At 68.6% G+C, this 56542-nt stretch carries 55 protein-coding genes and 1 tRNA gene (2 of these 56 only partly in view); 23 read left to right on the plus strand and 33 right to left on the minus strand.

Translation table 11 applies throughout. The features are described from left to right. Positions 1-173, plus strand: the final stretch of a protein-coding gene (locus ABZ195_RS04185; protein WP_355215173.1) for a wax ester/triacylglycerol synthase family O-acyltransferase. Its footprint begins 1192 nt before the window's first position; the window shows 173 of its 1365 coding nt (coding positions 1193-1365); the start codon falls outside the window, past its left edge; its stop codon occupies positions 171-173. 12 nt (positions 174-185) lie between these two features. Here ABZ195_RS04185 and ABZ195_RS04190 read toward each other — a convergent pair whose 3' ends face one another. From ABZ195_RS04190 to ABZ195_RS04205, 4 genes are all read right to left on the minus strand, one after another. Beyond that, entirely contained in the window at positions 186-1424 is a 1239-nt protein-coding gene (locus ABZ195_RS04190; protein WP_355215175.1) for a KasA/KasB family beta-ketoacyl-ACP synthase, read from the minus strand. A 90-nt stretch (positions 1425-1514) separates the two neighbouring features. After that, positions 1515-2000, minus strand: a complete 486-nt coding sequence (locus ABZ195_RS04195) for a MarR family transcriptional regulator (protein ID WP_355215177.1) — start codon at positions 1998-2000, stop codon at positions 1515-1517. Positions 2001-2216: 216 nt separating this feature from the next. Beyond that, positions 2217-2456, minus strand: coding sequence for a hypothetical protein (locus tag ABZ195_RS04200; protein ID WP_355215179.1), 240 nt, complete (start codon positions 2454-2456; stop codon positions 2217-2219). 125 nt (positions 2457-2581) lie between these two features. Further along, positions 2582-3418, minus strand: a complete 837-nt coding sequence (locus ABZ195_RS04205) for a glycoside hydrolase family 16 protein (protein WP_355216047.1) — start codon at positions 3416-3418, stop codon at positions 2582-2584. 106 nt (positions 3419-3524) lie between these two features. Between ABZ195_RS04205 and ABZ195_RS04210 the strand changes: the two genes are divergently transcribed. Continuing rightward, the gene (locus tag ABZ195_RS04210) at positions 3525-3974 is read left to right on the plus strand and encodes a hypothetical protein (protein WP_355215181.1); all 450 of its coding nucleotides are present in this window, start codon (positions 3525-3527) and stop codon (positions 3972-3974) included. Here ABZ195_RS04210 and ABZ195_RS04215 read toward each other — a convergent pair. After that, complete coding sequence (locus tag ABZ195_RS04215) at positions 3932-4936, minus strand: amidohydrolase family protein (RefSeq protein WP_355215183.1); 1005 nt, start codon at positions 4934-4936, stop codon at positions 3932-3934. The genes ABZ195_RS04210 and ABZ195_RS04215 overlap by 43 nt on opposite strands. 50 nt (positions 4937-4986) lie before the next feature. Between ABZ195_RS04215 and ABZ195_RS04220 the strand changes: the two genes are divergently transcribed. Next, a complete protein-coding gene (locus ABZ195_RS04220) occupies positions 4987-6474 on the plus strand; it encodes an NAD(P)-binding domain-containing protein (protein ID WP_355215185.1) in 1488 nt (495 codons plus the stop codon). Here the strand turns inward: ABZ195_RS04220 and ABZ195_RS04225 are convergent, their stop codons facing one another. Further along, positions 6475-6963 (minus strand): DNA starvation/stationary phase protection protein, encoded by a 489-nt coding sequence (locus ABZ195_RS04225; protein ID WP_355215187.1) that lies wholly within the window; start codon positions 6961-6963, stop codon positions 6475-6477. It abuts the gene before it with no gap. Between the two features lie 101 nt (positions 6964-7064). On the opposite strand from ABZ195_RS04225, the gene ABZ195_RS04230 reads away from it, so the two are divergent. Together ABZ195_RS04230 and hutH are read left to right on the plus strand one after the other, a co-directional pair. Further along, complete coding sequence (locus ABZ195_RS04230) at positions 7065-7496, plus strand: Fur family transcriptional regulator (protein WP_355215189.1); 432 nt, start codon at positions 7065-7067, stop codon at positions 7494-7496. 82 nt (positions 7497-7578) lie between these two features. Then, complete coding sequence (gene hutH / locus ABZ195_RS04235) at positions 7579-9114, plus strand: histidine ammonia-lyase (protein WP_355215191.1); 1536 nt, start codon at positions 7579-7581, stop codon at positions 9112-9114. Between the two features lie 10 nt (positions 9115-9124). Here hutH and ABZ195_RS04240 read toward each other — a convergent pair whose 3' ends face one another. Together ABZ195_RS04240 and ABZ195_RS04245 are read right to left on the minus strand one after the other, a co-directional pair. Continuing rightward, entirely contained in the window at positions 9125-10468 is a 1344-nt protein-coding gene (locus ABZ195_RS04240) for a serine/threonine-protein kinase (RefSeq protein ID WP_355215192.1), read from the minus strand. A gap of 52 nt (positions 10469-10520) precedes the next feature. Continuing rightward, positions 10521-12431 (minus strand): glycosyltransferase family 39 protein, encoded by a 1911-nt coding sequence (locus tag ABZ195_RS04245; RefSeq protein WP_355215194.1) that lies wholly within the window; start codon positions 12429-12431, stop codon positions 10521-10523. Between the two features lie 144 nt (positions 12432-12575). Between ABZ195_RS04245 and aceA the strand changes: the two genes are divergently transcribed. The 3 genes from aceA (at position 12576) to ABZ195_RS04260 (ending at position 16056) form a co-directional block, all read left to right on the plus strand. Next, positions 12576-14864, plus strand: a complete 2289-nt coding sequence (aceA, locus tag ABZ195_RS04250) for an isocitrate lyase ICL2 (protein ID WP_355215196.1) — start codon at positions 12576-12578, stop codon at positions 14862-14864. 78 nt (positions 14865-14942) lie between these two features. Continuing rightward, on the plus strand, positions 14943-15083 hold the full coding sequence (locus ABZ195_RS04255; RefSeq protein ID WP_355215197.1) for a hypothetical protein: 141 nt from the start codon (positions 14943-14945) through the stop codon (positions 15081-15083). A gap of 4 nt (positions 15084-15087) precedes the next feature. Then, positions 15088-16056 (plus strand): aldo/keto reductase, encoded by a 969-nt coding sequence (locus ABZ195_RS04260; protein ID WP_355215199.1) that lies wholly within the window; start codon positions 15088-15090, stop codon positions 16054-16056. Here the strand turns inward: ABZ195_RS04260 and ABZ195_RS04265 are convergent. Next, a complete protein-coding gene (locus ABZ195_RS04265) occupies positions 16053-16823 on the minus strand; it encodes a class II aldolase/adducin family protein (RefSeq protein ID WP_355215201.1) in 771 nt (256 codons plus the stop codon). The two genes, ABZ195_RS04260 and ABZ195_RS04265, sit on opposite strands and share 4 nt — an antisense overlap. Positions 16824-16950: 127 nt before the next feature. On the opposite strand from ABZ195_RS04265, the gene ABZ195_RS04270 reads away from it, so the two are divergent. Then, positions 16951-18093, plus strand: coding sequence for a GGDEF domain-containing protein (locus tag ABZ195_RS04270; RefSeq protein ID WP_355215203.1), 1143 nt, complete (start codon positions 16951-16953; stop codon positions 18091-18093). Between the two features lie 10 nt (positions 18094-18103). Here ABZ195_RS04270 and ABZ195_RS04275 read toward each other — a convergent pair whose 3' ends face one another. Next, positions 18104-19621 (minus strand): MFS transporter, encoded by a 1518-nt coding sequence (locus ABZ195_RS04275; RefSeq protein ID WP_355215205.1) that lies wholly within the window; start codon positions 19619-19621, stop codon positions 18104-18106. Positions 19622-19921: 300 nt separating this feature from the next. On the opposite strand from ABZ195_RS04275, the gene ABZ195_RS04280 reads away from it, so the two are divergent. Continuing rightward, positions 19922-20986, plus strand: a complete 1065-nt coding sequence (locus ABZ195_RS04280; protein ID WP_355215207.1) for a 3-deoxy-7-phosphoheptulonate synthase — start codon at positions 19922-19924, stop codon at positions 20984-20986. A gap of 69 nt (positions 20987-21055) precedes the next feature. On the opposite strand, the gene ABZ195_RS04285 is transcribed toward ABZ195_RS04280, so the two are convergent. The 3 genes from ABZ195_RS04285 to ABZ195_RS04295 all read right to left on the minus strand — a co-directional run bounded on the left by ABZ195_RS04285 (position 21056) and on the right by ABZ195_RS04295 (position 22810). Then, positions 21056-21373: a hypothetical protein gene (locus ABZ195_RS04285; protein WP_355215209.1), complete on the minus strand. Its 318-nt coding sequence runs from the start codon at positions 21371-21373 to the stop codon at positions 21056-21058. A 198-nt stretch (positions 21374-21571) separates the two neighbouring features. Next, positions 21572-22186: a class I SAM-dependent methyltransferase gene (locus ABZ195_RS04290; RefSeq protein WP_355215211.1), complete on the minus strand. Its 615-nt coding sequence runs from the start codon at positions 22184-22186 to the stop codon at positions 21572-21574. A 54-nt stretch (positions 22187-22240) separates the two neighbouring features. Then, positions 22241-22810 carry an STAS domain-containing protein gene (locus ABZ195_RS04295; protein ID WP_355215213.1) on the minus strand — a complete coding sequence of 190 codons (570 nt, stop codon included), beginning with the start codon at positions 22808-22810 and terminating at the stop codon, positions 22241-22243. 371 nt (positions 22811-23181) lie between these two features. Here ABZ195_RS04295 and ABZ195_RS04300 point away from each other — a divergent pair, with 371 nt between their 5' ends. Then, positions 23182-23517 carry an ANTAR domain-containing protein gene (locus ABZ195_RS04300; protein ID WP_355215215.1) on the plus strand — a complete coding sequence of 112 codons (336 nt, stop codon included), beginning with the start codon at positions 23182-23184 and terminating at the stop codon, positions 23515-23517. A 342-nt stretch (positions 23518-23859) separates the two neighbouring features. Here the strand turns inward: ABZ195_RS04300 and ABZ195_RS04305 are convergent, their stop codons facing one another. Beyond that, positions 23860-25080 carry a cytochrome P450 gene (locus tag ABZ195_RS04305; RefSeq protein WP_355215217.1) on the minus strand — a complete coding sequence of 407 codons (1221 nt, stop codon included), beginning with the start codon at positions 25078-25080 and terminating at the stop codon, positions 23860-23862. Positions 25081-25266: 186 nt separating this feature from the next. On the opposite strand from ABZ195_RS04305, the gene ABZ195_RS04310 reads away from it, so the two are divergent. Beyond that, positions 25267-25815: a TetR/AcrR family transcriptional regulator gene (locus ABZ195_RS04310; RefSeq protein WP_355215219.1), complete on the plus strand. Its 549-nt coding sequence runs from the start codon at positions 25267-25269 to the stop codon at positions 25813-25815. A 101-nt stretch (positions 25816-25916) separates the two neighbouring features. On the opposite strand, the gene ABZ195_RS04315 is transcribed toward ABZ195_RS04310, so the two are convergent. From ABZ195_RS04315 to ABZ195_RS04335, 5 genes are all read right to left on the minus strand, one after another. Further along, positions 25917-25992: transfer RNA gene (locus ABZ195_RS04315), tRNA-Ala, on the minus strand. Positions 25993-26041: 49 nt separating this feature from the next. Next, positions 26042-27148 carry a gephyrin-like molybdotransferase receptor GlpR gene (glpR, locus tag ABZ195_RS04320; protein WP_355215221.1) on the minus strand — a complete coding sequence of 369 codons (1107 nt, stop codon included), beginning with the start codon at positions 27146-27148 and terminating at the stop codon, positions 26042-26044. 132 nt (positions 27149-27280) lie between these two features. Further along, a complete protein-coding gene (locus ABZ195_RS04325; RefSeq protein ID WP_355215223.1) occupies positions 27281-27934 on the minus strand; it encodes a GNAT family protein in 654 nt (217 codons plus the stop codon). Positions 27935-27945: 11 nt separating this feature from the next. Continuing rightward, on the minus strand, positions 27946-29199 hold the full coding sequence (gene glp, locus ABZ195_RS04330) for a gephyrin-like molybdotransferase Glp (protein WP_355215225.1): 1254 nt from the start codon (positions 29197-29199) through the stop codon (positions 27946-27948). Positions 29200-29237: 38 nt separating this feature from the next. Then, positions 29238-30152, minus strand: coding sequence for a UTP--glucose-1-phosphate uridylyltransferase (locus ABZ195_RS04335; protein WP_355215227.1), 915 nt, complete (start codon positions 30150-30152; stop codon positions 29238-29240). A 73-nt stretch (positions 30153-30225) separates the two neighbouring features. Here ABZ195_RS04335 and ABZ195_RS04340 point away from each other — a divergent pair, with 73 nt between their 5' ends. The 4 genes from ABZ195_RS04340 to mscL all read left to right on the plus strand — a co-directional run bounded on the left by ABZ195_RS04340 (position 30226) and on the right by mscL (position 32509). Then, on the plus strand, positions 30226-30804 hold the full coding sequence (locus ABZ195_RS04340; RefSeq protein WP_355215229.1) for a 5-formyltetrahydrofolate cyclo-ligase: 579 nt from the start codon (positions 30226-30228) through the stop codon (positions 30802-30804). A gap of 100 nt (positions 30805-30904) precedes the next feature. Then, complete coding sequence (locus tag ABZ195_RS04345) at positions 30905-31270, plus strand: FmdB family zinc ribbon protein (RefSeq protein ID WP_355215231.1); 366 nt, start codon at positions 30905-30907, stop codon at positions 31268-31270. Between the two features lie 64 nt (positions 31271-31334). Beyond that, the gene (locus tag ABZ195_RS04350; protein ID WP_355215233.1) at positions 31335-31988 is read left to right on the plus strand and encodes an SAF domain-containing protein; all 654 of its coding nucleotides are present in this window, start codon (positions 31335-31337) and stop codon (positions 31986-31988) included. Between the two features lie 74 nt (positions 31989-32062). After that, positions 32063-32509: a large-conductance mechanosensitive channel protein MscL gene (mscL, locus tag ABZ195_RS04355; protein WP_355215235.1), complete on the plus strand. Its 447-nt coding sequence runs from the start codon at positions 32063-32065 to the stop codon at positions 32507-32509. A 62-nt stretch (positions 32510-32571) separates the two neighbouring features. On the opposite strand, the gene ABZ195_RS04360 is transcribed toward mscL, so the two are convergent. The 7 genes from ABZ195_RS04360 to rpmF all read right to left on the minus strand — a co-directional run bounded on the left by ABZ195_RS04360 (position 32572) and on the right by rpmF (position 38406). Further along, positions 32572-33195, minus strand: coding sequence for an MspA family porin (locus ABZ195_RS04360; RefSeq protein WP_355215236.1), 624 nt, complete (start codon positions 33193-33195; stop codon positions 32572-32574). A 374-nt stretch (positions 33196-33569) separates the two neighbouring features. After that, complete coding sequence (locus tag ABZ195_RS04365) at positions 33570-33728, minus strand: hypothetical protein (protein ID WP_355215238.1); 159 nt, start codon at positions 33726-33728, stop codon at positions 33570-33572. A 160-nt stretch (positions 33729-33888) separates the two neighbouring features. Further along, positions 33889-34386, minus strand: a complete 498-nt coding sequence (locus ABZ195_RS04370) for a molybdenum cofactor synthesis domain-containing protein (RefSeq protein ID WP_355215240.1) — start codon at positions 34384-34386, stop codon at positions 33889-33891. Between the two features lie 71 nt (positions 34387-34457). After that, positions 34458-35798, minus strand: coding sequence for a trypsin-like peptidase domain-containing protein (locus ABZ195_RS04375; protein ID WP_355215242.1), 1341 nt, complete (start codon positions 35796-35798; stop codon positions 34458-34460). Positions 35799-35948: 150 nt separating this feature from the next. After that, the gene (locus ABZ195_RS04380) at positions 35949-37358 is read right to left on the minus strand and encodes a HAMP domain-containing sensor histidine kinase (protein ID WP_355216048.1); all 1410 of its coding nucleotides are present in this window, start codon (positions 37356-37358) and stop codon (positions 35949-35951) included. 118 nt (positions 37359-37476) lie between these two features. After that, the gene (locus ABZ195_RS04385; RefSeq protein ID WP_263994041.1) at positions 37477-38163 is read right to left on the minus strand and encodes a response regulator transcription factor; all 687 of its coding nucleotides are present in this window, start codon (positions 38161-38163) and stop codon (positions 37477-37479) included. 69 nt (positions 38164-38232) lie between these two features. Further along, positions 38233-38406, minus strand: a complete 174-nt coding sequence (gene rpmF / locus ABZ195_RS04390; protein WP_355215244.1) for a 50S ribosomal protein L32 — start codon at positions 38404-38406, stop codon at positions 38233-38235. Positions 38407-38591: 185 nt separating this feature from the next. Between rpmF and ABZ195_RS04395 the strand changes: the two genes are divergently transcribed. The 7 genes from ABZ195_RS04395 (at position 38592) to ABZ195_RS04425 (ending at position 47708) form a co-directional block, all read left to right on the plus strand. Next, a complete protein-coding gene (locus ABZ195_RS04395; protein WP_355215246.1) occupies positions 38592-40322 on the plus strand; it encodes an acyclic terpene utilization AtuA family protein in 1731 nt (576 codons plus the stop codon). Then, positions 40319-41467 carry an acyl-CoA dehydrogenase family protein gene (locus ABZ195_RS04400; protein WP_355215248.1) on the plus strand — a complete coding sequence of 383 codons (1149 nt, stop codon included), beginning with the start codon at positions 40319-40321 and terminating at the stop codon, positions 41465-41467. The genes ABZ195_RS04395 and ABZ195_RS04400 overlap by 4 nt, the downstream gene beginning before the upstream one ends. Before the next feature lie 59 nt (positions 41468-41526). Continuing rightward, complete coding sequence (locus tag ABZ195_RS04405; protein WP_355216050.1) at positions 41527-43059, plus strand: carboxyl transferase domain-containing protein; 1533 nt, start codon at positions 41527-41529, stop codon at positions 43057-43059. A gap of 79 nt (positions 43060-43138) precedes the next feature. Further along, complete coding sequence (locus ABZ195_RS04410) at positions 43139-45121, plus strand: biotin carboxylase N-terminal domain-containing protein (protein ID WP_355215250.1); 1983 nt, start codon at positions 43139-43141, stop codon at positions 45119-45121. Further along, positions 45118-46275 (plus strand): acyl-CoA dehydrogenase family protein, encoded by a 1158-nt coding sequence (locus ABZ195_RS04415; protein ID WP_355215252.1) that lies wholly within the window; start codon positions 45118-45120, stop codon positions 46273-46275. The genes ABZ195_RS04410 and ABZ195_RS04415 overlap by 4 nt, the downstream gene beginning before the upstream one ends. Further along, positions 46275-47069, plus strand: coding sequence for an enoyl-CoA hydratase family protein (locus tag ABZ195_RS04420; protein WP_355215253.1), 795 nt, complete (start codon positions 46275-46277; stop codon positions 47067-47069). The genes ABZ195_RS04415 and ABZ195_RS04420 overlap by 1 nt, the downstream gene beginning before the upstream one ends. 57 nt (positions 47070-47126) lie before the next feature. Beyond that, a complete protein-coding gene (locus ABZ195_RS04425) occupies positions 47127-47708 on the plus strand; it encodes a DUF1707 domain-containing protein (protein ID WP_355215255.1) in 582 nt (193 codons plus the stop codon). Positions 47709-47710: 2 nt separating this feature from the next. Here ABZ195_RS04425 and ABZ195_RS04430 read toward each other — a convergent pair whose 3' ends face one another. From ABZ195_RS04430 to sfnG, 7 genes are all read right to left on the minus strand, one after another. Further along, positions 47711-49744, minus strand: coding sequence for a VWA domain-containing protein (locus tag ABZ195_RS04430; RefSeq protein ID WP_355215256.1), 2034 nt, complete (start codon positions 49742-49744; stop codon positions 47711-47713). Between the two features lie 51 nt (positions 49745-49795). After that, complete coding sequence (locus ABZ195_RS04435) at positions 49796-51178, minus strand: ATP-binding protein (RefSeq protein ID WP_355215258.1); 1383 nt, start codon at positions 51176-51178, stop codon at positions 49796-49798. 90 nt (positions 51179-51268) lie between these two features. Next, positions 51269-52840: a bifunctional phosphoribosylaminoimidazolecarboxamide formyltransferase/IMP cyclohydrolase gene (gene purH / locus ABZ195_RS04440; RefSeq protein WP_355216052.1), complete on the minus strand. Its 1572-nt coding sequence runs from the start codon at positions 52838-52840 to the stop codon at positions 51269-51271. Between the two features lie 8 nt (positions 52841-52848). Then, the gene (purN, locus tag ABZ195_RS04445) at positions 52849-53478 is read right to left on the minus strand and encodes a phosphoribosylglycinamide formyltransferase (protein WP_355215260.1); all 630 of its coding nucleotides are present in this window, start codon (positions 53476-53478) and stop codon (positions 52849-52851) included. A 10-nt stretch (positions 53479-53488) separates the two neighbouring features. Beyond that, on the minus strand, positions 53489-55024 hold the full coding sequence (locus ABZ195_RS04450; RefSeq protein WP_355215262.1) for a DUF6350 family protein: 1536 nt from the start codon (positions 55022-55024) through the stop codon (positions 53489-53491). Positions 55025-55085: 61 nt separating this feature from the next. Next, entirely contained in the window at positions 55086-56012 is a 927-nt protein-coding gene (locus ABZ195_RS04455) for a DUF5336 domain-containing protein (protein WP_355215264.1), read from the minus strand. A gap of 88 nt (positions 56013-56100) precedes the next feature. Further along, a protein-coding gene (gene sfnG, locus ABZ195_RS04460; protein ID WP_355215266.1) for a dimethylsulfone monooxygenase SfnG crosses the window boundary here: on the minus strand, positions 56101-56542 show its end. Its footprint extends 689 nt past the window's final position; 442 of the gene's 1131 nt are visible here — the last part of the coding sequence; its start codon lies beyond the right edge, outside the window; the stop codon is at positions 56101-56103.

The raw sequence follows: 56542 nt of genomic DNA on the forward strand, positions 1-56542 counted from the left end.
ATCCGTTCTCCATCGCGCTCGACGGTCAGGCGCTTAACATCACGATGACCAACAACGCCGACAACCTGGACTTCGGACTCGTCGGCTGCCGACGCAGCGTGCCGCACCTGCAGCGGCTGCTGATGCACCTGGAGAACTCGCTGGCCGAGCTCGAGCAGGCAGTCGGCGTCTGAGGCCGATTCGCCCTAGTACTTGCCGAAGGCCAGCACCACGTTGTGGCCGCCGAAGGCGAAGGTGTTGCTCACCGCGTAGCGGAAGTCGGATCGGCGGGCCTGACCGATGACCACGTCGAGGTCGATGCCATCGCCGAGGCGTGAGGTGTTCAGGGTCGGTGGCACCACTCCGTCGCGGAGGGCCTGCATCGTCAACACCGCCTCGATGGCACCTGCTGATCCAAAGGTGTTGCCCAGCGAGGCCTTTGGGGCGTAGACGGGGGGACGGTGGGTGCCGAAAACCTTCTGCAACGCGGTGGCCTCGACGAGGTCTCCGGCGACCGTGCCGGTGGCGTGGGCGTTGACGAGGTCCACGTCGCCCGGGGTGAGGCCGGCGAGCTGAATCGCCCGGGTCAGGGCGTGCTCCTCTTGTTCGGCACTGGGATCCGACAGCAGCGCGTCGTATCCGTCGGAGGTGAACGCCGCCCCGAGCAGCCGCGAGATGATGCGCGCTCCCCGGGCCTTCGCGTGCTCCTCGGTCTCGAGGATCAGCAGGGCGCCGCCCTCGCCGAGCACCATGCCGCGGCGGCTCTCGTCGAACGGTCGGCAGGCACTCGCGGGGTCGCCGTCCTCGGGAGCCATCATGCCGTCGATCTGGGAGTAGGCGGCGATGGGCACGCCCTCGATCGGTGACTCCACGGCACCGCAGACGACGACGTCGGCGTCGCCGAACATGATCTGCTGCCAGGCCTGTGCGATGGCCGCCGCACCGGACGCGTCACCCATCATGGGGGCGGACACGCCCGCGCGGGCCTCCCGATCGAGGCCGATCGCCGCGGCGGCTCCGTTGGGCATGAACATCTGCACGGCGAGCGGGGACACCGCCTTGAGGCCCCGGTTGCGCATGGCGATGTAGGCGAGGATGACTTCCTCGGCGTTGCCGTATCCGGTGCTGACCGACACTGCGAGCCGAGTGGGGTCCATCTCGGGAGCCCCACAGTCGGCCCACGCCCGTCGGCCGAGGACCAGGGCCATCTTCTGGGGGTAGGACAGCCGACGCAGCTCCACCCTGCTGAGTTCGGAATCGAAGTCCTCGAGCAACTGGCCACCGATGGTGACCGGCAGATCGAGTTCGTCGACGAACTCCCCGGACAGGGGGCGAATCCCGCAGCCGCCGTCCAGCAGGGCGGTCCAAGTCGCTTCGGCGTCGGTGGCGAGGGCGTTGGTCGTCGCGAACCCGGTGACGACGACGTCGGGAAAGTCGCGCAGCATCTTCAGCCTCCTCTTCGAGTGTGGGGACGATTCTCCCGTCCCTCTCAGTCGAGGCACACACGGGGATGGGCTTGACCGTGACGAACGTCCTCAGAACTGTTCGTCGGCGTCGTGCCGGGCCGCTGCGGCGGCGTTCTCGCCGAGCCGTCGCAGGATCGGCAGCGCGACCCGTGCGGCGAGCGCGAGGGAGAATTCGTCGTCCGACGACAGGGTGCCCATCAGGGCCGTGAGGCGGGCGCGGCGGGCGACCGTACGGTCGTCCAGCCTGGCTCGAGCCTCGGGAGCGAGACACACGACCGCGGCCCGGCCGTCGTCGGGATCACCGGTTCGGGCCAGGAGACCCTGGCGTTCGAGTCGCTGCACCATCTGCGTCATCGCCGGTTGGGAGATGCCCTCCAGGCTTGCCAGCACGGTGAGCCGCGCCGGCCCCTCCTGGGCCAGTCGGTTCAGGAGCAGCGCGGCGCTGGCACTCAACCCCGCGCGCTCGGCGAGATGCCGGATGGTGAGGTCTGCCGCCACGTCCATCATGTCGCCGACCGAATCGTCGGGCGCGTCGAGCGACCACACCTCATCCACCCACGTTGTATATCACGATGCCTATACAGATGATGGGAGAAGAACCGGCAGCCGAGCCGAGTCACGGGGCTGCGAGAGGCCTGCGGAGATGCTGAGAGTGCAAGCCGGACACGGACCCTTGGACGACGACGGCCCCGGCACCTCAAGGTGCCGGAGCCGTCGTTTCACGATGCGTCCACTGATCTACATAGATCGAGTTATGTAGTCGCGATCAGGTCAGCCGGGCAGACCCTGCTCCTCGGCCGGCAACGGCGCCGGACCCTTGATGCTGGGCTGCGCCATGGGAATTGGCGGTGTGCCGGGTGCGGTCGTCACGGTGCTCGTGGTGCCGGTCGACATCTCCGAATCGGCGACGGCCCCCGGTGTGGCCTGCGCGATGGTCGCCCCGACGATTCCGAGGGTGACCATGGCGCCCCCGGCGATGGCTGCGAATGTCCTGCTGCTGCTAGAACTCATGGGGTACTCCTTCATCCAAACGCTCATTAGTCCTTCGCCTTAACCGACGAATGGATGAGGACTTTTATTCCGACACGAGTCGAACCAGTCGGGGTGACGGTGCTCACGAGACCCCGGCGGGTCGATCACCAGACGCGCACCCAGTCGACGAGCATGTCCGCCGGATAGGTGCCGCCGGCGGGATCTCCGCCGCCGGAGCCCGCCACCGCCAGGTTGAGCATCGGGGCCAGCTGGTACCCCGGATCGTTGAACGGCCAGTCGTCGAGGGAGTTGGCGGGCACGGTGAAGTACGGCTCCATCCCCGGTGCGTAGTCCCGCCAGAAGTACATGCCCGCGTCGGTCCAGGTGCAGCGCCAGACGTGCCACGCACCGTCGACGTCGAACGGCTGTGTGGCGAACGACGTTCCGTCCAGTCGGGCGTGAACGGTGGTCCCCGACGGCCAACTGCCGTTGCCGTACCACTCGACCAGGTCGATCTCGCCGCCGCGAACGGGGTCGTCGTTGAGCAGCCACCATGCCGGCCAGCACCCCAGGGTCAGGCAGTCGAACTTGATTCGGGCCTCCCACGTGAGGCCGATGCCGCCACGCCAGGTACCGGTCAGCTTGCCGCCGAAGTACTTCCCGTTCTCCTTCGTGGCTCGGATGACCAGATTGGAGTTGCCGTCGAGGAAGACGTTGCGACGGTCATTGCGGTACTGCCCCATGTTCTCAGGGCGATCCCAGAAGACGGGGTTCTTGATGGTCTCCCGGGCCGTGGAGACGATCCACTTCGACGGATCGGGCGCCGAACCCGCCGGCCCGTCGAACTCGTCGTGGAACAGGAAGGCGGGGGCGGCGTTCTCCGGGGGTGGCGCCAACGGCGCCGGCCCGGGTCGAGCTGGCGACGCGCCTGCGGTGGGAAGTGGGATCGCCGCGGCCAAGAGGCCCAATCCCGACATGAACAGAAGGTTTCGACGATCCATCTCCGGCACAGCGACACGATAGAGCCCCGGGGTCCAATTGCGCGCGATTGGCCCGGGTGATTGATTCGGTGGCCGCGTCCGGCGGGAGGTGGCACGCTGTGCGCTGATGCAGCGATCGCAGCTCTACCAGCGCTTTCTCGCCGGCTCACTGCGGGAGCACGACGATCTCGCACGGGGACTGTTCGGCGCGCACGGTGCGCCCATGGTGCGCCGGTGGCTGGACGGGGAGCTCGCCAAGGTCGACGATCCGGCGTACGCCCGGCTGTTCACCGATCACGTCGACCTGCCTGGGGTGGCTCCCGGCGACTACGCGCACCGCGTCGTCGAGACCTCCCATGGCGCGCTCCTCGGCGGGATTCGCTTCTACGGTCGCGACGTCGGCAGGCCATTCGTCGAGGTGGTCGCCCCCGACTTCGAGGATCTCGACGCGCTCCGGCAGTGCGAACAACCACGCCTCGCGACGGACGGCGCGGCGAGTCGGGCGGGCGCGCGTCCTCGAGGACGTCTTTCCTGCTATTGCCCTGACATTCCGAGCAGTTTCTCGGCGTTGCCGTGAGCGATCGCGGCACGTTGCCCGTCGGTGAGGTCGGCCCGCTCGAGGAACGTGCTGACGTCGTCGCGCACCACGTACGGGTAGTCCTCGGAGTGGATGATGCGGTCCGCGCCGATCTCGGCGACGATGAAGTTCAGCTGGTTCTGGCTGAACATCCCGGACGGCGTCGCCCACACCTGCTCGCGGTAGTAGGCACTCGGCGCACGGTCGAGGTGATCGGCCCATCCCACGACCTCGTCGAGTCGGTCGAGCCAGCCGGCCACCAACTCGCCCCAGTGCCCGCTCAGCAGAGTGAGATTGGGATGCCTGTCCAGTGCGCCGGACAGGATGAGGCGGATGACGTGGATGCCCGCCTCGGCGTGCCACCCGAACGCGGGGCCGGCGAACAGGAATTGGACGGCCGCGGGCCATTCACCCGCGTAGTACGGCGTCGAAATCGCCCGTCCGGGCATGCCGGGATGAACGTAGATCGGCCGCCCGACGGCCTCGGCCGCCGCCAGCACCGGCTCGAACCTCGGGTGGTCGAGGAACGCGCCCTCGATGCTTCCGTGGGTCAGCGCCCCCACGAAGCCCAGTTCCTCCACGCACCGCCGCAACTCGTCGGCGGCCGTGGCGGGTTCGTAGAGCGGCAGCGTAGCAAAGCCGCGGAAGCGGGTCGGGTGCTCCGAGATCTGCCGCGCGAGTTCGTCGTTCACCGTTCGACACAGCTGCACTGCATCCGGATGCGCCAGGTTTCCGGGGCTGTTCGCACCGTGGGAGACGACCTGGACGTCGATGCCGACCTCGTCCATGTGGGCCAGGCGTTTGCCGGCCAGGCTCTCGGCGGACTCGCGATCGGGCATGAAGTCGCCGAGGAATTCGCCGAAGCCGGCGTCGGGCGTCACGGGCCCCGGTCCGGACAGTTCGAGGACCTGCGCCACCGACTGCGGGTGGTGGAAGTGCTCTTCGACGGTGATGATGCGCATCAATCCTTCATACGCCCCGAACCTCGTGACGGGCATGCGAGAGTGACCGGATGACCGGAGACGTGGCGGTGATCGGAGCGGGACCGGGCGGTCTCGTCGCCGCGCGCTGGCTGACCGCACGAGGTTTCGAGCCGACCGTGTTCGAACGCAGCCCGGTCCTGGGCGGACAGTGGGCCGGTCTGCCGGGTGCCAGCGGGGTGTGGCCGGCGATGCACACCAACACCAGTCGCGTGCTGACCGCCTTCAGCGACCTGGAACCGTTGTCCACCAACGTCTTTCCATCTAGCGGCGAAGTGCTCGACTATCTGCACCGCTACGCCGCGTCGTTCGGGCTGCTACCGCGGATTCGGTTCGACACCACCGTCGAGCACCTCGACCGCGACGGCGACGGTTGGTCGCTGAGCCACGACGGTGAGCGCAGCAGGTTCGACCGGGTGGTGGTGGCCAGCGGCCGTTTTCACGCCCCGGCGACACCACCCGTACCCGGTCTCGACACGTTCGCCGGCAGCGTGGGCACCTCGAACAGCTACCACTATCGAGGTTCGGCGCAACTGACCGGAAAGCGAATCCTGGTGGCCGGCTGCGCGGTCAGCGCGCTGGAGGTGGCCGCCGAGCTCGCCCAGCAGGGTGCGGCCACGGTCGTCGTCACCCAGCGACGTCAGCGATACGTGCTGCCGAAGTTCGCCGCAGGAGTGCCCTCGGACCATCGGATCTTCACCCGGTACGGCGTGCTGGCGGCCGAGAACCTGCCCGCCGCCGAGGTCGACCGTCAGCTCAAGGAGATCGTCGTCGAGGCGGGCGGCAGCCCGGAACAGTACGGTGCGCCGGCACCGGACCCGTCGTTGTTCGCCGCCGGGGTCACCCTCAGCCAGCAATACCTGCCGCTGGTGGCCGAGGGCCGAATCTCCGTGCGGCCGTGGCTGACCTCGGTGACCGGCGCGGCCGTCACCTTCGCCGACGGGCACGTCGAAGACTTCGACGCCATCGTGTTCGGCACCGGATTCGACCTCGACCTGCCGTTCCTGAGCGACGAGATCCGAGAGCTCATCGGGCTGGACTCGGTGCATCTGGACGCCGACCGGTACACGTTCCACCCCGACCTGCCCGGGCTGGCGTTCATGGGCATGTGGGACCAGTCCGGCGGATACTTCGTGCCGCTGGAACTGCAGGCGAGGTGGATCGCCTACACGTGGGCGGGCACGATCCCGGCCCCCGCCGAGGCCGACCAGCGTCGGGCGGTGCGGCTGTGCCGCGCCCGGCGAGGCCTGCCCCAGAAGACCCGGATGAACCTGGCCGCTGTGGGTTTCGCGCGCGCGGCGGGCGTCGAACCCCGTCTGGAGGACTGGCCCGAGCTGCGCCGTGCGCTGCTGTTCGGCCCGCTCGCGCCGAGTCAGTTTCGGCTGCAGGGTCCCGATGCGCTGTCCGACGCCGCGACGAGATTCGCCCGCGACGCGGCCGCATTCGGCGCCGTCATCTCCAACGACGAGACCGAGCGCGAACGCGCCCAGTGGTCTGCCCTGCGGTCGGCGGGCTTCTGATCAGGACACGTGTCGCAACTGCGCGGCGAGCATCCACCGCTGCTTCTCCAGCCCCTCCAAGACGGTGTGCAGGATGTCGGCGCTGGTGGGATCATCACCGTCGACCTCGTCATGGACGGCGCGAATGACGTTGACCACGGCGAGGATGCGATCGGCGATCACGGCGACGGCACGTTCGACACCGACCTCACCGGCGGGGAACGCCTCCAGGGAGGTCGTCGCGGCCACGGTCCCCGTGCGTCCGTCCGGCACGGCTTCCAGCGCACGCATGCGCTCGGCGACCGAATCGGCGTAGCCGCGGGCCGAGTCGACCACCTCGTCGAGTTCGAGATGGACGGACCGGAAGTTCGGGCCGACGACCGTCCAGTGCGCCTGCTTGGCCTGGCTCTGCAACTCCAAGAGTCCAACGAGGACGGCCTGCAAGTCGGCGGCCAGGGCCGGCGAGGCGACGAACTCGCCGATGGCGACGTCGCGGGTGATGGTGGTCATCGTTCCTCCTGTGTGTGTAGCAACGATTCTACGCCTTATCTTGATACAGTCAATATAAGCACTAACTCAGTATATTGGTTAGGTCATGCTAAGCTGCAGCCATGGATGACGCGACCAGCCGCCACAAGCAGGAGTTGCGCGATGTCGCGCTGCGGGCGACGTCGGGTCGCCTCGCCGTCCTCGGCGCACTAGAGTCCGCACCCCACTCGACGGCGGAGACCGTCTACGCATTGATTTCCGCAGGCCTGCCCGGCACGTCACCGCAGGCCGTCTACATGGTGCTCAACGACCTGACTCGCGTCGGCCTCATCCGCCGGTTCGAACCGGCGGGCTCGGCTGCGCTCTACGAACGTCGCACCGGCGACAACCATCACCATCTGGTCTGCGACGCATGCGGGTCGGTACGCGACGTCGACTGCACGGTCGGACGGGCGCCGTGTCTGACCCCCGCCGACGACAGCGGGTTTCAGGTTCGAGAGGCCGAGGTCACGTTCTGGGGACTCTGCGAGCGGTGCCGGGCTACCCCGGCCTGATCGCGACCAAGCCCCCAAGCGGGGAGACTACGGTGGGCTAGCCAGAACCTCCGTGTCCCCCGCAGAAGGAGAACCGCGACCCATGACCGTGACCGTCGGGATAGGACCGGTCAGCTTCGGCGACGTGGTGGCAGTCGCCCGCGAGGACGCCGCGGTCACGCTGTCGGAGGAGGCCGCCGCGGCCATTGGCGCCAGCCGCGACATCATCGAGGCGCTGGCCAACGATCCCACGCCCGTCTACGGCGTCTCGACCGGCTTCGGTGCGCTGGCGACGCGCCACATTCCTCAACAGAGCCGTACCCAGCTGCAGCGCAGCCTGATCCGTTCGCACGCCGCGGGATCGGGCCCGGAGGTCGAGCGCGAGGTCATCCGCGCCATGATGCTGTTGCGACTCTCGACGCTGGCCACGGGCCGCACCGGCGTGCGACGCGACACCGCCCAGGCCTACGCCGACCTGCTCTCGGCCGGGCTGACCCCGGTGGTGCACGAGTACGGCAGCCTCGGCTGCTCCGGAGACCTGGCACCGCTTGCGCACGTGGCACTCTCGGTCATGGGCGAAGGGTACGTGCGCACCCGCACCGGTGAGATCAAACCCTCGGCGCACGCTCTCGCCGAGCACGGCCTGACCCCCGTCACTCTGGCCGAGAAGGAGGGCCTGGCCCTCATCAACGGCACCGACGGAATGCTCGGTCAACTGGTGCTGGCGCTGGCCGACCTCGAGGACCTGCTTCGCTTGGCCGACGTCGCAGCCGCCATGAGCGTCGAAGGACAGCTCGGCACCGACCGTGTCTTCGCCGCCGACCTGCAGCAGCTGCGCCCCCATCCCGGCCAGGCCGCGGCCGCAGCCAACATGACCCGCCTGCTCGCGGGTTCCGCGATCGTCGCCAGCCACCAGACCCCGGACTGCACCCGAGTGCAGGACGCCTACTCGTTGCGTTGCGCGCCCCAGGTCGCCGGCGCGGCCCGCGACACCGCCGCCCACGCCCGCACCGTCGCCGAACGCGAACTCGCCAGCGTCATCGACAATCCCGTCGTCACCCTCGACGGTCGGGTGGAGTCCAACGGCAACTTCCACGGCGCGCCCGTCGCCTACGCGCTGGACTTCCTGGCGATCGTCGTGGCCGACGTGGCCAGCATCAGCGAGCGGCGCACCGACCGCTTCCTCGACGTCAACCGCAGCCACGGGCTCAACCCGTTCCTCGCCCACGATCCCGGCGTCGACAGCGGGCACATGATCGCGCAGTACACCCAGGCCGGCATCGTCTCCGAACTCAAGCGGCTGGCCACCCCGGCCAGCGCGGACTCGATCCCGTCGTCGGCGATGCAGGAGGACCACGTCTCCATGGGGTGGTCGGCCGCCCGTAAGCTGCGCCGCGCGGTCGACGGGCTGACCACCGTGCTGGCGATCGAAGTACTGACCGCCGCAAGGGGATTGGACATGCGCCGACCGCTGACGCCCTCACCGGCCACCGGTGCGGTCATCGCCGCGCTGCGCGAACGGGTCGAAGGCCCCGGCCCGGATCGCTTCCTGGCGCCGGAGATCGCCGCCGCCGTCGGACTGGCCCGCTCGGGCGCCCTGGTCCGCGCGGCCGAAGGCGTCCTCGGCCCACTCGAGTGAGCGTTTCCGCTCAGGCGGGTCCGTACAAATTGCCGCGCCGCACGTCCTCGCGGCACTCCGCCCGCGTCTCGCGCGTCTGCTGGACGCAGACGCGCACCTGCTCCTCGATGCCGTCGGGATAGACCTCGTCACCGGGTCCGGGGGTGACCGTCGGGGACGGGACGACGCCCGAGACCAGTGACCACATGATCGTGTTGGCCGGGGGCAGCCGCGCGCAGTATGCCTTCTGGCCGGTGTCGGAAACGCCTGCGGCGCCGAGCACTTCGCAGTCCGCGCCGACGAGCACGACGGGCATCGCGGGCGTCGACGGCGCCGCCGAAGCGACCCGCGAACTCTGGTCGCGGGCGATGACGATGCCGGTGACGACGCCCCCGATCAACAGCAGCCCGACCACGACCGCGGCGGCCACCCCGAGCCACCACTTCCGGCCGCGGGTGCCGCCTGCGGAGGACGCGGGCGACCCGAAGCGGCTCGCCAACACCGTGTCGCCCACGTCGGCGAAGCTCCCGGTGCCGTTGACCCGCCGGGACAGTGCGCTCGCGAATTCGGTGCAGGTGTCGTAACGGTCTGCCGGCGACTTCGCCAACGCCTTGGCCAGAACCGGCTCCAGCTCGGCCAGTTCGGGTTTGCGTTCGGTGATCGCCGGGGGCGGGGCGCTCACGTGCCGGCTGATGACGACGGCAGGATTGCGGTCGAGGAACATGTGCGTTCCGGTCAGCAACTCGAAAGCCGTTGCGGCCAGCGAATACTGGTCAGCTCGGCCGTCGAGCGTCTGGCCCATCAACTGTTCGGGAGCGGCGTAGGCGACCGTGCCGACCGCCATGTTCGTCTCGGTCAGCCCACTGGAGTCGTCGACCCGGCGGGCAATCCCGAAGTCCGCCAGCAGGGCTCGCCAGCGTTCGGAGTCCAAGTTGGCCAGCAGGATGTTGGCGGGCTTGACGTCGCGGTGCAGCAGCTGGCGCTGATGGGCGTAGTCCAGTGCGTCGGCGACGGCGCCGACGATGCGGACGACGTCGGCCGGCGGCATCCCGCTGCGATAGTCCTTCTCCTGCAGCAGCTGCCCGGCGTCGGTGCCCTCCACGTAGTCCATCGCGATCCACAGCCGGCCCTCGTCCTCGCCGCGGTCGTGCACGGCGACGATGTTCTGGTGCCACAGCGTGGCGACGTTCTGCGCCTCGCGGTTGAACCGCTCCCGGTACTCGTCGTCGCTCGACACCGACTGCGCCATTACCTTCAGCGCGTCCTGCCGAGGCAGCCTCGGGTGCTGCGCCAGGTAGACCTCGCCCATGGCGCCGGAACCCAGCATTCGCACGATGACGTAACCGGCGAACGTCGACCCGTCGGCTAATGGCATGCGAGGCATCCTACTGAGGCCGCGCCGCCGGGCTACCCGAAAACGGGCGTCCTCACTTCGCGGGTGCGGTGAGGTCGTACACGATGTCGGATCCGACGGTCGTCGGGGTGAAGTGCGCGGCCACCCACGTCGCGATGTCGGCGTGGGCCGAGCGGCCGCCGAAGCCGCCGGGGCGGTGGTCGTCCTTCGGCGTGATGTAGTAGCCGATCCGGTGGTTGGCGACGTCCTGCTCGAACTCCCCGAGGGTGGGCGCCGGGTCGCTGCCGCCGAACCCGCCGATGGCCATCACCGCGGTGTTGGTAGACAACTCGAGGGCCGCGGCCGCACTCGACCGGTTGATCGCCGCCGAGAAGTCGGTGTGCGTCGCCTCGAGCATCGCGTCGAGCCGAGCGTCGTCGACCTCCTGGCCCCAGCCGCCGTGCCCGCCATCCGGTGTGGCCGGACCGACGAGTGGCATTCCGCCCTCATGCGGCTGACCGACCGTCGCGAACGAGTAGGCGGCGGTGCCGAAGACGGCGCCGAGCATGCCGACGGCCAGCGCCCCGGCCGCGAGCCGTCGCCGCGTCGGCGCACCGGCGGTCACCAGCAGCGCCACCGCTGCGACCACCGTCACGGCGAGGATCGACCACCGCATGGCCGGGAACCAGCCGGCGTTGCGGCCGAGCAGCCACCAACCCCAGACGCCCGTACCCAGGATCATCGCGACCAGACCCCCGCGCCCCAGCCAGGAGTCGCGCCGAGCCCAGGCCTGAGCACCGCCGATCGCCACCATCGCGCAAATGGCCGGGGCGAAGGACAGGCTGTAGTAGGGGTGGACCATGGTCTTCATGTAGCTGAGCACCAGCCCGTCGACCAGCATCCAGGCGCCGAAGACGATCGCGCCCGCGCGGACCACGTCGGTGCGGGGCGCACGGCCGCGCAGCGCGAACACCAGCACCAAGGCGATCAACGCGGCCGGCAGCAACCAGCTGATCTCGAACCCGAACTCGCCGGAGAACAACCGGGTCAGCCCGCCGGAGTCGTGCCCAAATCCGGCGAACCCGCCGTGGTGCCCGTGGCCGACCTCGAACGGCGTCTCCGCTGCCGCACCCACCACGGGGTTGGGCTCGAACATCTTGCCGGTCTTACCCAGGACACGGCCGAAGCCGTTGTATCCCAGCACCAGGTTCATGAAGTTGTCGTCCGTCGAACCGGCCAGGTAGGGCCGCGACGACGCCGGCCAGAGCAGGGTGAGCAGAACGAACCAGCCCGCCGAGATCAGGAAGGCACCGAGCGCGCCCAGCAGGTGCAGCACCCGCCGGCCGAAGCTGGTGGGCGCGGCGATCAGGTACATCAGACCGATCGCCGGCATGACCATGATGCCCTCGAGCATCTTGGCCAGGAACGCAAATCCGAGCGCGACGCCGGCCAGTGCGATCCACGTGGCGCCGGCCCGTTCGAGCGAACGCACCGCGCAATACACCGCCGCCGTCATCAGCAGGACCATGACGGCGTCCGGGTTGTTGAACCGGAACATCAGCGCCGCCACGGGTGTCAGCGCGAAGGCGAAGCCGGCGAGCAACGCCGCGTTGGGGCCACTGATCCGGCGGACCGCCGCGTACAGCAGTGCCACCGTCGCCACGGCCATCAGCGCCTCGGGGATCAGCATGCTGGCACTGCTGAAGCCGAAGATCTGACCGGACAGTCCCATCACCCACTGGGACACCGGGGGCTTGTCGACCGTCATGAAGTTCTGGGTGTCCAGGGACCCGAAGAACAGGGCCTCCCAGTTCTTCGACCCGGCCTGGGCCGCGGCCGCGTAGAACTGGTTGGCCATCCCGTTGACGGTGATGTTCCAGAGGTAGGTGGCCGCCGTGAACAGCAAGAGGACGCCGAACCCGATGCGGTCCCAGCGCCGCCGCGGCGGGGTCGCGTCGGCGGGTTCGTCACTCGTCGGGACGGGCAGTTCCAATGTCGTTGTCACACTGCTAGTTAGACAGGCTGACCGTCGGTGAACCTGTGAGGTCCGCACGAGACCCCTGAGATCGCGAATCGAAGCTGCTCAGGCGTGGCAGCGCCATACACTCGCACCATCACCGGCAGACCGCTCGACGAGGAGCATTGACGCATGACGATGACCGATCCGGACGTCCAGACCAGCTCGTCGTTCGACGACGACGTCGCGGCGACGCAGAGCTACTTCGACAGTCCGCGCTTCGAGGGGATCGTCCGGCTGTACACGGCGCGTCAGGTGGCCGAGCAGCGCGGCACCATCGCCTGTGACTACCCCGTGGCGCGCGCGGCGGCCGCCGCCTTCTACGACCGCCTCCGCGAGCTCGCGTCGGCGCAGAAGAGCATCACGACGTTCGGCCCGTACTCCCCGGGTCAGGCCGTCACGATCAAGCGCATGGGCATCGAGGGCATCTACCTCGGCGGCTGGGCCACCTCGGCGAAGGGCTCCATCAGCGAGGACCCCGGCCCCGACCTCGCGAGCTACCCGCTGAGCCAAGTCCCCGACGAAGCGGCCGGGCTGGTGCGGGCGCTGCTGACCGCCGACCGCAACCAGCAGTACCTGCGGCTGAAGATGACCGACGCGCAACGAGCGGCCACGCCGGCGGTGGACTACCGGCCGTTCATCATCGCCGACGCCGACACCGGCCACGGTGGCGATCCGCACGTGCGCAACCTGATCCGCCGCTTCGTCGAGGCTGGCGTGCCCGGCTATCACATCGAGGATCAGCGGCCCGGCACCAAGAAGTGTGGCCATCAGGGCGGCAAGGTGCTGGTGCCGTCGGACGAGCAGATCAAGCGCCTGAACACCGCGCGCTTCCAACTCGACATCATGCGGGTGCCCGGCATCATCGTCGCCCGCACCGACGCCGAGGCCGCCAATTTGATCGACAGTCGCGCAGACGAACGCGACCAGCCGTTCCTGCTCGGCGCGACGAACCTGAAGGTGCCGCCCTACAAGGCCTGCTTCCTGGCCCTCATGCGCAGCCTTCATCAGCAGGGTGTCACCGATCTACGGGGCCACCTGCTCTACGCCCTGCCCGAGGGCGAATACGCGGCCGCCGACGCGTGGCTGGAACGCAACGGCATCGCCGCGGTGGTCACGGAGGCCGCGGCATCCTGGGCGAAGGGCGAGCAGACCTCCGTCGACGACCTGTTCGACGGCGTCGAGTCGAAGTTCGTCGACGCCTGGCAGGCCGACGCGGGGCTCGAGACCTACGGCGAGGCCGTCGCCGAGATGGTGGCGTTCCGCGAGCGCGAGGGCGAGCCGCCGGCGATGACCGCCGACCAGTGGCGCGACTTCGCCAAGGACGCCTCGCTCTACGCGGCGCGCGAGAAGGCCAGGGAGCTGGGCACCGACGTGCCGTGGGACTGCGAACGCGCCAAGACGCCGGAGGGCTACTACCAGGTGCGCGGCGGAATTCCGTATGCGATCGCCAAGTCGTTGGCCGCGGCGCCGTTCGCCGACATCCTATGGATGGAGACCAAGACCGCGGATCTGGCCGACGCCCGCGAGTTCGCCCGCGCGATCCGCGCCGTCTACCCCGACAAGATGATGGCCTACAACCTGTCGCCGTCGTTCAACTGGGACACCACGGGCATGACCGACGACGAGATGCGCGCCTTCCCCGAGGAGATCGGGAAGATGGGCTTCGTCTTCAACTTCATGACCTACGGCGGCCATCAGATCGACGGCGTCGCAGCCGAGGAGTTCGCCACCGCACTGCGGCAGGACGGCATGCTGGCGCTGGCCCGCCTGCAACGCAAGATGCGCCTCGTCGAGTCGCCCTACCGAACCCCCCAGACCCTGGTCGGCGGTCCGCGCAGCGACGCCGCTCTGGCGGCGTCCTCGGGGCGCACCGCGACCACGAAGTCGATGGGCAAGGGATCCACGCAGCATCAGCACCTGGTGCAGACCGAGGTGCCGAAGAAACTTCTGGAGGACTGGCTGGCGCTGTGGGGAGAGCACTACCAGCTCGGCGAGAACCTGCGCATCCAGTTCCGCCCGCTGCGGGCCGGTGGCGAAGTGCTCGAGCTGGGCATCTACGGCGACGGTGAGGAGAAGCTGGCCAACGTGCTCGTCGACCCCATCAAGGACCGCAACGGCCGCAGCATCCTCACGGTGCGCGACCAGAACACCTTCGCCGAGCACCTGCGCCAAAAGCGGCTCATGACGCTGGTTCACCTCTGGCTGATCAACCGGTTCAAGGCCGACGCGGTGTACTACGTCACGCCGACCGAGGACAACGTCTACCAAACCGAGAAGATGAAGTCCCATGGGATCTTCAGCAACGTCGGTGAGGACGTCGGCGAGATCGTGGTGGCCGACGTCAACCAGCCGCGCATCGACGAGTTGCTGGCGCCCGACCGCGAGGCGCTGATGCGGTTGATCCGCAAGGAGGACTGAGCCGCGTCGCGACGGTTTCAAAGGGAGTTCACAGGCGGCGCTTCACCGCTCATTACCTTGCCCCAGCACGCTGGAGCCATGATCGCCTCACTGCTCGCCGTCGCCGTCGGACTCGGCGTGATGGTCGTCGCGGAGCTCAACTGGCAACGCGCGCTCACCTCGGCGACCGCCGCCGGCTTGGTCGCCCAACCCACCGGCGAGGTGACGCCCGTACCGTAGGGGCATGAAGTTCCTCGAGGTCGACGGGCTAGGCCCGGTCAGCCGCATCGGGTTGGGCACGTGGCAGTTCGGCGCCAAGGAGTGGGGGTACGGCGACGACTACGCCGCCGGCGCCGCACGTGACATCGTGGCTCGCGCCAGGGCCCTCGGGGTGACGCTGTTCGACACCGCCGAGGTGTACGGCTTCGGCAAGAGCGAGCGCATCCTCGGCGAGGCCCTCGGAGATGAACGCGCCGACGTCGTCGTCGCCAGCAAGGTCTTCCCCGTCGCCCCGTTTCCGCCCGTGGTTCGGCAACGGGCCCGCGCCAGCGCCGAACGGCTGGGACTGCAGAAGATTCCGCTCTACCAGGTACACCAGGCCAACCCCGTGGTACCCGACTCGGTGATCATGCCCGGCATGAGATCCCTGCTCGACGACGGCGTGATCGGCGCGGTCGGGGTGTCGAACTATTCACTGGACCGATGGCGCAAGGCCGACGCCGCGGTGGGCACACCCGTGGTCAGCAATCAGGTGCACTTCTCCCTAGCCCACCCCGGACCGCTGGCCGACCTGGTCCCGTTCGCCGAGCGCGAGAACCGGATGGTGATGGCCTACAGCCCGCTCGCACAGGGTCTGCTCGGCGGCAAGTACGGTCCCGACAACCGCCCCGGCGGAGTGCGGATGACCAACCCGCTCTTCGGCACCGAGAACCTGCGGCGGGTGCAACCGCTGTTGAACACGTTGCGCGAGGTCGCCGCCGACCTCGACGCCAAACCCGCACAGGTCGCGCTGGCCTGGCTGATCAGCCTGCCCGGCGTGGTGGCCATCCCGGGCGCGTCCAGCGTCGAGCAGCTCGAATTCAACGTCGCCGCAGCCGATCTCGACCTGAGCATGGAGAGCCGCAACGCGCTGACCGCCGCCGCGCGGGCATTCCGGCCGGTGTCGATCGCCCGGTTCGCCATCGACTCGCTCCGCGAGAAGCTCGGACGCTAACCGGCGGGCACGTACGTGCGGCGTGCCCACTGGAACACCTGCCACCCGGCTGCCTCGTCGAACTCCGCGTGCACGCGGCTCGCCGACTCGGCGCTGATCGGCACGGCGTCGCGCGCCTTCACCTGAACCTCGGCGCACCGCTCCATCAGGAGGAAGAAGCCCACCGCCGAATCGACGGTGGCGCCCACCGTCAGCAGGCCGTGGTTGCGCAGGATCACGGCCCGCGCGCCACCGAGGGCCGCCGCGATGCGCTTGCCGCCGTCGAGCGAGGCGATGCTGACTTCCTCGTCGTCGAAGATCTCGTGGTCGTCGTGAAACGCACACGCCTCCTGTGAGATCGCCGCGAGTTTGGTGACGGTGGCCGAGAACGGCGTTCCGTAGGGCGTGTGGCAGTGGGCTGCCGAGACGACGTCGGGCCGAGCCTCGTGCAGTGGGGCATGGATGTGAAAGGCGGCCACGTTGATGAACCCGCCGCCGGAGACCGAGCCGTCGGGTCGAACGAGCACCAGATCGTCGACGGTCATCGTGCGAAACGGGACGCCGTAGCGGGCCAGCCAGAAGCAGTCCGGCTGCTCCGGGTCGCGCGCCGAGACGTGACCGTCGCCGAGTGAGCCCCACCCCATGGCGCCAAACACCCGGTACGCCAAGACGAGACGGCGCTTGCGGTGCTCACGAAGTTCGACCGGATCGGCGATGTCGGGCTCGTAGGCGGAGGGATCCAGGAAGTCATCCAGAAGGCCATCCAGTAGGTCACGGTCTGCCGTCACTCCCCCACGCTAGGCCAGCATCCCCGACTGCCACCACCGACATGGAAATTTCGGTTACTGTTCCCGGCGTGCTACCTGGCCTTTCCCGTGAGTTAGCTGCCCGCGGCTCACGCGTCGGTCCGCCCACGTGAGTCCGACCGTGCTGGCCTTGGCTCGGCGGCGGTTCCACTCCGAGGATCGCTACTACTGGATCACCTCACTGCTGGCGGCCCAGGGCTTGCAGCGCGCCGCCTGCCGACTGACTGCGGCCAACATCGTCGCGTGCGGCGCCATGCCGATGCTGTTGATGTTCGGGGAGCTCGGCCCGACGGGCACCCGCGACCGCTCGGTCGCCGTCGTGGTGTTCGCGCTCAGCGTCGCGATGGCCTCGATCTGGCTGCGGTCGAGTTGGCCCTCCCGGCGGCAGTCTCAGGTGTGCGTCCTGGGCGGCAGCATCATGGTCGTCGTCGGCTGTCTCATCGAGTCCCATCCCGCGATTGGGATGGTCGGGGCCACGGCGTTCGTCGTCGTGTCGGCGTTCACCGCGATGTTCCACGCGGGGTGGCTGCTGGCCTACACCTGGTTCGTCGGCCTCAGCACACTCCTGGTGCTCTCGGTGCGCCTGGAGGGCTTCAAACCCGAGGTCGCCGTGGCGGTGATCTTGCTCTTCGCCATCGTCAACGCGTTCGTCGCGTTCTGCTGCCGCACCGTGGTGCGGTTGGTCGACAACGACGTTCACTACGGCGAACTCGAACCACTGACCGGGCTGCTGACGCGGGACGCGTTCTCCGACCGCATCGCGACCATCGTCACCCGAGACCGCGACGACGACCGATTCCTGGCCATCGTCGTCGTCAGCCTCGACAGCTTCTCGCTGCTGACGGCCATGGGTGGCGAGGCCGGCGGCAATCAGGCCAGAGTGGCCATCGGTCAACGGCTGCGCGAGACGCTGCGGCGCGACGCCCTGCTCGCGCACGTCGGCGAATCGGAGTATCTCGTCGCCGACACGTTCGTCAGCACCGACGCCTCGGTGCTGACCGACCGTCTGCAACACACCGTGCGCACCTCCCCCTACCGGTTGACCGCGAGCATCGGCACGGTGATCGCGCCGCTGGCCACGTTGGTCGGGCATCCGCCGCACGACGTCGTCGAGGAACTCATCACGATCGCCACCACGAACGTCTATCTCGCGCGCCGCCACGGCGGTCAGCGCACCGAGACGACCGTCAATCCCGAACTGACCTCGCTGCGCGACGCCGACGGCTGGGACGACGACGACCTGACGGCCTAGCCGTCTGCGCCTAGGGCGACCGCGGCCGGGTCGCGCCCTCGGCCCGCACCGACCCACGCCGCCGGTCGACGCCACCGGCTGCCAGCGGCGTGGCGACGTCCTCGAGGGACTTGCCCTCCGCGTCGACGGCGAGGAACCATGCGATCAGCCCGCCCCCGATCATCACCGCCGCGCCGAGCAGGTAGCCGACGAACAGAAGCGCGGGCCGCGAACCGTCGCCGATCAACGCGCCGTACACCACCGGTCCCAGCGCGCCGAAACACTGTGCGATGGCGAAGAATACGGCGATCGCCTTGGCCCGCACCTCCAGGGGGAAGATCTCGCTGACCGTCAGATAGGCCGAACTGGCACCCGCCGAGGCGAAGAAGAAGATCACACACCACGCCACGGTCTGGGTGACGGCGTTGAGCACCCCGGCGTAGAACAGTCCCGCGCTGCCCGCCAGCAGCACGCCCGAGAGCACGTAGGTGCCCGAGATCATCTTCCGGCGGCCGACGGTGTCGAAGAAGTGGCCAATGGCCAACGGCCCGGCCAGATTACCGACGGCGAAGGCAATCAGATACAGCGGTGTCGACTCCGACGGCACACCGTAGAACTTGCCGAGCACGAGGGTGTAGGTGAAGAAGATCGCGTTGTAGAGGAACGACTGACTGATCATCAGCGAGGCGCCCAGAATCGCGCGCTTTGGGTAGTCGCGGAACAGTACCCGCGTCAACGCCAGGTAGCCGATCTTCTGGGTCGGCCTGAGCTCGATGGCCTTGGCGTCGTCGACCGGCGCCAGCGTGGCGCCGGTGGCCTGCACCTCGTGCTCGATGTAGGTGATCGACTCCTCGGCCTCCTCGACCCGACCGTTCATCACCTGCCAGCGTGGACTCTCGGGCAGGTGCCGCCGCACCACCAGGATGACGAGCCCCAGCACCGGCCCGATCAGGAACGCCAGCCGCCAGCCCAGGCCCAGGTCCATCGACTTGAGGAAGACGAACGTACCGAGGGTGCCGAGGATCGCTCCCGCCCAATAGGTTCCGTTGACGGCGATGTCCACGCGGCCGCGGTAGCGGGCCGGGATCAACTCGTCGATGGCCGAGTTGATGGCGGCGTATTCGCCACCGATGCCCATGCCGGCGATGAAGCGGGTCGCGTAGAGGAACACGACCCACCCGAGCCCGTTGCCGAGGGTCAGCGCGGTGAGTCCGCTGCCCACCAGGTACACGCCCAGCGTCACCATGAACAGATTGCGTCGGCCGAGCTTGTCGGAGAGTCGCCCGAAGAACAGCGCCCCCACGACCTCGCCCGCCAGATACACCGTGGCCAGGAAGCCGACCGCGGCCGACGAGAGGCCCAGGGTCTCTGGCTGACTGAGGGTGTCGGCGACGGCGCTCGCGACGGTGATCTCCAGACCGTCGAGGATCCAGGCGACGCCGAGGGCCACCACGAGCCGGGTGTGAAACGGCGACCACGGCAACCGGTCGATGCGGGCGGGAATCAAACTGCGGATCGGGGCGCTCGACGCCTCGGCTGACGTCGCCATGGTGGCCTCCTCGCAGATGGTCGGCCCAGCAGCACTTCCCGCCGGTGGACCTTCCGAAACCACCCACGAGGACGACCGCGGACATCCTGAGGTACGGTGTCTGCGTGAACATCGGCGCGCGCTGCTATTGGCGCTTTATCTCGGCTCCGGGTGGAGCCTGCGATAGGGCGTCATAGGACGACGCGTCACACACCACCCGGAGCCCAGCAGTGACCACTTGGTCGCTGCTTTCGTCATTTCAGGGCTTCGGACCGTCCACGGGTGAGCCCTGAGAACCACTCAGAGAAAGCCCGACACACCGTGACGATCACCAGCACCAGCCCAGACGTCGAACCGGTCTCCGATCGGCGGATCGTCTCCTTCCGGCCGGTGCCGCCGCCCGAACGACTGCTGGCCGACATGCCGCTGGACCCCGGCGCCGCCGCAGCGGTACGGCGCCACCGCGCCGAGATCGCCGACATCCTGGCTGGTCGCGACGACCGACTGCTCGTCGTCGTCGGCCCCTGCTCGGTGCACGACCCGGTGGCCGCGCTGGACTACGCCCATCGCCTGGCCCCCTTGGCCGAGGCCTACGCCGACCGCCTCAAGATCGTCATGCGGGTCTACTTCGAGAAGCCCCGCACGACGGTCGGTTGGAAGGGACTCATCAACGACCCCGGGATGGACGGCACCCACGACGTCGAGCGGGGCCTGCGTGCCGCCCGCGCGCTGCTGCTCGACATCGGCGCGATTGGATTGGCGGTGGGGTGTGAGTTCCTCGAGCCGACCAGCCCGCACTACATCGCCGACACGGTGGCCTGGGGCGCCATCGGAGCCCGGACCACTGAGTCCCAGATTCATCGTCAGCTCGCGTCCGGGCTGTCGATGCCCATCGGGTTCAAGAACGGCACCGACGGAAGCGTGGCGCCGGCCGTCGACGGCGTGAATGCCGCTGCGGCGCAGCACGTCTTCTTCGGAATCGACGATCTGGGTCGCGGTGCCATCGTCGAGACCGCAGGCAATCCCGACTGCCACCTGATCCTGCGCGGGGGGACTTCCGGCCCGAATCACGATGCCCGCTCCGTCGCCGCGGCGATCCAGCGCCTGGTCACCGCGGGTCTGCCGGGCAACGTCATGATCGACTGCTCGCACGCCAACTCGGGCAAGGACCACGTCCAGCAGGCCGTCGTCGCCGACGAGATCGCCGCCCGGATCGCCGACGGCGAGTGCGGCATCAGCGGGTTGATGCTCGAGAGCTTCCTGGTGGCGGGTTCACAGCCCGTCAGCGGGCGGCTGGTCTACGGCCAATCCGTCACCGACGCCTGCATGGACTTCACGACCACCGCCGGGATCCTGGGACGCCTGCACGACGCCAAAGGGCGCTGACCTCGCGAATGCACGTGAAAGACCTTTCCGACGTGGCGCTTTGGCGGTGAGGGTCGTTGGCGGGTGTGGTCACAGCGGGATGAAGATGCCGAGGAACCAGAAGCCCCAGATGCCGCGTCCGCGGTCGAAGAACGGTTCGGCCCGAAAGCCGCGGTAGTTGAAGGGGCGGTGATCGCGGCGGCCGTCGTCGAAACCACGCTGGTCCCAGCGTCGGTCGTCGAACCGGAAGTCATTTCCCCGGTCGTGGCGGCAGAAGTGTCCGAAGCACCGGTCCTGGTGAAGACCGCCGTCGGCCAATGCGGTTGCCGCACCGGCACCTAGGCCGAGTGCGCTGGCACTGACGGCTCCGGCGATCGCCAACCGTGCGGTCATCTTCACGAAGTTCATGCTGGGTTCTCCTTCGACGTTCCACTCATGGGCACGACGAACCGATTGGCAATCGTTGTCTTGCAACGTTTTCCGTCGACCGATTCGCACCAGCCCAGCATGTCCGGCGAGAAGGACCGCTGCGTGGAGACCATGTGGAGATCGCTTGGAGATCGCCGTCGGCCCGCGCGGGATCGACGGCGAGGCTTCACGCCCAGGTCACGGCTTGAGCCACCGCCACTGCGCCGTCAGCCAACCCTGCGCACCGGGAAGCCGATCGCGCACCGCTGCGACGACACCGGGCCACAGGAGATCGTCGTAGTCGTCACCGGACAGCCAGCCCCCGGAGCGCACCTTCGGCAACCACGCGTCGACGTCGGCGGCGACGCTGTCGTAGTCGTGCCGCGCGTCGAGGTGCACCCACGCCAACGAACCGTCGACGAAGAAGTCGGCGGCCTTGGGTGAGGAACTGATGAAGACGTGGACGTCGTCGGCGAACCCACAGGCGATGACGTTGCGGTGCAGCAGACCCGCGAAGGTTCCGCCGCCGAATTCGACGGCAGGCCCGTGGGCGTCCTCGCCTGACAGCCCTTCCTCGCCGCTACCGCGACAGGTGTCGACGCCGATGACCGTGAAGTCTCGCCCCGAGCTGCGCACCACGTCGGCCAGCGAGCACAGGCTGCGCCCCAGGTAGGAGCCGACCTCGACGAAGGTGCTGCCCTCGTCGAAGACCTCGACGGCTTCCTGCTGGCCTTCGCGCCAGTGGAACCAGCCGGGAATGTCCGACCATTGGGTGACCTCGGCGGCGAATGCGTCCTTCGTGGGGTGGCTCACGCTGAGACGATTCCCCGATCGCGGTGTCGATAACCCCGTTGACGTCGAGCCGCCCTAGGCTTGGCCGTCGTCACCCATGGGGGCATCGGGTCTCGCGTCGTCGGCCCGATGAAGTCCAACCATTGCCGCATGGACCGTGGGGTACGAATGGAGCGCTTGGTCGACCCCCAACATCTTCAGCGTCCTGTCAGCAATGGGACTTGGCGCGGCGACCGCGAATCGCTTCCCGAAGGAACGGGCCGACTCGTCACCGGCAACGAGAATGCCGGCGCCCGCAGAGGACAAGAAGGTCAACCCCTCGAGGTCGACGATGAGCCCCATCGGAACGTCGGCGAGGCATCTGTTGATCGCGTCGGCCAACTGTGGCACGGTCACGGCGTCGAGGTCCCCGCGCACCGCCAACACCGTCACACCGTCGATCGGCGATTCGTGGAGGCCGAACGACCGAGGGGGCGGTGGTCGACGAAACCGTTGGTAGGCGGCTCCGCGCCGCATCCCGAGCGCGTCGCCGATCGTTTGCCATGACATCCCGAGACCGCGTGCAGCCTCGACGGCGCGAGCGAGTTGCTCCTTGGCCGCGAGGACTTCGCCGTCGGAATGGGCATTGCCCACCAACGAAAGCACCTCCGAAGCATCGGTGATTCGGCCAAGGGCGTGGGCGTGTGGATCCTCGGCCGAAGGTGAGGGAGATCGCGTGGTCATCGCTGGGCCCGGCTCCGTCCAAGGGGTAGGCGTGCGCGAACCCCTGAGATCGGCTGTCGTGTCGCGTGGTTTCAGCGACTGAGTGCGTCGTGGCCGGGCAATCGATGTCAGCTGCGAGCGGGGACTGGGCTCGCTTCGACCACTCAAGGCTAACGTAGGCCACGCGTTTCACGGAGCGAACGGCTACTTCATCGGCCGCCTTCTCCCCGCCTGCCGCGAACGCAACGGCCAAAAGTTCGCGATCAACCGCTAAGCACCGCCGAAGCGCATACTCGGCACCAGGGCGCACCTGGATGCACAGCATGCTGTCGTTCCAACTGGCCACCGCACCACACGGGGTGGGGGCACCGAACATGTTCGGCCTGGACCCCCGCGTCGAGGACCCCGTCGCGGAGGCAATCGGGGCATTGCTGGCCACGTTGGCCACGGTGGCCCTCATGACGGCACAGCGAGAGGAGCAGATCGAACGGGCGCTGGCCAGTAGGGACGTCATCGGGCAAGCAAAGGGCCTCTTGATGAATCACTTCGAGGTCGACGCCACCAGAGCCTTCGAGATGTTGAAGACCGTCTCTCAGAACGAGAACACACCGTTGCGAAGCGTCGCCGAGAAGATCATCGACAGATTCTGACTCGAGATCGGTGAAACCGGGCCGCGCAGCTGTTGTCTCAACCCACGGTGTTGATCCCGGACCACCTCGCGGCAGACGAGTCCACGCAACCTCGCACCGTTTGCCGCACGTCCTCTACGTGCCCGGTGGCCAACCTCGGAAACCTGGTGACCTGGATCTTGAACAGATCGGCCAGTACGGGTCTGCAGTCCTGTTGGGCGTGACGAGGGGTGCCGCCGTGACGTCATGGGCGTTGGCATCGTCGACGATCAGCAGCCCGACAGGAGGCCGGCGGCGGCGCCTGGCTGAGTCCGCCCTTGGCTTGGGTCGGTTCGTGGCAAGCAATCGGCTCCGCGAGCCCCGTCAGGAGAGCGTCAGTTCGAGGTGGTCGAGGCGACGCACCAGCAGGCTGGGCAACCAGCGCCCCGCCTCGGCGACCTCGACGTGGGTGGTGCGCTCGATCAGATGGCGGAGCACCACGGTGGCCTCCAGCCGGGCGAGGGCGGCACCCACGCAGAAGTGTGCGCCCTTGCCGAAGGTCAAGTGCCCCTTGCCATCAGGGCGGTCGAGCCGGAACCGGCCGGGGTCGTCGAAGTGTGAGGGGTCTCGATTGGCGGCACCCCACACGAGGAGCAGACGTGACCCGGCACGTAGCGCAACCCCGCCCAGTTCGGTGTCGTGGAGGACGTGTCGGTAGTGCCCTCGAAACGGCGGCTCGTAGCGCAGCACTTCTTCCAAGAATGCACCGAGCAGTTCCGGCTGCTCTCGGACCTGCCCTTGGATCGCAGGGTGGGTCGCCAGGATCCATGCAGCCGAGCCGATCAACGAAGCGGTGGACTCACCACCGGCGCTGAACAGGGTGATCATCATCATGTGCGCGGCGGACTCGCTGAGTTCACCGGTGGCGCACGCGGCGGCGAGGTCGCCCAGCAGATCGTCCCCAGGGCTGCAAGTGGCGCGGTGGAACTGCTCGGCGATGTAGCAGCTGAGTTCGGTGACCGCCGCACCGCCTGCACTGAGTTGCTCTTGGCTGACCAGACCCTCCACGAATTGCGTTGCGCCGTAACCCCACCGGATCAGCTCGTCGACGTCCTCATCGGGGACGCCGATGATCCGCCCGACGATCATCATGGGCAGCCGGTTCGCCATCGCCGCCATCCATTCGATGTGACCACTTTGCACGCCGCTCTCCCAGATGCGGGTGGACGTTTCGGCGATGAACGGCTCGATGGCACGGATGCGCCTGGCCGCCAATTGTGGGATCAGCGCCTTGCGGTGCACGGCATGCGCGGGATCGTCGGCAGTGGCAAGGGCCTGCGTCGGGCCACCGAGTTCACCGATGGGGAACATGCCCACTGCGCCATCAGCCTCACGCACCATGGTCCCGGTCAGATTCGAGGAGAAGTCCTCACACCGCGTCACCGCTTCGGTGACGGTGTCCCATCCGGTCACGGCGTAGAAGCCGGTGTCACCGATCCGGTGGACCGAACCTTCTGCGTGCATCCGCTCATAGAGCGGGTAGGGGTCTTGGATGTACTGGTCGTCGAATAGTGCGATGCCCAGCGCACCGTCCAGACGTGTCATTGCTCCACGCTGAGGGTCTCCGCCAGTGAGGTCAACCACCCGCGAGGAAGTCGAGACAGCCGGTTGCCGTCGCCATTCGGGGTCGTCTCAGCAGCCGTCGAGAACCTGCACCAACGGTGAGACGTCCTCCGAGTTCCGTCTCAGTTCTGAGAAGATCATCTTCAGGCGATGCAAGGAGTGCGGCGGGTGGTTCGTGAGGATTGGATCGTCGGCGGGGATCGTCGGGCTGCTGCTGCCGAACGCATCTACGCCGCTGCGGTCGATCTGATACTGACCCAAGGACTGGACGCCCTCGACGTCGATTCGCTCGCCGAGCGAGTGCACTGTTCCAGGGCTACCGTCTATCGCTACGCCGGGGGCAAAGGACGGATACGTGACGCCGCGCTCGTTCGCATCGCCTCGAACATCACCGATACCGTTCGGCGCGAAGTCGACGGCCTCAGTGGCCCTGAGCGGGTGGCGAAGGCCATCTCCGTTGCGCTGCAACAGATCAGGTCCGATCCCATTCGGCGTGTGATGACGGCATCGAACAAGGCACCCCAATTGAGCGACCTACACTCCTCGCCGGTGCTGAGCGCGTTGGCCGCCGAGCTCACCGGGATCACCGATGACGACCCGGTAGCGGCGCTGTGGATCGTCCACGTGGTGCTGTCGTTGGCGTACCTGCCTCTCGGCGACGACCACCTGGAGGCCGAGATTCTTCGACGATTCATCGTCCCGGCGTTCGACCGCTGAGCGGCCATGCCAACGTCTTCGATGAGAACCTTGCCGAAGGCACGGAGCTATCGGACGCAGCCTTCGCGGCTACTTCGGACGGACTGCTGACCTGAAAATACTGGTGGAGCTAAGGGGAATCGAACCCCTGACCTTCTCGATGCGAACGAGACGCGCTACCAACTGCGCTATAGCCCCTTGTACCGCTAGCAGGTTACCAGTGCCGGTGTCCCGCTAGAAATCGGCGCTACTGACCAGAGGCTCGCGGCAGGTCGTACTCACGCGCGAAGGTCGCATAGTCGAGGTGTTCGAAGATCGGGTCCTCGTCGTCGATCTCCAGTACCACCGAACCGGGCCGGCGCAGCCGCGCGGGCACCACGTCGAATTCCTGGTCCTTGGTGTTCTCCACACCCAGGTGCGAGCGCATCATGCGCTGCGCCCGGCGCCGTCGTACCTGCTCCTCGATGGCCGTCTGACGCCGTAGATAGGCCAGGTAGAGGACGGTGACGACGGCGACCGTGCCGCACACCCACCAGAACGTCGTCGACACCACGTAGGCCCCGACCGCACTCAGCAGCAGCAGCACCGACATCGCCATCAGCACGCGCTTGCGGAAGCGGTACTTCCGCGCGCTGACGGCCGCTGCGGTCTTGGTCTCGTAGGTGCGGCGGCGCTCCTGGGACTTCGATCCCCCACCGCGCTGCTCGGACTCCTCGGCGGCCTCGATGCCCGAGGAGTCGTCGACGTATTCGTAGTCGTGGTCGGGGTCGTCCTGCGACACGGCCTCGAACTCGTCGGTCATGTCGTCGGAGGACGTCATGTCGTCGTCGGACTCGGCGGCGGGCTGATCGACGGGGGCGGGCTCGGGTGCGTCGACCTCGTTGAGGTCGTCGACCGAGAACGTGGCGGTGTTGTCGTCGAACTCCAGCGGCAGCTGGGGTTCCTGCTCGACCCCGGCTTGCTCGGACCTGGCCCGCGCGGACGCTCCGATGGGCAGGGCGCCGGAGTCCTCCTCCACCACGTCGACGTCGAGGTACTCGGACTCGGCCTCCACCTTCGCCGCGGCCATCACCACGACCGTGGTGCGGGGCTTCTCGGATTCGCCGTCGTCGTAGAGGTCGTCGTCGAGGTCGTCGTGGGTCGGACGCCAGTCCGGGTCGCTGTGGTGGCCGGCCGCCGGCTTGCGCCGTCGCAGCAGCCGCGCGCCCTGCCCGGAGTTCAGCACGCGGGTGGCCAGCGCGACGTCGCTGGTGCGACGCACGGTGTCCCGCTTGCTGATCAACATCGGGACCAACACGAAGAGCCAGAGCACGACGAGCGAGATCCAGAGAAGAGACTGAGGGATGCTTGGCATGACGCCTGCTCCTTTCCCCGTGAAGTTAGGGTCGTGACCAGCGCATCCGGGGACGACGCGCCGCGCCTAATTACACACCTGTAATTCGCCCCTGACAAGCACATTCGCCCCATGAGCCACAACTGTCCCAGATTAGGCCCAGTTGGCCCGCCCGGCGCGGACCAACGCCGAGGTTGCGGAGCCGTTCAACTCCTCGATCGTGATGGCCACCAGCAGATGGTCCCGCCATCCGCCGTCGACCTCCAGATAGCGCTTGAGCAAGCCCTCCTCACGGAAGTTCGCCTTCGCCAGCACCCTGCGGCTCGGTTGATTCTCAGGCCGCACCGTCGCCTCGATCCGATGCAGACCCACCGGCCCGAAGCCGTGATCCAGACCCAGCGCCAGCGCCGCCGTCGCCACCCCGCCACCGTTGTGCGTCTTGGCCACCCAGTACCCGATCCAGGCCGATCGCAGCGCGCCGTGGGTGACGCTGCCGATCGTCAGCTGGCCGCAGAGCTGCCCGTCCAGCTCGATGGCGTACGGCAGCATCCGACCCTTCCTGGCCTCCGCGCGCAGCCCCGAGCAAATCGACGGCCACGACGAAATGGCATGTCGCGCTTCCCAATCCATCTCAGCGACGGGCTCCCACGGTTCCAGGTGCGCCTGGTCGGCCAGCCGGATCCGGCTCCACACCGCCCCGTCACGAAGCCGGATGGGACGCAACCGCACCAGTCCCGCGGGCACTCGCAGCGGCCCGACCGACTGCGGCCACCCCGGGTGCATGGACGACGACCGCCATAGATTCATGATCGGCTGCGTCAGCCGCGTTGCGCCAAGAAGGCCACGTCCACGATCTCGCCGGTGCGGACCTCCTCGGCCTCGCTGGGCACCACCACGAGGCAGTTCGCCTCGGCGAGGGTGGCCAGCAGGTGCGATGACGCACCCGGCGCGCCGCCGAGCGCCTGCACCAGATATTCGCCGGTGTCCTGGTCTCGCATCAGCTGCCCGCGCAGGTAACCCTTGCGCCCGGCCACCGACGTGATCGGCGACAGGGTCCGGGCCTGCACGACGCGCCGAAGCGGTTGTCGCTTGCCCAGCGACATGCGGATCAACGGCCGCACCATCACCTCGAACACGACCAGCGCGCTCACCGGGTTGGCCGGCAACAGGAACACCGGCACGCCGTCGCGCCCCAGCTGCCCGAATCCCTGAACCGATCCGGGGTGCATCGCGATGCGCGAGACCTCCATGTCGCCAAGCTCGGAGAGCACCGCCCGCACACTCTCGGCGGCGGTACCTCCGACGGCGCCCGCGATCACCAGCACCTCGGCACGGTTGATCTGACCCTCGACGACGTCGCGCAACGTCTTGGACTCGGTGTCGACGATCCCGACCCGGTTGACCTCGGCCCCCGCGTCGCGACCCGCCGCGGCCAACGCATAGGAGTTGACGTCGTAGACCTGGCCGTTGCCCGGATTGCGTGAGACGTCGACCAGTTCACCGCCGACGCTCATGACCGACAGCCGCGGACGGGGATGCACGAGCACCCGCTCCCGGCCCACGGCGGCGAGCAAGCCGACCTGCGCGGCCCCGATGATGGTGCCCGACCGCACGGCGACGTCGCCAGGTTGCACGTCGTCGCCGGTGCGACGCACGTAGGCACCCGACCGGACCCCGCGCAGCACCCGCACGCGCGAGTCGCCGCCGTCGGTCCAGCGCAACGGCAGCACCGCGTCGGCCAGGGTCGGCATGGGCGCGCCGGTCTGCACGCGCGCCGCCTGCCGCGGCTGCAGTCTGCTTGGGGTCTTGGCGCCGGCCTCGATGAGACCCATCACCGGGAGGCTGACCTCGCGGTCGCCGTCCTCCTCGTCACCTGCCTCGACGCCGAGGACGTCGACGCTGCGTACCGCGTATCCGTCGATCGCGGCCTGATCGAATCCCGGAAGCGGGCGTTCGGTCACGACCTCCTCGGCGCACATCAAACCCTGCGCCTCCGCGATGGCCACCCGGACGGGTCTCGGCGCCACCGCCGCGGCAGCCACCTTCGCCTGCTGCTCCTCCACCGAACGCACTCGTGCGCCTTTCTCCAGTCACGGAGCCCACGCGCAAGTCAGTTGGCGCTCAGGCCCAATCGCTCGACCAACCAGCGCCGCAGCTCCGGTCCGTAGTCGTCGCGCTCCAATGCAAAGTCAACCGCAGCCTTGAGGTAGCCGCCGGGATTTCCCAGGTCGTGTCGAGAACCGCGGTGCACCACGACGTGAACGGGATGACCCTCGTCGATCAGCAGCGCGATCGCGTCGGTTAGCTGAATCTCGCCGCCGACCCCGCGCGGCACGCGCCGCAACGCGTCGAAGATGGCGCGGTCCAGCACGTATCGGCCCGCGGCGGCGTACAGCGACGGCGCGTCCTTGGCCTTCGGCTTCTCCACCATGCCCTTGACGCGCAACACGTTTGGATTCACCGCGTCGGGAACCACCTCGACGTCGAACACGCCGTAGGCGCTGATCTCGTCCTCTGGCACCTCGATCGCGCACAGCACCGATCCGCCACGCTTGGCACGGACCTTCGACATGGTCTCCAACACCCCGGTCGGCAACACCAGGTCGTCGGGCAGCAGCACCGCCACGGCGTCCTCGTCGGCGTCCAGGCTCGGCTCCACGCAGCTGACGGCGTGCCCGAGGCCGAGCGGCTCGGCCTGCACCACGGATTCGACCTTGATCAGACCCGGCGCGCGCCGCACCTTCTCCAACATCACCATCTTGCCGCGGGCCTCCAGCGTGCCCTCGAGGATGAGGTCCTCGACGAAGTGCGCGACGACGCCGTCCTTGCCCGCGGAGGTGACGATGATGAGGCGCTCGGCGCCGGCCTCGGCCGCCTCCGCGGCGACCAATTCGATGCCGGGGGTGTCGACGACGGGCAGCAGTTCCTTCGGCACCGTCTTCGTCGCAGGTAGAAAGCGTGTTCCCAAACCGGCAGCCGGAACGATCGCGGTGCGTGGAATTGGCACCAAAGCCCGTGTCGTCATCGTTCACACCATAACGTCATCGGACGCTGACAACCGGCTGAGCCCTGCCCCTGTGACGTGACATGGTGAAGTCGTGGCACCGACGAAGGCCGAGATGCGCGCCGCGGTCCTGTCCGCGCGCCGCGCGCTTCCCGACGCGGTACGGCGCGCGGAGTCCGACGACCTGCAGGGACATCTCACCGGGCTGATGCGACCCGGCGACACCGTGTGCGCGTACGTCCCGGTGGGTTCCGAACCCGGTTCAGTCGCCATGTTGGCGGCGCTTCTCGCCGCGGGCGCTCGCGTCCTGCTGCCCGTTGCCCGCGAGGACGATGGAGGCCGGCCCCTGCCCTTGAGCTGGGGTGAGTTTCGCGGTGACCTGGTGCCCGCCCGCTTCGGCCTTCGCGAGCCGCCCCCACCGCATCTGCCGGCGGCGACCGTGGCCGAGGCGTCGACGGTGGTGGTTCCCGCGCTGGCCGTCGACCGGACCGGCAACCGGTTGGGCAGGGGCGCCGGCTTCTACGACCGGAGCCTGACCCTTGCCGACCCCTTGGCGCGACTGGTCGCGACCGTCCGCGACGACGAACTCGTCGACCGGCTTCCGGCCGACCCCCACGACGTGCCGATGACCCATGCGCTGACCCCAGGTGCCGGGCTCGTCGAGCTCGGCTGACGCGCTCCGGCGTCAGCGGGAATGGCGGGAGCCACGTAGCGGTTCTAGCACTTGAGCAGCTAGAGTGCTAACAGCTTCGTTCATTGTTCCGGAGGTTTTGGTGCCGACCTATTCGTACGCTTGTACCGAGTGCGACAACCGTTTCGACGCGGTGCAGGCATTCACAGATGACGCGTTGACCACGTGCCCGAAGTGCTCGGGTCGGCTGCGCAAGCTCTTCGGCTCGGTGGGTGTGGTGTTCAAGGGCAGCGGTTTCTACCGCAACGACAGCCGCGACACCTCCAAGAGCACCATCAACGGCTCCAGTGGCGGCGACTCGTCGGGCTCCTCGGAGAAGACCTCCGACAAGCCTGCGGAGAAGCCGTCGACGACGGAGAAATCGGCCAGCTCGGACAAGCCGAGCTCGACGTCGAGCTCCACCTCTTCGGCGACCAAGCCCGCATCCGCGCCCGCCTCCTCCAGCTAGCAGTTATCCACAGGGCGCGGCCGACCCCCTGCCGCATCGCCGTTCGGCTGCCTAGCGTGGCCACATGGGGGAATCACTCGATCCGTCGTTGACGTCGCGGCTCGCCGCCCTGCGACCCGACTGGACGCGCACCGTCATGGCCCGCCGCGTGACCGCCGGCGCGCTGGTCCTCTTGGCCGCCGTCGCGGCGCTGCGACCCGATCCCACACAGGGCCGCGCCGACGTCGTCGTCGCCACCCGCGACCTCACCCCCGGCGTCGAGTTGACGGCGACCGACCTGCGTGTGGAACCCCGTGCGGTCGACACGATTCCGGACGGTGCCACCTCACGCGGCGCCGACCTGGTCGGCGCCACTCTCGCCGGGCCCGCACGTCGTGGCGAGATACTCACCGACGTCCGGGTGCTGAGTTCGCGCCTCGCCGACGCGGCCGCCGGACCCGACGCGCGCATCGTGCCCGTCCATCCGACCGACGCCGCCCTCCTCGAACTGGTGCGCACCGGCGACGTGGTCGACGTGCTGGCCGTCGCCGAGTCCGCCGACGGCACCGGAGCGCAGCGCTCGCGCGTCGTGGCCGCCAATGCCGTCGTGGTGTTGGTCTCGAGTGCGACCAAGGACCGGAGCCGCGACGGGGTGGTGCTCGTCGCCCTGCCGGTGCACGAGGCCAACGAGGTCGCCGGTGCGTCGCTGTCCCAGGCGATAACCCTTACGTTCCACTGAGTTCGGTCCTTGCGGTTAGCGTTGCCGCACGGGTCAACGGCGCACGGCCTGACCACTGACGGAAGGAAGCCCACGTGCTCAAGGGATTCAAGGAGTTCCTCTCCCGCGGCAACATCGTCGACCTCTCGGTCGCCGTCGTCATCGGCACCGCGTTCTCAGCCCTGGTCAAGACGTTCACCGACGTGATCATCACGCCACTCACCAGCCGAATCGGCGCCAACGGCAGCGACGTCGGCCTGCTGAAGGTCTCGATCGGCGGCGGCCAGGTCATCGATCTGAACCTGCTGATCTCCGCGGCCATCAACTTCGTCTTGGTGGCCGCCGTCGTCTACTTCTTCGTGGTCGTGCCGTACAACCGGCTCCGCAAGAAGGGTGAGGTCGAGCAGGCCCAGGACACCGAACTGAGCCTGCTCACCGAGATCCGCAATCTCCTCAAGGACGGCACCAGCGCGGAGACGGTCACCGGACCCGGTACCGGCCCCAGCCCCGACACCGCGAAGACCACCAGCGCCGACAGGTAGTGCGCGCAGACGAAGACAGCCCCCGGCCAGAGGCCGGGGGCTGCTTTCGTTGAACTAGGGAGTTAGTTCATGTTCCACGGTTCGCCGTACGTGGTGACGCTGTCACCCGTCGAGGCGATGAGCCGAGCGAACGGACGCAGGAGCACGCCGCCGGCCGCGCCGGTAACCGTTCCGTGAGCGTTCGAGACCGCGACCCCACCGGAGGCACCCTTGACGTCGACCGAGAAGGTCGCGACTTCCTGGATGCCGGGGCCGTTGCCGAGGTCAGCGCTGATGGACACACCCGGGAACAGGTTCGGGGTGATGACCTGCAGCGGGTTCGCCGGCGTCGCGTCGTCGAGCAGGATGTTCGGGGTGGTGTAGCTGAAGTTGATGCCAACGCCCAGCGACCACGGGAAGCCGATCTGGTAGCCCAGCTCCAACGTGCCCTCGAACGCGTCGGCACCGGGGCCGGCGACGATGAACTTTGCGCGGCCCGAGTGGAACCACTCGCGGGTGAGGCGGTTGCGGTCGAGCGGGAAGACACCGTTGAGGAAGGTGTCCCACTGCTGAACCGTAAGCGTGCGATCCTGGCCGTCGACCAGGCTCAGCTCGTTGTCCAACCCTGCGTGAGAGGTGCCCGTGCTGGTGAGGAGCGCCGCGAACGCTGCTACCAGAGCGACCAGCACCCGACTGATTGCCTTCATGTTCTCCCTAGCTGTCGTGACGGACCTTGCGGTCCGTGTTCCTGTGAGTGCCCGGCTCTACGGCTAAGCCTGACACCCCGCAAGAGGTTGATGTGGAGGAAATTAGAAATCCCACATTCTGTTCTTACGTAAAGCTCATCGTTAGACGACGAGAAACATAACGGCGAGGCATCCACCCGGCAACGCGTACGGGTCACGCAAGGTGCGGGTGGGACTTGGCCGACGATGTTTGCCCCGCCATCGCGATCGGACGCCAACGGCGTGCGAGGGCCTCGTGAGAGCCTCCCACGGTCGGTGCGGGCCGTCGCCGCGGGTCGGACTCGTCGGCAGGACACCCCCGCGGGCACGCGCCGTGAGAGGCGGGAATTTGCAGGTCAGCCGTGATGCGGCGGGATGTTCTCGCGCAGCCAGTCGTCGCGATCGTCAGCGCGGGAGGCGGGGTCGTCGTCCCACTCGTCCTTGGTGGTCTCGGGTAGGGAATCACCGAAAACCTTGTTAACTGAAAGGCGCTTCCGCTGTGAATCCTCAGTCACGCAAACAGTCTACTGTGACAAAGATCACATTCATGAGCGGGATGACTTTTGCGCCGCCTCGACTCGATCCCGTCGAGCCCCGCCTGAGCGCAGACGCACGCCATTAGCCCCGCCGAGCGATGCTCGCGGGGAATCGACGGCGCCGAGGACGGCACGGGGCCTAGATCTCCAGGCTGGAGAGTTGCCCGATGATCTGGATGGCGAGCGGTCCTAGCGTCGCCATGCCGTCGCGGACGGCTCCGCGGGAACCCGCGATGTTGACGACCAGGGTGCTCCCCGAGATACCCGCCAAGCCGCGGGACACCCCCGCGTCGACGAGGCCCGCTGACAGCCCCGAGGAACGCAGTGCCTCGGAGATGCCGAGCAGCTCTCGATCGAGGATCGTCCTGGTGGCCTCCGGCGTGACGTCCCGGGGCGTGACCCCGGTGCCTCCCACCGACACGACCAGGTCGACGCCGCCGATGACGGCGGTGTTGAGCGCGTTGCGAATCTCGATCTCGTCGGCGGACACCACGACGACCCCGTCGACGACGAATCCCGCCTCACCCAGCAGCTCGGTGACTACCGGACCACTGTGGTCCTCTCCATCTCCGTGCGCGGTCCGGTCGTCGACGACGACGACGAGTGCGCGACCCACCAACTCACCAGGCTGTTCCATGATGGCAACCGTATATCCCGCCACCGACGCGGGCGACGCGATCCTGAGCTCCGGGCGACCCGGCGCGACGGTCACTGCTGCGCCTTGCCGAGGGTGACGTCGACCGTCTGCGGCTTGCCCGAGGTGTCGATGTAGGTCAGCGTGACCTTGTCACCGGGAGCCCGCGACCGCACCGCCGCGACCAACGCGTCGGCACTGCCGATCACCCGGTCGTCGACCTTGGTGACCACCACGCCGGCGGGCATGCCCGCCGCCGAGGCGGCGCCACCGGCGGTCACGTCGACGATCTTGGCGCCGTCGACACTTGCGTCGTTGCCCACCTGCACGCCGAGCGAGGCGTGCGAGGCGGTGCCGCTCTGGATCAGCTCGTCGGCGATGCGCTTGGCCTGGTCGACCGGGATCGCAAAGCCGAGGCCGATCGAGCCGCTCTGCGACTGACCCGAGTCGCCGCCGAGAGTGGCGATGGCGGAGTTCACGCCGACCAGCTGGCCGCTCATGTTCACCAGCGCGCCGCCGGAGTTGCCCGGGTTGATCGCCGCGTCGGTCTGGATGGCGTCGAGCACGGTGTTCTGGTTCTGGGCGTCGCCACCGGCGGCCACCGGTCGGTTCAGCGCGCTGACGATGCCGGTGGTGACGGTGCCCTCCAAGCCGAGGGGCGAACCGATGGCGACGACGTCTTGGCCGACTCGGAGATCACCCGAGGAACCGAGGGTGATCGGGGCGAGTCCGCTGGCTCCGACGGCCTGCACGACCGCGATGTCGCTGCTGGGGTCGGTGCCGACGACCTTGAAGGTGGTCGTCGCGCCGTTGGCGAAGGTCACCTTGGTCTGCACGCCGCCGGCCGGTGCACCGGGACCGCCGTTGGCGGCCGCGACGACGTGGTTGTTGGTCAGGATGAGGCCGTCGGAGGACAGGATGATGCCCGACCCCTCCTCGGACTGCCTGCCCATGTCGGTCTCGAGCTTGACCACGCTGGGCACGACCTTGGCCGCGACCTGCTCGACCGACCCCGCGGGAAGGCTCGCCGCAGGGACGCCGGGCGCCGCTCCGGTCGACGTCGAACTCCACGACGGCTGGCCGGGTTGCACCAGGGTGGCGACACCGCCACCGATGCCGGCCGACACCACCGCGATCGCCAGCGCGCCCACTGTCAGCCGGCCTGCCCGGGAACGGCTGCGGGGCGGCGTCGGCGGTGGCGGCATCATCCGGGTGGCATCGCCGCGGTACGGATCGTGCGGGCCGCGGTAGGACGGCGAGCCCTGGGGCGGTTGCGTCGCGTAGCGCCAGTCGTAGGACTGCTGCGGGTAGGCACCGGTCTGATGCTGGCCGGGGTAGCCCGGCGCCGCGGCCTCGTGCGCACCGGGGCGTTGCCCGTGCGGCGGTGGCGGCGAGTACCTCGGTTGGTTCGTCATTGCGGCTGTTGGCTCTTCTTTCGAGTCGTGTACGTCAGCGGTCTGTCGTGGTAACGAAAGATGTCCCCTGACAGTGCCCCTCTGGGCTGAGAATCCACTTAGAGATCTTTCGGGAGTTGCCCAGAAGTTCCCGTCGACGCAGGCCCCCGGTCATCCATTCTCGGTGCTGCCGGCCACGCCGTCCAACGCACCGGCACCGCGTGTCGCGCCCACCCCGGCGCCGGCGCCGACCATCGGCCTGCCGGGAAGGAGGACGAAGATGGACGTCCCCGGCGGGTCGGCCAGCGGGGTCGCGTAGTCGATGCGAAGCGTGCCACCGTGTTTCACGACGACCTGCTTGACGATCGCCAGGCCGAGACCGGAGCCGGACATCGACCGCGCCGACGTCGACCGGTAGAAGCGCTCGAACACCAACTCGCGCTCGCTCGGCGGAATGCCGGGACCCTGGTCGGAGACCACCAGTTCGGCGTAATTCGCGTCGACCTGGTTGAGCCGCACTCCCACCCGGCCGCCAGGGGGACTCCACTTCGCGGCGTTGTCGAGCAGATTCAGCACGGCGCGGGACAGCGTCGCCTCGTCTCCGTAGACCTGCCATCGGACGGTCTGGACGTCGAATTCGATGTCGTTGCGTCGCCGCCGAACTCGCTCGAGGCTGCGGTCGACGACCTCGGCGAGGTCGACGGGTTCGTGGATGGTGACGCCCGCGTCCTCGCGGCTGAGGTCGACCAGATCGCCGACGAGGGTCGAGAGCTCCTCGATCTGGGCGATCACGTCCGCGCGCAACCCGGCCATCTCCTCCTCGGGAATGCTCGGCGCACCGGGCGCCATCGAGGCCATCAGCAGTTCGACGTTGGTGCGCAGCGATGTCAGGGGCGTGCGCAGCTCGTGGCCTGCGTCGGTGACCAGCCGCGCCTGGCGTTCTCGAGACTCGGTCAGCGCCCGCAGCATCATGTTGAAGGCCTCGGTGAGACGGGCCAACTCGTCGCTGCCGTGTACCGGGATGGGTCGCAGATCGTCGGTTCTGGCGACGCGCTCGGCGGCGTCGGTCAACCGCGCCACCGGTCGCAACCCGGTCCTGGCGACCATGCCGCCCGCGATCGCGGCGACGGCCATGCCAAGACCGCCGACGATCAGCAAGATGGTGCCGAGGCGTTTGATCACCTTGCCGGTCGGGTCGAGGCTCTTCGAGATCAGCAGCGAGTCGCCACTGGGCAGATGAACGGCCAGCACGCGCTGAAAGTTCACCGTGCGCAACGACATTCGCAGCGTCCCCTGGATGACGCCCTTCTCCGGGTCACCAAGGGGCAACGTCTGCCCCTCCTGGTTCGCCGTGTAGATCGACCGGCCGGGCATCACGAACATCGCGTTGACGTCGGAGTAGGCCGTGCCCTCGATCGCCTTGCCGGGGTCGACGGCCAGCAGACCGCTCTCGATCAGCAGCCGGGCGCGGATCTGCAGCTGGTTGTCGATGTCGTCGTAGAGAGCGCGCGACACCACCGCGTAGACGGCCAGGCCCATCAGGACCACCACCATCGCCACCATGGACATCGCGAGCAGCATCACCCGCCACCGCAGAGACACCGAGCTGGCGCGATGCGGGACGTACGGCTGCACGTCGGGGGCGCGTCGTTCGCGAGACCCCCACCAGAACGGCGACCTGACCGAACCCATCAGAGCGTCACGGCGGGGTCTCGCGCAGCACATAGCCGACGCCGCGCACGGTGTGGATGAGTCGCGGCTCCCCCTCGGCCTCCGTCTTGCGCCGGAGGTAGCCGACGTAGACCTCCAGGGCGTTGCCGGAGGTCGGGAAGTCGAAGCCCCACACCTCTTCGAGGATGCGGCTACGGGTCAGCACCCGGCGCGGGTTGGCGATCAGCATCTCCAGCAGGGAGAACTCGGTCCTGGTCAGGCTGATCTGGCGTTCGCCCCGGGTCACCTCCCGGGTCACCGGGTCGAGGCTGAGGTCGGAGAACGTCAGCGCCGCGGAATCACCGTCGTCGGGAAGGACGCGACGCCGAAGCAGCGCCCGCATCCGGGCGAGGAGCTCTTCGAGGGCGAACGGCTTGGGCAGGTAATCGTCGGCTCCGGCGTCGAGGCCGGCGACCCGCTCCGAGACCGAGTCACGGGCGGTGAGTACGAGAATGGGCAGGTCGTCGCCAGTGCTGCGAAGCTGGCGGCACACTTCGAGGCCGTCGAGCCGGGGCATCATGACGTCGAGCACCAGGGCGTCGGGCCGATCGCTGGCGATCAGGTCCAGGGCTTCGAGGCCGTCCTGCGCCAAGTCGACCGAGTATCCGTTGAACGCGAGGGACCGGCGTAGGGATTCGCGCACAGCGCGATCGTCGTCAACCACGAGTATGCGCACAGCCACAGTTTCAACCCAGTGTCTGAGACAGGCCTGAGAGGCGCGCCGCCAGAGGGGGCGACGGGTAGGTCAGCGGCGGTCGAGGTCGATCAGGCCGAGGCGGGCGGCCTTGAGCAGGCGACGCGGCACCTTGTGCTGCTGACCTGCGACGTTGACGTTGACCAGGCCGGTGGCCTCGGTCTTCCACTGCGACCGCCGACTACGGGTGTTCGACCGCGACATTCTCCGCTTCGGCACAGCCATGGGGGTACTTCTCCTCTTGAGATTTCGTGCTCTTGGGGTGCCGCGCTCGCACGGGCGTCGGCAATTGCTCCTCAGAATAGCCGCAGAGCCACCCAGCCTCCAAAAACGCGTCGCCGCCCCTTGACGTGGGACCGGTGGTACCGGCTAACCTACCGGCCTACCGGTTGGTTGAACCGTCGACGACGATGGGAGCTCGTGTGCGTCCGCAGGGCAGCAGCGTCGGGCCGGTCCGCATCGGAAACTGCTCGGGGTTCTACGGCGACCGCCACGCCGCCATGCGCGAGATGGTCACCGGCGGCGAGCTGGACTACCTCACCGGCGACTACCTCGCCGAGCTGACGATGCTGATCCTGGCCCGTGACCGCGCCAAGTCCGCCGACCGCGGCTACGCCAAGACCTTCCTCACCCAGCTCGAGGAATCGCTGGGAACCGCTCTGGACGAGGGTGTGAAGATCGTCGCCAACGCAGGCGGGCTCAATCCGGCCGGCCTGGCCTCCGCCGTGCGGGCGCTGGCCGAGCGACTCGGCCTCGACGTGACCGTCGCCCACGTCGAGGGTGACGACCTCGTCGGCCGGGGCGCCGAGTTCGGCTTCGCCGACGACGTGCTCGCCGCCAACGCCTACCTGGGCGCCTGGGGCATCGTCGACTGTCTCGCCGCGGGCGCCGACGTCGTCGTCACCGGCCGCGTGACCGACGCGTCCGTGATCGTCGGACCCGCGGCCGCCCACTTCGGCTGGACGCGCACGGACTACGACGCCCTCGCCGGTGCCGTGGCAGCCGGGCACGTCATCGAATGCGGCACCCAGGCCACCGGCGGCAACTTCGCCTTCTTCGGTGAGATCCCCGACCTGATGCACCCTGGCTTCCCCATCGCCGAGATCGAGGCCGATGGATCGTCGGTCATCACCAAGCACGAGGGCACCGGCGGACTGGTCAGCGTCGACACCGTCACCGCTCAGCTCCTCTACGAAATTGGCGGCGAGCGCTACGCCAACCCCGACGCGACCCTGCGGGTGGACAGTCTCCGGTTGAGTCAGGACGGTCCCGACCGCGTGCGGATCACCGGCGTCCGTGGCGAGGAGCCGCCGCCCACGCTCAAGGTGTCGCTCAACGCCGTCGGCGGATTCCGCAACGCGATGACCTTCGTGCTCACCGGACTCGACGTCGACGCCAAGGCCGACCTGGTGCGGCGTCAGCTCGAGGCCGGCCTGTCCGTGCGGCCTGCCGAGTTGGAGTGGACGCTGGCGCGCACCGACCATCCCGACGCCGACACCGAGGAGGCGGCCAGCGCACTGTTGCGGTGCGTGGTCCGCGACTCCGACCCGAAGATCGTCGGTCGTCAATTCTCCTCGGCGGCAGTCGAACTGGCACTCGCCAGCTATCCGGGGTTCACCACGACGGCACCGCCCGGCGACGGCCAGGTGTACGGCGTGTTCACCGCCGGCTACATCGACGCGACCGACGTGCCCCACGTCGCGGTGCACGCCGACGGTCACCGCACGTCGATCCCCGCCGCGTCGCCGACCAGGGTCCTCGAGCCCGTCGACCCGGCCCCGCTGCCGCCGCCGTTGCCGCCAGGCCCGACCCGTCGGGGACCACTAGGCCAGATCGCCGGCGCGCGCAGCGGCGACAAGGGCGGCAGCGCCAACGTGGGCGTCTGGGTCAGAGCCGACGACCACTGGCGTTGGTTGGCGCACGAGCTCACCGTGGATGCCCTGCGCGAATTGCTCCCGGAGACAAGGGATTTGATCGTCACCCGATATCTGCTGCCCCATCTACGCGCGGTCAACTTCGTCATCGAGGGCATCCTCGGCAAGGGGGTGGCCCACCAGGCCCGCTTCGACCCCCAGGCCAAGGGGCTCGGCGAATGGTTGCGCTCCCGCCACGTCGACCTACCGGAGGCCTTTCTCTCATGAGCGTATGGACCACCCCTGAACGCGAACAGCTCCGAAAGACGGTGCGCACGTTCGCCGAACGCGAGATCCTGCCCTACGCCGCCGAGTGGGAGCGCACCGGCGACATCCCGCGCGAACTCCACCTCAGGGCGGGCGAGGCAGGACTGCTCGGCGCCAGCCTCCCGGAGTCGGTCGGCGGTGAGGGCGGCGACGGCGCCGACGCGGTCGTCATCTGCGAGGAATTGCACCAGGCGGGCGTGCCCGGTGGCGTGTTCGCCTCGTTGTTCACCTGCGGGATCGCCGTGCCGCACATGGTTGCCTCGGGTGACCAACGCCTGATCGACACCTATGTGCGCCCGACGCTGCGGGGCGAGAAGATCGGCTCGCTGGCGATCACCGAACCCGGTGGTGGTTCCGACGTCGGGCACCTGACCACGAGAGCCGTTCGAGACGGCGACGAGTACGTGCTCAACGGAGCCAAGACCTACATCACCTCCGGCGTGCGGGCGGACTACGTCGTCACCGCCGCGCGGACCGGCGGTCCCGGCGCGGGTGGGGTGTCGCTCATCGTCGTCGACAAGGGCACACCGGGGTTCGAGGTCAGCCGCAAGCTGGAGAAGATGGGGTGGCGCTCCAGCGACACCGCCGAGCTGTCCTACACCGACGCCCGGGTGCCGGTGGCCAACCTGATCGGCGTCGAGAACACCGGGTTCCTGCAGATCGCCGGGGCCTTCGTCTCCGAGCGGGTCGGCCTGGCCGCCCAGGCGTACTCCAGCGCGCAGCGCTGCCTGGACCTGACCGTCCAGTGGTGCCGCGACCGCGAAACCTTTGGCCGGCCCCTGATTTCGCGCCAGTCCGTGCAGAACACCCTGGCCGAGATGGCGCGGCGAGTCGACGTGGCACGGGTGTACACGCGCTACCTGGTCGAGCGGCAACTCGATGGTGAGACCAACCTGATCACCGAGGTGTGCCACGCCAAGAACACCGCCGTCGAGGCCGGCGAGTGGGTCGCCAACGCGGGCGTGCAGTTGTTCGGCGGCATGGGCTACATGGCCGAGTCGGAGATCGAGCGCCAATACCGCGACATGCGCATCCTGGGGATCGGCGGCGGCACCACCGAAATCCTCACCGGGCTGGCCGCCAAGACGCTCGGATATCAGTCGTGAGCCCACTCGCATCGACGATCGACACCCGATCACCCGCCTTCGCCGAGGCCACCGCCGCGATGACCGCCAAGCTGGCCGAACTCGAGACCGAGCACGCCAAGGCGCTGTCCGGTGGCAGCGCCAAGTCCGTCGAACGCCACCATGCGCGCGGCAAGCTGACCCCGCGCGAGCGCATCGAGTTGCTGCTCGACGCCGACTCCCCCTTCCTCGAGTTGAGCCCGCTGGCCGCCTGGGGCAGCGACTTCCACGTCGGCGCCAGCGTCGTCACCGGCATCGGCGTCGTCGAGGGCGTCGAGTGCCTGGTCGTGGCGAACGATCCCACCGTCAAGGGCGGCACGAGCAATCCGTGGACGTTGCGGAAGATCCTGCGCGCCAACCAGATCGCCCGCGAGAACCGACTCCCGGTGATCTCGCTCGTCGAGTCCGGCGGCGCGGACCTGCCGACGCAGAAGGAGGTGTTCATCCCCGGCGGCCAGATGTTCCGTGACCTGACCCGGCTGTCGGCGGCCGGCATCCCCACCATCGCCCTGGTGTTCGGCAACTCCACCGCGGGCGGCGCCTACGTGCCCGGCATGTCCGACCACGTGGTGATGATCAAGGAACGGTCGAAGGTGTTCCTGGCCGGGCCGCCCCTGGTCAAGATGGCGACCGGCGAGGAGTCCGACGACGAATCCCTCGGCGGAGCCGAGATGCACGCCCGCACCTCGGGTTTGGCCGACTACCTGGCCAACGACGAACTCGACGCCATCCGCGTCGGCCGTCGCATCGTGGCCCGGCTGAACTGGCACAAGGCCGGCCCGCGCCCGCGGCCGGTGACGGAACCGCTGTTCGACGCCGAGGAGTTGGTGGGAATCGTCCCCGCCGATCTGCGGGTGCCGTTCGACCCCCGCGACGTGATCGCCAGGATCGTCGACGGCTCGGAGTTCGACGAGTTCAAGCCGCTCTACGGTGGCTCGCTGGTCACCGGTTGGGCGACGTTGCACGGCTTTCCGATCGGCATCCTGGCCAATGCGCGCGGGGTGTTGTTCAGCGAGGAGTCGCAAAAGGCCACCCAATTCATCCAGCTCGCGAACCGCTCTGACACGCCACTGTTGTTCCTGCACAACACCACCGGCTACATGGTCGGCAAGGCCTATGAGGAAGGCGGCATGATCAAGCACGGTTCGATGATGATCAACGCCGTCTCCAATTCGACGGTGCCGCACATCTCGCTGCTGCTCGGCGCGTCCTACGGCGCGGGCCACTACGGCATGTGCGGGCGGGCCTACGATCCACGCTTCCTGTTCGCCTGGCCCAGCGCGAAGTCGGCCGTCATGGGCGGAACCCAGCTGGCCGGCGTGATCTCGATCGTCAGCCGGGCGGCCGCCGAGGCCCGCGGTCAGCAGGTCGACGAAGACGCCGATGCTGCGCTGCGGGCCGCAATCGAGGCCCAGATCGAGGCCGAGTCTCTGCCCATGTTCCTGTCCGGCCGCATGTTCGACGACGGCGTGATCGATCCCCGCGACACCCGCACGGTGCTCGGAATGTGTCTGTCCGCCATCGCCAACGCACCGATCGAGGGGACGTCGAACTTCGGCGTCTTCCGGATGTGAGCGCCCCCATGAGCGCGATTTCGGCGTGTTTGGTCACGGTGAGCGCGACCGATCACGCCGAAATCGCAGGAGGAGCGAGATGATCACCCGAGTTCTGGTCGCCAACCGGGGCGAGATCGCCCGCCGCGTGTTCGCCACCTGCCGCCGGCTCGGCATCGGCACCGTGGCGGTCTACACCGACCCCGACGCCGGGTCGCCCCACGTGGCCGAGGCCGACCTCCGGGTGCGCCTCGACGGCCGTGACGGCTATCTCGACGCCGCCCAGCTGATCGCGGCGGCGCGGGCCGCCGGCGCCGACGCCGTTCACCCCGGTTACGGGTTCCTCTCCGAGAACGCCCAATTCGCCGCGGCCGTGCTGGATGCCGAACTGACGTGGATCGGCCCGCCGGTGGCCGCCGTGCAGGCGATGGGCAGCAAGATCGAGGCCAAGAAGATGATGGCCGCGGCCGGAGTGCCGGTCCTCGACGAACTCGACCCCGAGACCGTCACCGCCGAGCAGCTACCCGTGCTGATCAAGGCGTCCGCCGGTGGCGGCGGCCGTGGCATGCGCGTGGTGCACGACCTCGACCAGCTCGCCTCCCAGGCCGAAGCGGCCCGCCGGGAGGCGCAGTCCGCCTTCGGCGACGGGACGGTGTTCTGCGAGCGCTACCTCGCCACCGGCCACCACGTCGAGGTGCAGGTGATGGCCGACGCCCACGGGGTGGTGTGGGCGGTCGGCGAACGTGAGTGCTCGATCCAGCGCCGTCACCAGAAGATCGTCGAGGAGGCCCCCTCGCCGCTGGTCGAACGCATCCCCGGGATGCGCGCCAAGCTCTTCGACGCCGCCCGGCTGGCGGCCGAGGCGATCTCCTACACCGGCGCCGGCACGGTGGAGTTCATGGCCGACGACCACGGCGACTTCTTCTTCCTCGAGATGAACACCCGGCTGCAGGTGGAGCACCCCGTCACCGAGGAGACCACCGGGCTGGACCTCGTCGAGCTGCAGTTGCTGGTCGCCGACGGTGGCCGACTCGACGCCGAACCCCCAGCGGCACGCGGACATTCGATCGAGGCCCGGCTGTACGCCGAGGACCCGGCGAAGGAGTGGCAACCGCAGGCCGGTCCGGTGCACCACGTCGAGGTGCCCGGTGCGCTCACCGAATTCGAGCTGCTCGGCCGCACCGGCGTCCGCGTGGACTCCGGCATCGTCGACGGCTCGGCGGTCTCGGTGTTCTACGACCCGATGCTGGCCAAGGTGATCTCCCGTGCCCCCACTCGTGGACAGGCCGCGGGCATCCTGGCTTCGGCGCTGGCACGCACCCGAGTACACGGCATCCGGACCAACCGCGACCTCCTGGTGAACGTCCTGCGGCACCCCGCGTTCCTCGACGGTGCCACCGACACCGCGTTCCTGACGACCCATGGTCTGGCCGAACTGGCTACACCCCTTGCCGATTCGTCGGCGGTCACGACGTCAGCGGTCGCGGCCGCCCTCGCCGACGCGGCCGCCAACCGCGCGGCCGCCGCCGTTCTGGGCGGGCTGCCGAGCGGGTGGCGCAACCTGGCGTCGGGCTTTCAGACCAAGCGCTATCTCGACGACGCGGGCGTCGAGCACGAGGTGCGCTACCGGCTCGGCCGGGCGGGACTCGAACTCGACGGTGACGACACCGTCACGCTGGTGTCGGCGGCGCCAGAACGGGTCGTGCTACGCATCAGCGGCGTGGAGCACCCGTTCGACGTGGCGCGCTACGGCCCGTCCGACGCTCAGGACGTCTTCGTCGACGGTGCGCTGGGTCCGGTGCACCTCGTGGCCGTTCCCCGGTTCCCCGATCCCGACTCCGCCGTCGCCGAGGGGTCTCTGCTGGCGCCGATGCCGGGCGCGGTGACCAGGGTGGCCGCCGCAGTCGGCGATGCGGTCACCGCCGGTCAACCGCTGATCTGGCTGGAGGCCATGAAGATGGAGCACACCATCGCCGCCCCCACCGACGGCGTGCTCGTCGAACTCAACGTCACGGCCGGTCGACAAGTCGACGTCGGTGCCGTCCTTGCTCGCATCGACAACCCCCAAGGAGATTCCGCATGAGCTTCATCGAGACCGACGAACAGCAACAGCTTCGCAAGGCCGTCGCCGCGCTGTCGGCCAGCTACGGGTCGGAGTACTACCTGGAGAAGGCCCGCGCCGGCGAGCACACCACCGAGATGTGGAGCGAGGCAGGCAAACTGGGCTTCATCGGAGTGAACCTCCCGGAGGAGTACGGCGGCGGTGGCGCGGGCATGTACGAGCTGTCGCTGGTCATGGAGGAGATGGCGGCCGGCGGCTGCGCCCTGCTGATGATGGTGGTCTCCCCGGCCATCAACGGCACCATCATCGCCAAGTACGGCACCGACGAGCAGAAGCAACGCTGGCTGCCCGGCATCGCCGACGGTTCTATCACCATGGCGTTCGCCATCACCGAGCCGGACGCGGGCTCCAACTCGCACAGGATCACCACGACGGCCCGCCGCGACGGGGACGACTGGATCCTCTCGGGTCAGAAGGTGTACATCTCCGGCGTCGACCAGGCCCAGGCGGTGCTCGTCGTGAGCCGCACGGCCGAGGCCAAGACGGGCAATCTCAAGCCCGCGCTGTTCGTCGTGCCCACCGACACCCCCGGCCTGTCGTGGACGAAGATCGACATGGAGATCGTCAGCCCGGAGAACCAGTTCCAGCTGTTCCTCGACGACGTTCGGCTACCCGCCGACGCTCTGGTCGGCTCGGAGGACGCCGCGATCGCCCAGTTGTTCGCCGGGTTGAATCCCGAACGCATCATGGGTGCGGCGAGCGCGGTCGGCATGGGTCGCTTCGCAATCTCCAAGGCCACCGACTACGTCAAGACCCGGCAGGTGTGGAAGACGCCGATCGGTGCCCACCAGGGCATCTCACATCCGCTGGCGCAGAATCACATCGAGATCGAGCTGGCCAAGCTGATGATGCAGAAGGCCGCGTCGCTCTACGACCTCGGCGACGACGGCGGTGCTGCCGAGGCCGCGAACATGGCCAAGTACGCCGCGGGCGAGGCGTCGGTGCGCGCGGTGGACCAGGCCGTGCAGTCCCTCGGTGGCAACGGGCTGACCAAGGAGTACGGCATCGCCTCGGTGTTGACGGCCTCGCGGCTGGCCCGCATCGCGCCGGTGAGCCGGGAGATGATCTTGAACTTCGTCGCCCAGACGTCGCTGGGCCTCCCCCGGTCGTACTGATGGGCGCCCTGGTCACCTACGCCGTCGACGGTCCGGTCGCCCGGCTGACGCTGGATTCGCCGCACAACCGCAACGCCCTGTCGACGGCCCTGGTCGCGGCTCTGCACGACGGGCTGTCCTCGGCCGCGGCCAATCCCGACGTGCGGTGCGTGGTGCTCGGCCACACCGGCGGCACGTTCTGCGCCGGTGCCGACCTGAGTGAGGCGGCCGGACGCAGTCCTGGCGACCTGGCCAGCGACCGGGCCCGCGAGATGACGAGCCTGCTGCGGGCGCTGGTCGCCTTGCCGATGCCGGTGATCGGTGTGGTCGACGGGCACGTCCGGGCGGGTGGCCTCGGCCTCATCGGAGCATGCGACATCGTCGCCGGACCGTCGAGCACCTTCGCGTTGACCGAGGCGCGGATCGGTGTCGCCCCGTCCATCATCTCGTTGACCCTGCTGCCCAAGATGTCCGCGCGCGCCGCGGGACGCTACTTCCTCACCGGGGAGAAGTTCGGACCCGCCGAGGCCCGGGCGGTCGGTCTGGTGACCGTCGCTGCGGATTCGCCCGACGAGGTGGCCGCCACCGCCGCGAGGCTGGTGGCCGACGTCACGAAGGGGTCACCACAGGGCTTGGCGGCGTCCAAGGCGTTGACGACCGCCGCTCTGCTCGCGAGCTTCGACGCCCATGCCGAGGCTCTGACCACGCAATCGGCGGCGCTGTTCGTCTCCGAGGAGGCCCGGGAGGGCATGACGGCGTTCCTGCAGAAGCGTCCACCGAAATGGCTAAGCGGTGCCGGCGAGGCCGCCATGTAGCTGACATCGGTGTACGACGCCTTGCATGTCTGACCGATCGTCGTAGGCTCGACCACGATGAGCAATGGAGCGCCGCGGTACGGGTCGATGCGCGCTGGCGACTCCGATCGCATTCAGGTGGCACAGTTGCTGACCGATGCCGCCGCACAGGGCCGACTCGAGATGAGCGAATACGAGGATCGCCTCAAGAAGGCGTACGCGGCTCAGACTCTCGACGAGCTCGACCGCCTCAGTTCGGACCTGCCCGGCATCGCCACCACGGCGCCGGCGATCGGACCGGGCGAGCCGGCGCCGTCGACCTTGCTCCTGGCGATCATGAGCGGTTTCGAGCGGCGTGGCCGCTGGAACGTGCCGAAGCGGCTGACGTCGGTGGCGTTGTTCGGTGGCGGCGTGATCGACCTCCGCTACGCCGACTTCACCACCTCCGACGTGGAGATCCACTCCTACTCCATCTTCGGCGGCCAGACGATCCTGCTGCCGCCCGAACTGAACGTCGCCGTGCGCGGCGTCGGGGTGATGGGCGCGTTCGACCACCTTGGCGACGAGGGATCCCCCGGCGCCCCACACGTCACGATCCGCGGGTTCTCCCTCTGGGGCAGCGTCGGGATCAAGCGCAAGAAGCGCAAGGCGCCCCAGTAGCGTCAGCGCCGCCGGCGCGACCGTAGGTAGTCGCCGACCACTGCCGCACCCAGCCCGTCGAGGTCGGGTTCGACGACTCTGCCCTCCACCCGCCGGGCCACTTGGTCGATGAACCGCGCCAACCCCGGGTCGCTGCCGAGCCGGAAGATGGTGACCTGCGCGCCGAGGCGGGAGATCTCGTCGAACCCCTTCACGGTGTGCGCAATGGTGCGTGGGTGGGGCGGGTAATCGAAGAACACCGAGGTGCCACCCTCGTCGCGGCCGTAGTCCTCCAGGTGCGCGGTCGGCTCGCCGTCGGTGACGATGAGCACCACCGGTTGGGCATTGGGGTGGCGGCGCAGGTGGCGCGACGCCAGTGCCAGCGCGTGGTGCAGGTTGGTGCCCTGCTCGTAGACGCCTTCCAGACCTGTCAACTCCGCGGCGCTGACGGTGCGGGCGTATCGCCCGAAGGCAATGATCTGAAGGTCGTCGGAGCGGAACCGGGTGCTGATGAGCTGATGCAGTGCCAACGCGGTGCGCTTCATGGGCAGCCACCGGTTCTCCATCACCATGGAGAACGACGTGTCGACGAGTAGTGCCACCGCGGACTGAGTGCGCTGCTCGGTCTCGGAGATCTCCACGTCGTCGACGGTGATGCGCATGGGCAGCTCCGCTACACCCGTACCGCTGCCAATCCCCCGGTCGCTGCGCTCGAGCCGCGCTTGCGTGGACTGCCCGCCGGCTTGCCGCAGCACGGCGTTGGTCAACGTGCGGGTGACGTTCCACGGCTCGGTGTCGCCGAACTGCCACGGCCGGGTGGCGCCGGTGAGCTCACCGGCCGCTCCCGCCCGGCGGGTGTCGCGCTCCCCGTGGCGGCCTGAAAGCTGTTGCGCCACATCACGAAGGATCATCTGACCCAGCTGCCGCATCGCCTTGGGCGACAACCGCCACTGCCCGTCGGCGTCGCGGTCGAGGAAGCCCTGATTCATCAACGCGCGTTCGAGTTCGGACAGCGTGCGGGCGTCGACGGCGGCTTGGTCGCCGAGCTGGCGAGCCAGCATGTCGAGGTCGACGTCGTCCATCTGCGCGCCGGCATAGCTCTGGCTCAGTTGCTCGGCGAGCTGCTCGAGCTCACCGATGTCGGCGAGGGCTTGGGCCCCCTCGCCCATGCCCATCGGGTTGTCGCCCTTGAATCGCTCCGAGCCTTGCCAATCCTCGCCGGGCCGCGCGTTCTGCAGGTGTTGATCCAGTTTGTCGAGCGCATTGGTCAACGACGGTGAGCCAAAGGCCTGCTGCGCCAAGGCATCCAGCTCGGCACGCTGGTCGGCCGAGAGGCTGTTGCGGAATCTCTGCGCGGCTGCGGCCCGCTTGGCCAGCGAATCGAGGAGCTCGTCGATGTTCTTCGGGTTCTCGGGAAAGAACTCGCCGTGCTTGGCCATGAACTCGTCGAAGTCCTCCGGGGAGTCCTCGCCACTGGCGTGCTTGTCCAGCAATTCGTTGAGGTCGTCGACCATGTCGTTGACGCGCTGGCGATCCTCGTCGGTGGCGTTCTCCAAGGCCTGCTTCATGCCCGCGAAACGCTGGTCGAGCATCTCGCGGCCCATGAGATCCTTGATTCGATCGTACTTCTCGCGCGCCTCGGGCGAGCGCCAGCCGTACTCGGACAGTTCGGAGACGGCCTTGGCCGGCGACGGCGGAAGCGCCTCCAACTGCAGCTCGTTGAACCTCGCGTCGTCGTCGAGTGCGCGGGCCAGCTCCTTGCGCTCGGCCAGCACTGCCTCGTCGAGCAGCTTCTTGATCTCTTGAAGAGTCCCGTCGAGATTGTTCTGCTGCAACAGCTTTCGACGCTTGCTGTTGGCCTCGGCGGCCAGCCGGTCGGCGCCGCGCATGTTCTGGGTGCCGCGGCGCATCAGCTCGGCGAGCGCACGTCGCGGTGAACTGCCCTCCATGACGTCCTGGCCGATCTGTTCCAGCGCCTCGCGCAGGTCGACCGGAGGCGCCAGCGGGTCGGGCCCGCCGGAGTAGCGCGAATACCGCGAAATCCGCTTCGGGCTCACGTGCCCCACTCCTCAACGCAGCTCGTCCCTCGCTGCTTGATCGTCGTGCGGCTATCCATAAATGGTTTCGCCCTCCCCGGACACCTTGTCGATGCGCTTGGCCAGGTACAGCGCCTCCAGCGCCAACTCCAGGGCCGCGGCGCGTTCCCCGTCGGTCTGGGCGCCCAGCCGTTCTGCGACGGCGTCGACGACCGGCAGATCCGGCAGCGCGGCCAACACGTCCTTGGCCGAGACGCGCTCCCCCGTCGTGACCGGGGCGCCCTCCTCGACCGCGGAGACCAGCGGTCCGACGTCGAGACCGCCGAGAAGCCGCTGCGCGGTGTCGGCGGTGGCCCGCCGCAACAGGTGTTCCAGCACCGCCTGTTCGCGGCCTTCCTCACCGGATTCGAACTCCAGCTTGCCGCGGAGCACGTCGACGACCGTGCCCAGGTCGACCACGCGCGCGACGGGATCCTGCTCGCCGAGGATCGCCGACCGGTGCGTGGCGGCCGCGGCCACCGTCTCGGCGGCGGCGATCGCGAATCGCGCAGAGACACCGGAGCGCTGGTCGATCGACTGCGATTCGCGCAGCGAGCGCGCGAAGCGGGCCAGGATCTGCAGGAGGTACTCGGGCACCGCCGCCGGCAGATGGGATTCCTGCTTGATGACGCCGACCTCGGCGTCGAGTTCGAGCGGGTAGTGGGTGCGGATCTCCGCGCCGAACCGGTCCTTGAGCGGGGTGATGATGCGACCGCGGTTGGTGTAGTCCTCGGGGTTGGCACTGGCCACCACCAGCACGTCGAGCGGCAGCCGCAGCGTGTAGCCGCGGACCTGGATGTCGCGTTCCTCCATCACGTTGAGCATCGAGACCTGGATGCGCTCGGCGAGGTCGGGCAGCTCGTTGATCGCGACGATGCCCCGGTGCGCCCGCGGGATGAGGCCGAACGCGATGGTCTCCGGATCACCGAGGCTGCGGCCCTCGGCGACCTTGATGGGGTCGATGTCACCGACGAGGTCGGCGACGCTGGTGTCCGGCGTCGCCAGTTTCTCGGTGTAGCGCTCGCTGCGGTGAACCCACGAGATGGGCAGGTCGTCGCCGGAGCCGGCTGCGCGCCGGATCCACTCGGGGGTGATCGGCGTGTACGGGTGCTCGTGCAGCTCGGATCCCTCGATGACGGGGGTCCACTCGTCGAGCAGGTTGGTCAGCGACCGCAGCAGCCGGGTCTTGCCCTGACCGCGTTCACCGAGCAGCACGACGTCGTGTTCGGCGATCAGCGCGCGTTCCAGCTGCGGGATGACAGTGTCCTCGAAGCCGAGGATGCCGGTCCACACGTCGCGGCCCTCACCAAGCGCGGCCAGCAGGTTCTCGCGGATTTCGGCCTTGACGCCCCGCTCACGGTGGCCGGAGGCACGCAGCTCGCCGACGGTGCGGGGCAGATCGTTAGGTGATGTCACTACTCCACGCTACGACGGTTGACGTCAGGAGGCACCAGGTCCGTGCTCTCAGCGAAATTACGACGCCGTGACGAGGCACCGAACGGGGGTCTAGTGCGCGAAGTGACGCGCCCCGGTGAGGTACAGCGAGATGCCCGCCGCGGCGGCCGCCTCGGTCACCACGTCGTCGCGCATCGACCCCCCGGGGTGGACGATCGCCGTCACGCCCGCCGCAGTCAGCACCTCGAGGCCGTCGGGGAAGGGGAAGAAGGCGTCGGAGGACGCCACCGCACCCCGGACGCGGTCACCGGCGCGCTCGACGGCCAGCCGCGCCGCGTCGACCCGGTTGACCTGCCCCATGCCCACGCCGACGGTCGCGCCGTCCTTGGCGACGACGATCGCGTTGGACTTCACGGCACGGCAGGCGCGCCAGGCGAACACCAGATCGGCGAAGGTCTCGGGATCGGCCGGCGTGCCGGTAGCCAGCGTCCACGTCGACGGGTCGTCGCCGGGGGCGTCGACCGCGTCGCGCTGCTGGACCAGCAGGCCACCGCTGACCTGACGGAACTCCGCTCCGCCGACCCGAGGTTCGGAGGCCACCAGCACGCGAATGTTCTTCTTACCGGCCAAGATGTCGACCGCGCCCGGCTCGTAGGCCGGGGCGATGATGACCTCGGTGAAGATCTCGGCGACCGTCTTCGCCATCTCGACGCTGACCGTCGTGTTGGCCGCGATGACTCCGCCGAACGCACTCAACGGGTCGCACTCGTGAGCCTTTCGGTGGGCGTCGGCGACCGAGACCGACGACACCGCGATGCCACACGGGTTGGCGTGCTTGATGATCGCCACGCACGTCTGCTCGTAGTCGAACGCGGCCCGCCAGGCGGCGTCGGCGTCGGTGTAGTTGTTGTAGGACATCTCCTTGCCGTGCAACTGTTCGGCTTGCGCGAGGCCGGGCCAAGCCGAGTCGTCGCGGTACAGCGCGGCCTGCTGGTGCGGGTTCTCGCCGTAGCGGAGCACTGCGGCCCGCTTCCAGGTGCCACCGAACCACTCGGGCGGGCCGACGTGGTCGGCTTCGGATGCGAGCACCGACCCCATCCAGCTGGCGACGGCAACGTCGTATTCGGCGGTGTGCCGGAAGGCCAAGGACGCCAACCGCTTTCGCTCGGCCAGGGTGAAGCCGCCGGCACGGACCGCGGCGAGCACACCGTCGTATCCGCGGGGCTCGACGACGACGGCGACGCTGGGGTGGTTCTTGGCGGCGGCGCGCACCATCGACGGCCCGCCGATGTCGATCTGCTCGACGCATTCGTCCTCGGAGGCACCGGATTCGACGGTCTCGGTGAACGGGTAGAGGTTGACGACGACCAGTTCGAAGGCCGCGACCCCGAGTTCGTCGAGAGCGGCCAGGTGCTCGGCCTTGCGGGTGTCGGCCAGCAGGCCGGCGTGCACCCTGGGGTGCAGCGTCTTGACGCGACCGTCGAGCACCTCGGGGAAGCCGGTGACCTCCTCGACCGGGGTGACCGGGACACCGCTGGCGGCAATGGTCTTTGCCGTGGATCCGGTCGAGACGATGTCGACGCCTGCCTCGTGGAGGCCGCGCGCCAGCTCGGCGAGACCGGTCTTGTCGTAGACGCTGATCAGCGCGCGCCGAACCGCCCGCCTGCCGTCGTCGGTATCCACGTGCACGCTCATCCGATCATTGCCTTTCGTCCTGTCCACGTCACACCGCGCGTTGCCATCGCGGCGAGTACCTCCACCAGCAGCCGCCGCTCGACGACCTTGATCCGTTCGTGCAGGGCGCCCTCGTCGTCGTCGTCGAGCACGTCGACGGCCTCCTGCGCCAGGATCGGCCCGGTGTCGACCCCCGAGTCGACGAGGTGCACCGTGCACCCCGTGACGCGCACACCGTAGGCCAGCGAGTCGGGCACGGCGTGAGCGCCCGGGAAGGCGGGCAGCAAGGCCGGATGGGTGTTGACGATCCGGCCGGCGAACCGCGAAAGAAATTGCGGGCCAAGGATCTTCATGAAGCCAGCCGATACGACGAGATCCGGTCGGAAGGCGTCGGCGGCCCGGGTCACAGCGACGTCCCACGCCTGCCGGTCGGCGTGGTCGCCGAGGCGGGTCGTGAAGGTCGGCAGCGAGGCGGCTTCGGCGATCTCCAGGGCGCGGCAGTCGCGATCGGTGCCGACCGCCACCACGCGGGCGGGGTAGTCGCCAACGGCGGCGGCCAGGATCGACTCCAGCAGTGAGCCCGTGCCCGAGGCCAGGACGATCAGCCGCGCCGGCGCACTGGGGGGCACGATGAGCGGGGGCTGCACGCGATGCAGCCTAATCGGACGGGCGCCGCGACTCTTCGCTGGTGTGGTGTTCACCGGCCGAGTGGTCGTCGTCGGCGAAGTAGTGAGCCTCGGGGTCGTCGTCGATGTCGAACGTGTCGCGGTGGGTCGGCCGCATCGGACGCGGCGGCACGCGCTCCTCGGGCTCCGACCGCGACACGGGCACGACCTCTGCCTCGATCTCGGGTTCGGGTTCGGGTTGGAGCAGTTCCGGTTCCAGGTCGGGCTCCCCCAACGCCGGCTCGAGGAATTCCTCGGCATCTGGTTCCGGCTCGAGCTCGGGCTCGGGTCGTCCGACGGTCGACACCGGTTCGGTCTCCGGCTCGGTCTCCGGCTCCGGTTCGGGCTCGGGTTCGGGCTCGGCCCGCGGTGCGTCGACCGTGGCAGTCCGCGTCTTGGGGCGACGCCGGAGGCCGCCGCTCATCACGACGGTCAGGCCGCCGACGGCGACGAACCAGATGAACACCGCGGGACCGAACGTGGCCTGGTCGACCCCGACGTCGCCGAAGTTGCCCAGCCGGCCACCGCCGGCGTGGCCGAGCAGCGCCATCGCCGCGGCGCCGATGACGGACGCGGCCACCAACTTGCCCACGGCCTCGGGGAGCGGTTCGGCCCGGCGCGCGCACTGTTGACCGACGGCCACGCCCGCGACGGCGGCGGCGATCAGCAGGGCTACCCAGATCGGCCCCAGCGGCGGGCTGGGCACCGCCGCCAGAATGGGCAGGGCGGGCACGTCGCCGCCGAGCACGGTGAACGAACTGAACGTCGCCAGTCCGATGTGTGCGCTGGAGCCGACGGCCACCGCGGCGGTCCCGACGATCACGTTCGGGGCGTACAACATGGACAGCAGCGTCAGACTCAACTGGCCGAACGCCGAGTCGGTGATGCCGAACAGGGTGTCCATCGTGCCCCAGTGCACGATCATCGACCCGGCCGCGATCACCCCGGACAGGCCGAACAACGTCAGCACGCCCACCAATCCGGCGCGGAACGCCTCGGGCAACCAGCCGGGAACGTAGGGAAGCCGCACCAGCCGTGGGGTCATCCTGGGGCCGACGCCGAGGAGGGCGCCGGCCAGGTGCACGGCCAGCACGCAGCCGAACGCGAGGGTCGCGCCGGGGGTCTGCAACTCGGTGAGCACCGAGGACGCGTCATGGATGACGGCCAGGGCGATGGCGGCAATCAGCAGGGGTCCGCCCAGCGCCGATGCCACGATCCACCGGATGACGAACCAGGAGGTGCCCGCCTTGGTCGCCGCCGCCGTGGTGCGGGCCGTGCCCCACACCATCAGCAGAAGTGGCAGGAGCGGCATGACGCCTAGTTCGGCACCGCCGATGGACACCGGCACGCCGTGCACGCCAAGCCACATGCTGGCGATCGCGCCGAACGCACCCGTCAGGTCGCTGTTGGCGATCACCAACTGCACCAGCACCACGGCGGCGATGACCGCGAGAGCGATCGCCGACGGCCCGAACGCGACACGCAACAGGTCGCGTGCCTGGCGTGTGCCGACTGGCCGGTTGTCCACTAGCTGTGTCGCTCCTCGCACGATCTCCGGCGCGCGCAGGGTGTGCGCGCGCCGCTAGAGATTATGACGGTGGCGGGGAGGATTGCGGCGCAGCCTGCTGCTGTGGTTGCTGCGTTTCGAACGACTGCGTCGGCTGGGAGCCGAGCGAGCCCTGCGGCGAGCCGAAGGCGGGGAATCCCGTCGGCGGCGTGGGCGGGCCATTTTCGTGCGATCCGGACTGCTGGCCCGGCTGCGGGGTCTGCTGGCCACCCTGCGGTGAGGTCGGCTGAGCGCCGAAGCCACCGGTCGAGGGGCTGTTGGGGTAGCCACCGTACTGCTGCTGGGGGTACCCGCCGCGCTGGCCCGGACCCTGCTGATGCAGAGGGGCGGTGTGCTGGGGCTGGCCCTGTGGCTGCCCGTAGTACTGCCCCGGCGCACCGTACTGGCCGTACGGGTTCTGGTCGTACTTCGGCTTGGGGGTGGGCGCGTTGATGACGCCGGCCTCAAGCAGCAGCGCGGCGACCGCGGCAACCACCTGAAGCAGCGAGAACACGATGATCAGGTACAGCGCCCACCCGAAGGACACGCCCGAGGGCAGGCCGACGATCTGCGACAGCACGATGAGCAGGGCCAGCACCGAGAGGATGGCGACCCACGTGTAGGACCTGCCGAGCTTGGGAAGCAGGCTGGCCCCGGCGAGCAGCGCGGCGACCAGGGCGACCGCCGTCGCGAGGGTGATGCCGATCGGCGTGGTGCTGACCGATCCGCCGATCGGGCCGAAGCCGGGGAGGTTCGGGGCGTTGATGGTGAACACCGGACCGAAGTTGGCCAGGTAGACGAACAGCCCGAGGACCGCGACGGCGGACGCCAGGTACTGCGGCAACTTGCTCGGCCCTGCCGGTGCGGCCTCCGGGGCGTTTCCGTACTGCGGCGCGGGCGCGGAGTACTGCCCCGCGGACGGCCCGGACGGGTAACCGGAGTTGCCGGGCGGGCCCGATGGGTACGACATGTCCCCTCCTCTGATGGGCGATTGGTTCACCCACGCTAGCGCACCAAGCTTTGGAGCCGGTTCGCGCGCACGCCAGCGCGAGGAGTGCTCAGGCGGGGATCAGCACCGGCTGGTCGCGCGAATTCTCTTCGGACCGTTCGATTTCCCGCACCAGCGGGAGCACCCTGGCGCCGAAGTACTCGATCTCCTCCTGGAAGTGCAGAAAGCCGCCGAGGATCAGGTCGACGCCGCGCTTGCGGTAGGCGACGATGCGTTCGGCGATCTGCTCGGGCGTGCCGATCAGCTGGGTCCGGAAGCCGTCGTTGTACTGGACGAGGTCTTCGAACGAGGAGTCGGCCCACATGCCCTTCTTGTCGCCGGTGGAGTTGCCCGCCTGCTGCACGGCGCCACGGAAGCCCTCGACGGCGGGCTTGTTGGCCTTCTCGATGATCTCGCGCAGCGTGTCCCGTGCTTCTTTCTCACTGTCCCTGGCGATGATGAAGCCGTTCAGACCGACCTTCACCTCCCGGCCGACGGTGCGCGCGTGGTCG

The sequence above is a fragment of the Mycobacterium sp. NPDC006124 genome, from assembly GCF_040614235.1.
GTDB lineage: Bacteria > Actinomycetota > Actinomycetes > Mycobacteriales > Mycobacteriaceae > Mycobacterium.

Coding starts and splice junctions, on each gene's coding strand:
- ABZ195_RS04190 (WP_355215175.1), bottom strand. CDS start 1,424: ATGCTGCGCGACTTTCCCGACGTCGTCGTCACCGGGTTCGCGACGACC.
- ABZ195_RS04200 (WP_355215179.1), bottom strand. CDS start 2,456: ATGAGTTCTAGCAGCAGCAGGACATTCGCAGCCATCGCCGGGGGCGCC.
- ABZ195_RS04205 (WP_355216047.1), bottom strand. CDS start 3,418: ATGGATCGTCGAAACCTTCTGTTCATGTCGGGATTGGGCCTCTTGGCC.
- ABZ195_RS04210 (WP_355215181.1), top strand. CDS start 3,525: ATGCAGCGATCGCAGCTCTACCAGCGCTTTCTCGCCGGCTCACTGCGG.
- ABZ195_RS04215 (WP_355215183.1), bottom strand. CDS start 4,936: ATGCGCATCATCACCGTCGAAGAGCACTTCCACCACCCGCAGTCGGTG.
- ABZ195_RS04220 (WP_355215185.1), top strand. CDS start 4,987: ATGACCGGAGACGTGGCGGTGATCGGAGCGGGACCGGGCGGTCTCGTC.
- ABZ195_RS04225 (WP_355215187.1), bottom strand. CDS start 6,963: ATGACCACCATCACCCGCGACGTCGCCATCGGCGAGTTCGTCGCCTCG.
- ABZ195_RS04230 (WP_355215189.1), top strand. CDS start 7,065: ATGGATGACGCGACCAGCCGCCACAAGCAGGAGTTGCGCGATGTCGCG.
- hutH (WP_355215191.1), top strand. CDS start 7,579: ATGACCGTGACCGTCGGGATAGGACCGGTCAGCTTCGGCGACGTGGTG.
- ABZ195_RS04240 (WP_355215192.1), bottom strand. CDS start 10,468: ATGCCATTAGCCGACGGGTCGACGTTCGCCGGTTACGTCATCGTGCGA.
- aceA (WP_355215196.1), top strand. CDS start 12,576: ATGACGATGACCGATCCGGACGTCCAGACCAGCTCGTCGTTCGACGAC.
- ABZ195_RS04255 (WP_355215197.1), top strand. CDS start 14,943: ATGATCGCCTCACTGCTCGCCGTCGCCGTCGGACTCGGCGTGATGGTC.
- ABZ195_RS04260 (WP_355215199.1), top strand. CDS start 15,088: ATGAAGTTCCTCGAGGTCGACGGGCTAGGCCCGGTCAGCCGCATCGGG.
- ABZ195_RS04275 (WP_355215205.1), bottom strand. CDS start 19,621: ATGGCGACGTCAGCCGAGGCGTCGAGCGCCCCGATCCGCAGTTTGATT.
- ABZ195_RS04285 (WP_355215209.1), bottom strand. CDS start 21,373: ATGAACTTCGTGAAGATGACCGCACGGTTGGCGATCGCCGGAGCCGTC.
- ABZ195_RS04300 (WP_355215215.1), top strand. CDS start 23,182: ATGCACAGCATGCTGTCGTTCCAACTGGCCACCGCACCACACGGGGTG.
- ABZ195_RS04305 (WP_355215217.1), bottom strand. CDS start 25,080: ATGACACGTCTGGACGGTGCGCTGGGCATCGCACTATTCGACGACCAG.
- glpR (WP_355215221.1), bottom strand. CDS start 27,148: ATGCCAAGCATCCCTCAGTCTCTTCTCTGGATCTCGCTCGTCGTGCTC.
- ABZ195_RS04325 (WP_355215223.1), bottom strand. CDS start 27,934: ATGAATCTATGGCGGTCGTCGTCCATGCACCCGGGGTGGCCGCAGTCG.
- ABZ195_RS04335 (WP_355215227.1), bottom strand. CDS start 30,152: ATGACGACACGGGCTTTGGTGCCAATTCCACGCACCGCGATCGTTCCG.
- ABZ195_RS04350 (WP_355215233.1), top strand. CDS start 31,335: ATGGGGGAATCACTCGATCCGTCGTTGACGTCGCGGCTCGCCGCCCTG.
- ABZ195_RS04360 (WP_355215236.1), bottom strand. CDS start 33,195: ATGAAGGCAATCAGTCGGGTGCTGGTCGCTCTGGTAGCAGCGTTCGCG.
- ABZ195_RS04370 (WP_355215240.1), bottom strand. CDS start 34,386: ATGGAACAGCCTGGTGAGTTGGTGGGTCGCGCACTCGTCGTCGTCGTC.
- ABZ195_RS04375 (WP_355215242.1), bottom strand. CDS start 35,798: ATGACGAACCAACCGAGGTACTCGCCGCCACCGCCGCACGGGCAACGC.
- ABZ195_RS04380 (WP_355216048.1), bottom strand. CDS start 37,358: ATGCTGCTCGCGATGTCCATGGTGGCGATGGTGGTGGTCCTGATGGGC.
- rpmF (WP_355215244.1), bottom strand. CDS start 38,406: ATGGCTGTGCCGAAGCGGAGAATGTCGCGGTCGAACACCCGTAGTCGG.
- ABZ195_RS04395 (WP_355215246.1), top strand. CDS start 38,592: ATGGGAGCTCGTGTGCGTCCGCAGGGCAGCAGCGTCGGGCCGGTCCGC.
- ABZ195_RS04400 (WP_355215248.1), top strand. CDS start 40,319: ATGAGCGTATGGACCACCCCTGAACGCGAACAGCTCCGAAAGACGGTG.
- ABZ195_RS04405 (WP_355216050.1), top strand. CDS start 41,527: ATGACCGCCAAGCTGGCCGAACTCGAGACCGAGCACGCCAAGGCGCTG.
- ABZ195_RS04410 (WP_355215250.1), top strand. CDS start 43,139: ATGATCACCCGAGTTCTGGTCGCCAACCGGGGCGAGATCGCCCGCCGC.
- ABZ195_RS04415 (WP_355215252.1), top strand. CDS start 45,118: ATGAGCTTCATCGAGACCGACGAACAGCAACAGCTTCGCAAGGCCGTC.
- ABZ195_RS04420 (WP_355215253.1), top strand. CDS start 46,275: ATGGGCGCCCTGGTCACCTACGCCGTCGACGGTCCGGTCGCCCGGCTG.
- ABZ195_RS04425 (WP_355215255.1), top strand. CDS start 47,127: ATGAGCAATGGAGCGCCGCGGTACGGGTCGATGCGCGCTGGCGACTCC.
- ABZ195_RS04455 (WP_355215264.1), bottom strand. CDS start 56,012: ATGTCGTACCCATCGGGCCCGCCCGGCAACTCCGGTTACCCGTCCGGG.